This is a genomic window from Pedobacter sp. UYP24, from assembly GCF_054057295.1.
In genome coordinates this window covers 1-57,671 of record NZ_JBSRZD010000003.1, presented here as the reverse complement: position 1 = coordinate 57,671, position 57,671 = coordinate 1, and the positions used below count along the sequence as shown (strand labels likewise).

57 protein-coding genes (1 of these 57 running past the window's edge) are annotated in these 57,671 nt (G+C 37.2%); 21 read left to right on the top strand and 36 right to left on the bottom strand.

Annotated features, from left to right (window positions below):
* Window positions 1-734 carry the 3' portion of a metallophosphoesterase family protein gene (locus ACVWYN_RS08540; RefSeq protein WP_457288429.1) on the top strand. 172 nt of this gene lie to the left of the window's left edge, so 734 of the gene's 906 nt are visible here — the last part of the coding sequence; the start codon falls outside the window, past its left edge; its stop codon occupies window positions 732-734.
* A gap of 9 nt (window positions 735-743) precedes the next feature.
* On the opposite strand, the gene ACVWYN_RS08535 is transcribed toward ACVWYN_RS08540, so the two are convergent.
* The 6 genes from ACVWYN_RS08535 to ACVWYN_RS08510 are packed head-to-tail and all read right to left on the bottom strand — an operon-like array spanning window position 744 to window position 3,887.
* A complete protein-coding gene (locus ACVWYN_RS08535) occupies window positions 744-1,550 on the bottom strand; it encodes an MOSC domain-containing protein (protein WP_457288428.1) in 807 nt (268 codons plus the stop codon).
* Between the two features lie 50 nt (window positions 1,551-1,600).
* Window positions 1,601-2,056, bottom strand: coding sequence for a DUF2059 domain-containing protein (locus ACVWYN_RS08530; RefSeq protein ID WP_457288427.1), 456 nt, complete (start codon window positions 2,054-2,056; stop codon window positions 1,601-1,603).
* A 47-nt stretch (window positions 2,057-2,103) separates the two neighbouring features.
* Window positions 2,104-2,697, bottom strand: coding sequence for a YdeI/OmpD-associated family protein (locus ACVWYN_RS08525; protein ID WP_457288426.1), 594 nt, complete (start codon window positions 2,695-2,697; stop codon window positions 2,104-2,106).
* Complete coding sequence (locus ACVWYN_RS08520; protein ID WP_457288425.1) at window positions 2,694-3,092, bottom strand: DoxX family protein; 399 nt, start codon at window positions 3,090-3,092, stop codon at window positions 2,694-2,696. The genes ACVWYN_RS08525 and ACVWYN_RS08520 overlap by 4 nt, the downstream gene beginning before the upstream one ends.
* Before the next feature lie 8 nt (window positions 3,093-3,100).
* Complete coding sequence (locus ACVWYN_RS08515; RefSeq protein ID WP_457288424.1) at window positions 3,101-3,562, bottom strand: SRPBCC family protein; 462 nt, start codon at window positions 3,560-3,562, stop codon at window positions 3,101-3,103.
* Window position 3,563: 1 nt separating this feature from the next.
* Window positions 3,564-3,887, bottom strand: coding sequence for an ArsR/SmtB family transcription factor (locus tag ACVWYN_RS08510; protein ID WP_457288423.1), 324 nt, complete (start codon window positions 3,885-3,887; stop codon window positions 3,564-3,566).
* 151 nt (window positions 3,888-4,038) lie between these two features.
* Here ACVWYN_RS08510 and ACVWYN_RS08505 point away from each other — a divergent pair, with 151 nt between their 5' ends.
* Window positions 4,039-5,457 carry a subtype B tannase gene (locus tag ACVWYN_RS08505; protein ID WP_457288422.1) on the top strand — a complete coding sequence of 473 codons (1,419 nt, stop codon included), beginning with the start codon at window positions 4,039-4,041 and terminating at the stop codon, window positions 5,455-5,457.
* A gap of 6 nt (window positions 5,458-5,463) precedes the next feature.
* On the opposite strand, the gene ACVWYN_RS08500 is transcribed toward ACVWYN_RS08505, so the two are convergent.
* The 4 genes from ACVWYN_RS08500 to ACVWYN_RS08485 form a co-directional block, all read right to left on the bottom strand.
* Window positions 5,464-6,192 (bottom strand): esterase family protein, encoded by a 729-nt coding sequence (locus ACVWYN_RS08500; RefSeq protein WP_457288421.1) that lies wholly within the window; start codon window positions 6,190-6,192, stop codon window positions 5,464-5,466.
* Between the two features lie 39 nt (window positions 6,193-6,231).
* Window positions 6,232-6,843: a GDSL-type esterase/lipase family protein gene (locus tag ACVWYN_RS08495; protein ID WP_457288420.1), complete on the bottom strand. Its 612-nt coding sequence runs from the start codon at window positions 6,841-6,843 to the stop codon at window positions 6,232-6,234.
* Between the two features lie 154 nt (window positions 6,844-6,997).
* Complete coding sequence (locus ACVWYN_RS08490) at window positions 6,998-7,579, bottom strand: TetR/AcrR family transcriptional regulator (protein WP_457288419.1); 582 nt, start codon at window positions 7,577-7,579, stop codon at window positions 6,998-7,000.
* 60 nt (window positions 7,580-7,639) lie between these two features.
* The gene (locus ACVWYN_RS08485) at window positions 7,640-8,389 is read right to left on the bottom strand and encodes an SDR family NAD(P)-dependent oxidoreductase (protein WP_457288418.1); all 750 of its coding nucleotides are present in this window, start codon (window positions 8,387-8,389) and stop codon (window positions 7,640-7,642) included.
* A gap of 156 nt (window positions 8,390-8,545) precedes the next feature.
* On the opposite strand from ACVWYN_RS08485, the gene ACVWYN_RS08480 reads away from it, so the two are divergent.
* On the top strand, window positions 8,546-9,304 hold the full coding sequence (locus tag ACVWYN_RS08480) for an MBL fold metallo-hydrolase (protein ID WP_457288417.1): 759 nt from the start codon (window positions 8,546-8,548) through the stop codon (window positions 9,302-9,304).
* A 65-nt stretch (window positions 9,305-9,369) separates the two neighbouring features.
* Window positions 9,370-9,924: an NADPH-dependent FMN reductase gene (locus ACVWYN_RS08475; protein ID WP_457288416.1), complete on the top strand. Its 555-nt coding sequence runs from the start codon at window positions 9,370-9,372 to the stop codon at window positions 9,922-9,924.
* 28 nt (window positions 9,925-9,952) lie between these two features.
* Here ACVWYN_RS08475 and ACVWYN_RS08470 read toward each other — a convergent pair whose 3' ends face one another.
* Window positions 9,953-11,236: a hypothetical protein gene (locus ACVWYN_RS08470; RefSeq protein ID WP_457288415.1), complete on the bottom strand. Its 1,284-nt coding sequence runs from the start codon at window positions 11,234-11,236 to the stop codon at window positions 9,953-9,955.
* A 290-nt stretch (window positions 11,237-11,526) separates the two neighbouring features.
* Here ACVWYN_RS08470 and ACVWYN_RS08465 point away from each other — a divergent pair, with 290 nt between their 5' ends.
* The 4 genes from ACVWYN_RS08465 to ACVWYN_RS08450 are packed head-to-tail and all read left to right on the top strand — an operon-like array spanning window position 11,527 to window position 14,798.
* Window positions 11,527-12,249 (top strand): ATP-binding cassette domain-containing protein, encoded by a 723-nt coding sequence (locus ACVWYN_RS08465; RefSeq protein WP_457288414.1) that lies wholly within the window; start codon window positions 11,527-11,529, stop codon window positions 12,247-12,249.
* A gap of 60 nt (window positions 12,250-12,309) precedes the next feature.
* Complete coding sequence (ispE, locus tag ACVWYN_RS08460; RefSeq protein ID WP_457288413.1) at window positions 12,310-13,113, top strand: 4-(cytidine 5'-diphospho)-2-C-methyl-D-erythritol kinase; 804 nt, start codon at window positions 12,310-12,312, stop codon at window positions 13,111-13,113.
* 43 nt (window positions 13,114-13,156) lie between these two features.
* Window positions 13,157-13,585 carry an OsmC family protein gene (locus ACVWYN_RS08455; protein WP_457288412.1) on the top strand — a complete coding sequence of 143 codons (429 nt, stop codon included), beginning with the start codon at window positions 13,157-13,159 and terminating at the stop codon, window positions 13,583-13,585.
* A 46-nt stretch (window positions 13,586-13,631) separates the two neighbouring features.
* Entirely contained in the window at window positions 13,632-14,798 is a 1,167-nt protein-coding gene (locus ACVWYN_RS08450; protein WP_457288411.1) for an O-succinylhomoserine sulfhydrylase, read from the top strand.
* Here the strand turns inward: ACVWYN_RS08450 and ACVWYN_RS08445 are convergent.
* The 5 genes from ACVWYN_RS08445 to tgt form a co-directional block, all read right to left on the bottom strand.
* Window positions 14,791-15,084 carry a hypothetical protein gene (locus tag ACVWYN_RS08445; RefSeq protein WP_457288410.1) on the bottom strand — a complete coding sequence of 98 codons (294 nt, stop codon included), beginning with the start codon at window positions 15,082-15,084 and terminating at the stop codon, window positions 14,791-14,793. The two genes, ACVWYN_RS08450 and ACVWYN_RS08445, sit on opposite strands and share 8 nt — an antisense overlap.
* 13 nt (window positions 15,085-15,097) lie before the next feature.
* Complete coding sequence (locus ACVWYN_RS08440; RefSeq protein ID WP_457288409.1) at window positions 15,098-17,896, bottom strand: hypothetical protein; 2,799 nt, start codon at window positions 17,894-17,896, stop codon at window positions 15,098-15,100.
* 380 nt (window positions 17,897-18,276) lie between these two features.
* Window positions 18,277-19,161, bottom strand: coding sequence for a DMT family transporter (locus tag ACVWYN_RS08435; protein ID WP_457288408.1), 885 nt, complete (start codon window positions 19,159-19,161; stop codon window positions 18,277-18,279).
* Window positions 19,161-20,267: an LptF/LptG family permease gene (locus tag ACVWYN_RS08430; protein ID WP_457288407.1), complete on the bottom strand. Its 1,107-nt coding sequence runs from the start codon at window positions 20,265-20,267 to the stop codon at window positions 19,161-19,163. Before ACVWYN_RS08430 ends, ACVWYN_RS08435 begins: the two co-directional genes overlap by 1 nt.
* The gene (gene tgt / locus ACVWYN_RS08425) at window positions 20,268-21,398 is read right to left on the bottom strand and encodes a tRNA guanosine(34) transglycosylase Tgt (RefSeq protein WP_457288406.1); all 1,131 of its coding nucleotides are present in this window, start codon (window positions 21,396-21,398) and stop codon (window positions 20,268-20,270) included. It lies immediately after the preceding gene.
* Between the two features lie 129 nt (window positions 21,399-21,527).
* On the opposite strand from tgt, the gene ACVWYN_RS08420 reads away from it, so the two are divergent.
* Window positions 21,528-22,649, top strand: a complete 1,122-nt coding sequence (locus ACVWYN_RS08420) for a glycosyltransferase (RefSeq protein ID WP_457288405.1) — start codon at window positions 21,528-21,530, stop codon at window positions 22,647-22,649.
* Window positions 22,640-23,272, top strand: coding sequence for a 16S rRNA (guanine(527)-N(7))-methyltransferase RsmG (rsmG, locus tag ACVWYN_RS08415; protein WP_457288404.1), 633 nt, complete (start codon window positions 22,640-22,642; stop codon window positions 23,270-23,272). The genes ACVWYN_RS08420 and rsmG overlap by 10 nt, the downstream gene beginning before the upstream one ends.
* 22 nt (window positions 23,273-23,294) lie before the next feature.
* Here the strand turns inward: rsmG and ACVWYN_RS08410 are convergent, their stop codons facing one another.
* Together ACVWYN_RS08410 and ACVWYN_RS08405 are read right to left on the bottom strand one after the other, a co-directional pair.
* Window positions 23,295-24,857: a M56 family metallopeptidase gene (locus ACVWYN_RS08410; protein WP_457288403.1), complete on the bottom strand. Its 1,563-nt coding sequence runs from the start codon at window positions 24,855-24,857 to the stop codon at window positions 23,295-23,297.
* Window positions 24,857-25,228, bottom strand: coding sequence for a BlaI/MecI/CopY family transcriptional regulator (locus tag ACVWYN_RS08405; RefSeq protein ID WP_457288402.1), 372 nt, complete (start codon window positions 25,226-25,228; stop codon window positions 24,857-24,859). Before ACVWYN_RS08405 ends, ACVWYN_RS08410 begins: the two co-directional genes overlap by 1 nt.
* Before the next feature lie 144 nt (window positions 25,229-25,372).
* Here ACVWYN_RS08405 and dprA point away from each other — a divergent pair, with 144 nt between their 5' ends.
* Window positions 25,373-26,461 carry a DNA-processing protein DprA gene (gene dprA / locus ACVWYN_RS08400; RefSeq protein ID WP_457288401.1) on the top strand — a complete coding sequence of 363 codons (1,089 nt, stop codon included), beginning with the start codon at window positions 25,373-25,375 and terminating at the stop codon, window positions 26,459-26,461.
* A 152-nt stretch (window positions 26,462-26,613) separates the two neighbouring features.
* Window positions 26,614-27,975: a pyridoxal-phosphate dependent enzyme gene (locus tag ACVWYN_RS08395; RefSeq protein ID WP_457288400.1), complete on the top strand. Its 1,362-nt coding sequence runs from the start codon at window positions 26,614-26,616 to the stop codon at window positions 27,973-27,975.
* A 56-nt stretch (window positions 27,976-28,031) separates the two neighbouring features.
* Here the strand turns inward: ACVWYN_RS08395 and murA are convergent, their stop codons facing one another.
* The 13 genes from murA to ACVWYN_RS08330 form a co-directional block, all read right to left on the bottom strand.
* On the bottom strand, window positions 28,032-29,357 hold the full coding sequence (gene murA / locus ACVWYN_RS08390; RefSeq protein ID WP_457288399.1) for a UDP-N-acetylglucosamine 1-carboxyvinyltransferase: 1,326 nt from the start codon (window positions 29,355-29,357) through the stop codon (window positions 28,032-28,034).
* A 32-nt stretch (window positions 29,358-29,389) separates the two neighbouring features.
* Window positions 29,390-30,067, bottom strand: coding sequence for a DUF4290 domain-containing protein (locus ACVWYN_RS08385; RefSeq protein WP_457288398.1), 678 nt, complete (start codon window positions 30,065-30,067; stop codon window positions 29,390-29,392).
* A 35-nt stretch (window positions 30,068-30,102) separates the two neighbouring features.
* A complete protein-coding gene (locus ACVWYN_RS08380) occupies window positions 30,103-32,388 on the bottom strand; it encodes an ATP-dependent helicase (protein ID WP_457288397.1) in 2,286 nt (761 codons plus the stop codon).
* A 387-nt stretch (window positions 32,389-32,775) separates the two neighbouring features.
* A complete protein-coding gene (locus ACVWYN_RS08375; protein ID WP_457288396.1) occupies window positions 32,776-33,024 on the bottom strand; it encodes a hypothetical protein in 249 nt (82 codons plus the stop codon).
* Between the two features lie 479 nt (window positions 33,025-33,503).
* A complete protein-coding gene (locus ACVWYN_RS08370; RefSeq protein WP_457288395.1) occupies window positions 33,504-34,412 on the bottom strand; it encodes a hypothetical protein in 909 nt (302 codons plus the stop codon).
* Between the two features lie 726 nt (window positions 34,413-35,138).
* Window positions 35,139-35,960, bottom strand: a complete 822-nt coding sequence (locus ACVWYN_RS08365) for a VOC family protein (RefSeq protein ID WP_457288394.1) — start codon at window positions 35,958-35,960, stop codon at window positions 35,139-35,141.
* Window positions 35,961-35,968: 8 nt separating this feature from the next.
* Entirely contained in the window at window positions 35,969-36,889 is a 921-nt protein-coding gene (locus tag ACVWYN_RS08360; RefSeq protein ID WP_457288393.1) for an SDR family NAD(P)-dependent oxidoreductase, read from the bottom strand.
* A gap of 29 nt (window positions 36,890-36,918) precedes the next feature.
* Window positions 36,919-37,482, bottom strand: a complete 564-nt coding sequence (gene rclC / locus ACVWYN_RS08355) for a reactive chlorine resistance membrane protein RclC (protein WP_457288392.1) — start codon at window positions 37,480-37,482, stop codon at window positions 36,919-36,921.
* A gap of 70 nt (window positions 37,483-37,552) precedes the next feature.
* A complete protein-coding gene (locus ACVWYN_RS08350; protein ID WP_457288391.1) occupies window positions 37,553-38,413 on the bottom strand; it encodes a helix-turn-helix domain-containing protein in 861 nt (286 codons plus the stop codon).
* A 63-nt stretch (window positions 38,414-38,476) separates the two neighbouring features.
* Window positions 38,477-39,097 carry a pyridoxamine 5'-phosphate oxidase family protein gene (locus ACVWYN_RS08345; RefSeq protein WP_457288390.1) on the bottom strand — a complete coding sequence of 207 codons (621 nt, stop codon included), beginning with the start codon at window positions 39,095-39,097 and terminating at the stop codon, window positions 38,477-38,479.
* 38 nt (window positions 39,098-39,135) lie between these two features.
* Window positions 39,136-40,119, bottom strand: a complete 984-nt coding sequence (locus ACVWYN_RS08340; RefSeq protein WP_457288389.1) for a type I glyceraldehyde-3-phosphate dehydrogenase — start codon at window positions 40,117-40,119, stop codon at window positions 39,136-39,138.
* A 202-nt stretch (window positions 40,120-40,321) separates the two neighbouring features.
* Complete coding sequence (locus ACVWYN_RS08335; protein WP_457288388.1) at window positions 40,322-40,867, bottom strand: carboxymuconolactone decarboxylase family protein; 546 nt, start codon at window positions 40,865-40,867, stop codon at window positions 40,322-40,324.
* A 244-nt stretch (window positions 40,868-41,111) separates the two neighbouring features.
* Window positions 41,112-41,945, bottom strand: a complete 834-nt coding sequence (locus tag ACVWYN_RS08330; protein ID WP_457288387.1) for a helix-turn-helix domain-containing protein — start codon at window positions 41,943-41,945, stop codon at window positions 41,112-41,114.
* Window positions 41,946-42,155: 210 nt separating this feature from the next.
* Here ACVWYN_RS08330 and ACVWYN_RS08325 point away from each other — a divergent pair, with 210 nt between their 5' ends.
* Complete coding sequence (locus tag ACVWYN_RS08325) at window positions 42,156-43,529, top strand: dipeptidase (protein ID WP_457288386.1); 1,374 nt, start codon at window positions 42,156-42,158, stop codon at window positions 43,527-43,529.
* A gap of 33 nt (window positions 43,530-43,562) precedes the next feature.
* Window positions 43,563-44,447 carry a glycoside hydrolase family 25 protein gene (locus ACVWYN_RS08320; RefSeq protein WP_457288385.1) on the top strand — a complete coding sequence of 295 codons (885 nt, stop codon included), beginning with the start codon at window positions 43,563-43,565 and terminating at the stop codon, window positions 44,445-44,447.
* Between the two features lie 17 nt (window positions 44,448-44,464).
* Here the strand turns inward: ACVWYN_RS08320 and ACVWYN_RS08315 are convergent, their stop codons facing one another.
* Both ACVWYN_RS08315 and ACVWYN_RS08310 read right to left on the bottom strand, forming a co-directional pair.
* The gene (locus ACVWYN_RS08315; RefSeq protein WP_457288384.1) at window positions 44,465-44,755 is read right to left on the bottom strand and encodes a hypothetical protein; all 291 of its coding nucleotides are present in this window, start codon (window positions 44,753-44,755) and stop codon (window positions 44,465-44,467) included.
* 157 nt (window positions 44,756-44,912) lie between these two features.
* Window positions 44,913-45,116, bottom strand: coding sequence for a hypothetical protein (locus tag ACVWYN_RS08310; protein WP_457288383.1), 204 nt, complete (start codon window positions 45,114-45,116; stop codon window positions 44,913-44,915).
* A 133-nt stretch (window positions 45,117-45,249) separates the two neighbouring features.
* Here ACVWYN_RS08310 and ACVWYN_RS08305 point away from each other — a divergent pair, with 133 nt between their 5' ends.
* Both ACVWYN_RS08305 and ACVWYN_RS08300 read left to right on the top strand, forming a co-directional pair.
* Complete coding sequence (locus ACVWYN_RS08305) at window positions 45,250-47,262, top strand: thioredoxin domain-containing protein (RefSeq protein ID WP_457288382.1); 2,013 nt, start codon at window positions 45,250-45,252, stop codon at window positions 47,260-47,262.
* A gap of 375 nt (window positions 47,263-47,637) precedes the next feature.
* Window positions 47,638-47,982, top strand: a complete 345-nt coding sequence (locus ACVWYN_RS08300) for a DUF3024 domain-containing protein (RefSeq protein ID WP_457288381.1) — start codon at window positions 47,638-47,640, stop codon at window positions 47,980-47,982.
* A 696-nt stretch (window positions 47,983-48,678) separates the two neighbouring features.
* Here ACVWYN_RS08300 and ACVWYN_RS08295 read toward each other — a convergent pair.
* The 3 genes from ACVWYN_RS08295 to ACVWYN_RS08285 all read right to left on the bottom strand — a co-directional run bounded on the left by ACVWYN_RS08295 (window position 48,679) and on the right by ACVWYN_RS08285 (window position 51,227).
* Entirely contained in the window at window positions 48,679-49,344 is a 666-nt protein-coding gene (locus ACVWYN_RS08295) for a response regulator (RefSeq protein ID WP_457288380.1), read from the bottom strand.
* A 9-nt stretch (window positions 49,345-49,353) separates the two neighbouring features.
* Window positions 49,354-51,018, bottom strand: a complete 1,665-nt coding sequence (locus ACVWYN_RS08290; RefSeq protein WP_457288379.1) for a tetratricopeptide repeat-containing sensor histidine kinase — start codon at window positions 51,016-51,018, stop codon at window positions 49,354-49,356.
* A 68-nt stretch (window positions 51,019-51,086) separates the two neighbouring features.
* Window positions 51,087-51,227 carry a hypothetical protein gene (locus ACVWYN_RS08285; RefSeq protein WP_457288378.1) on the bottom strand — a complete coding sequence of 47 codons (141 nt, stop codon included), beginning with the start codon at window positions 51,225-51,227 and terminating at the stop codon, window positions 51,087-51,089.
* A gap of 354 nt (window positions 51,228-51,581) precedes the next feature.
* On the opposite strand from ACVWYN_RS08285, the gene ACVWYN_RS08280 reads away from it, so the two are divergent.
* From ACVWYN_RS08280 to ACVWYN_RS08260, 5 genes are all read left to right on the top strand, one after another.
* Window positions 51,582-52,502: a hypothetical protein gene (locus ACVWYN_RS08280; protein WP_457288377.1), complete on the top strand. Its 921-nt coding sequence runs from the start codon at window positions 51,582-51,584 to the stop codon at window positions 52,500-52,502.
* A gap of 125 nt (window positions 52,503-52,627) precedes the next feature.
* Complete coding sequence (locus ACVWYN_RS08275; RefSeq protein ID WP_457288376.1) at window positions 52,628-52,768, top strand: hypothetical protein; 141 nt, start codon at window positions 52,628-52,630, stop codon at window positions 52,766-52,768.
* 570 nt (window positions 52,769-53,338) lie between these two features.
* Window positions 53,339-55,342 carry a phospholipase D-like domain-containing protein gene (locus ACVWYN_RS08270; protein WP_457288375.1) on the top strand — a complete coding sequence of 668 codons (2,004 nt, stop codon included), beginning with the start codon at window positions 53,339-53,341 and terminating at the stop codon, window positions 55,340-55,342.
* Window positions 55,342-56,313, top strand: coding sequence for a hypothetical protein (locus tag ACVWYN_RS08265; protein WP_457288374.1), 972 nt, complete (start codon window positions 55,342-55,344; stop codon window positions 56,311-56,313). The genes ACVWYN_RS08270 and ACVWYN_RS08265 overlap by 1 nt, the downstream gene beginning before the upstream one ends.
* 214 nt (window positions 56,314-56,527) lie before the next feature.
* Window positions 56,528-57,583: a Fic family protein gene (locus tag ACVWYN_RS08260; RefSeq protein WP_457288373.1), complete on the top strand. Its 1,056-nt coding sequence runs from the start codon at window positions 56,528-56,530 to the stop codon at window positions 57,581-57,583.
* Window positions 57,584-57,671 lie beyond the last annotated feature (88 nt).

The following is a 57,671-nucleotide window of genomic DNA, read 5'->3' as shown; positions in this document are numbered from 1 at the left end:
ATGTTCAGCAGCATTCGCCAAAGGTTGATCTCATTTTAAATGGGGGAGACGTTGTTTTTGATATGAACAAGGAAAGTATTGGCGCTATAGATGATCAATGGAAGCTTGTAAACGACACCATGAAAAACGAATGCAGTATCCCTGTTAATTATTGCCTTGGAAATCATGATGTTTGGTGGAATGAAGACAGCCGGAAGGACGTTTTCTACGGTAAAAAATATGCGATGGATAAGCTTCAGCTAAGTAATCCTTACTATAGTTTTACTAAAGGCGGCTGGAAATTTATCATTCTGGATAGTGTGCACCTGGATATTGACAATACCTGGTACATTGGTAAGCTTGGTAATGAGCAGTTTAGCTGGTTGGAAAGTGAATTGAAAGCCACTGATCCTAAAATGCCGGTTATCGTCATGTCGCATATTCCCATCCTTACGGCCTTATTGATGATTGAAGACAATATTGTAAATAAATGGACCATGCTGGGTGGAGATATGCATACCGACACTTCAAAAATTATCAGTCTTTTTTACCAGCATCCTAATGTGAAGCTTTGCCTGAGTGGGCATTTACACATGCGCGATAAGGTGGTATATAACAATGTTACCTATTTGTGCGATGGTGCAGTATCTGGTGCGTGGTGGAAGGGTAATAGGCGTGAAACTGCCCCTGGGTATGGTTTGATTGATCTCTATGCAGATGGGACTTTTGAGGAAAAGTATGTGAATTATTTGTAGCGGATTTTATTATTGCTTCATCTTTAGCTCATCATTAAGCCTTACCGTGCCCAAGTTATGGTGAATTAGGTTTTGTCCGAACATGACTTTTTTATTGAAAGTGCGGTAGCTTGCCAAGGTTTTTAAAGGTTCTTGTCCTTTAGCACCTGTTTGTTGGTTCACAGTAGTTAATACACATCTTGAACATGGTTTTACAGCAGAAAATAGGATGTTACCTATGTAAAACTTGTTAAAACTATCTTCTATATGTGGTTCGCCTCCTTTAAATACAAAGTTTGGACGGAAGCGATCCATTAGAACCGGTTCCTCAAGTTTTGCATTGAGTGCATCAAGGGAGGCCTGACCAATGATTAGGTAAGGATATCCGTCGGCGAAGCTAACTATCTCATCGTTAGCAGCATATTTTGGGTCTACAAGTCTTTTTTCTTCTCCGCCCATTTTAATTAGGCGTACTTTCATCTTCAGGAAATCAGAAAACCATTCGCTTACCTGTATATTTACTTCGGTTCCGCTAGAAACATCATCCCAGATGCTTACCTCAATTGGCTTCCCGTTGAGCTCATCTATAGAGAAAGAAGTGGAATAGTTAGGGATGGTTTTGTGGGAAATGTTTACGGTGGAATTTGCAATGCCTACTTGTAACAGCGCCAGTTCAAAGTGTTTTCTTTGGGTTATGAATGTACCTTTTTCATCAATCAACATCCATCTTCTATCATATTGCAAGCCTCTTTCTTCTAGAATTGCTTCTGTAAGACTTATGCCTCCTAAGGATTTGATAGGGTAAATATTGATTTCTGATAAATAAAGCGGTTCCATGATTGGTGCAAGATAACTGGTAATTTAATCAAGCAAAATAACTCATTTGCTTATTGCTTGAGATATCCTTTTTCTTGAAGTCGTTTCATTACAGTTTCACCCATCTTCTTACCCCATTCCTGGCCTGCTTGCATAGATTCTACCATTAAACTTGGCGTCACAAGTGCAAATTTCTTGCCCGTTGGAGTCTCGTAAAATGTGATCATTGATTTGAGATCCCCCTCGGTAAGGTGTTTTTGATATACTGGCAATAACATCGTTACAATATCATCAAACGAGTTTTTGTCAAACTCTGTCTGAAATTCATTCCAAAATGCTTCTGGAACTGCTACTTGTTGTTGCTTGAACATAGTGATCATTTGCCCTATAGCACTTTTGTAGGTGTTTTCAGCACCAGATGCCTTTAGCATTTTTTGCAATGTTGTGCGGTAGCTAGTGTTATCCTGTGCGTAAGATATTAAACTGAAACAGGTAATAATGCATGATAAAATGAGCGTCTTTTTCATAAGAGTCTACTAATGTTTTTTATAAATGTAATAATTTTTACGGCTATCTACTCGTTTAATCCTTTTCCAATTAGAATTTGAGGTATAAGCTTTTCTATCCTTTGCTCGCGTGTTTTGGATTGTTTGGCTGCGCTAAAGTGAAGATAGTATGCTTTTTTTCGCCCGGGTGTAAGTGATTCAAAGGCGGTTTTCAACGTAGGCATTTCATCTAATTTCTTTTGAAACTCTTCAGGAATATTAAATTCTTCAGTCTTTTTCAATTCCACTTTTAACCCTGCTTTTTCCACTGCTATGGCTTCATTGATATAGGATTTTATGCTTGCTTCCTGGTCTATTATTTCAAGGATATTTGTAAAACGAAGTTGCCGGGCAGACTGGACATTCTTTGTTTGCTGAATCAAAATACCTTTGGCATCGTTCAATAAGACTCCTTTGAAGAATAAAAGGGCACAGTAATCTTTAAAGGCATGGATTAAAACAATATTGTTCTGCATTAAAGTGTAGGTGGGGACTCCCCACTTTAGTTCTTCGGTTAATTTACAGTCGAGAATGATGGTCCTCAATTTCTCTTGCTCAAGCTGCCATTTATTGGCTTTGTTGAAATAAAAATCAACGCTTGGATTCATTTCGCCTATATTCATGGTGTAATATTGCTTACTATCTTCACACTATTGGGGTAATAACTTTGTTTTAAATACCAAGATACACAAGTCAATACAAGTAATAACACCGGCCCGAAGAAATCTATGGCAACATCGCCAATGGCAAGGTGAGAAAATACGGCGCCAGACATAGCAAAGAAAAATCCAGCATAAGCCCACTCTTTGAGCAGAGGAAATTTAGGCATCAATACTGCGATTACGCCAAGTATTTTCCAGATTCCAATAATAGTCAGGAAGTATAAGGGATAACCAAGATGGGTCATCATAACTACTTCGTCCTTTGTTTGGATTAGTTGAACTATTCCAGTTGATGACATTCCGAGCGCTAACCAAATGGTAGCTATCCAATAAATAATTTTTGTTCTTTTTGTCATGTCTATTTTTATTTTGTTGCTATTTTTTCTAGCCTGTTATGGGCCATATTGATGCCTTGAGCAAAGGGTAATTGCAATATCTGATCTCTAATGGCTACGGAGCGGTATACCACATGCATATTGAGTTTGCTGGTTGTGTCTGTCAATTTTTCAAATTCCAGAAATTCCAGTTGTACTTCAAAGGGCGTATTTTCCATTTCGAAAGTGCGTATGATTTTTTGATCCTGAACAAATTCATGGATGGTACCGTTAGAGCGCAATAAAACATTTCCATGTGGGTCTGATGTTTCAAATTGGTAGCTGCCCTGTCTTTTGTTTTCAAGCTTAAGTACCTTCGTTCCCATCCATTGCGCTACAAGTTCTGGCTCGGTATAGGCCTTAAATAGCAGATCTAATGGTAAATCGAATTCTCTGGTAATTGTCAATTCCTGTTTGCCATCTTCAGCGTTGATTTTAGTTTTTCTTTCCATGCTATTCATTTGGTTTATAGGCTTTCATTACTGCTTCCAATTTATTGAAACGGTCGTCCCACATTTGGCGGAACGGTTCAATAAAATCGGCTATGGCTTTCATTTTTTTCGCGTTAAGCTGGTAAGAAACTTCTCTGCCATTTTGCTTTTGTTTTAGCAATTCGCACTCAGTAAGTATTTGCAAGTGTTTTGAAACAGTTGGTCTGGCGGTGTTAAAGTTTGCAGCAATAGCACCCGCCGTCATTGACTGCGTGGCCACTAAAAGAAGTATCGCCCTTCTTGTTGGATCTGCAATGGCTTGAAATACATCTCTTCTTAGATTCATTATGTAGTTACTTGACTACAAATATATGTGTAGTTATTCGGCTACGCAAATTATAGCACCTTTATTTGCAAAAGATGCTCATAAAGGGTGTTATGCGTGTTTAATCGATTTTTATTTTTTATATCTTAGTGAAAAGTATACCAATTTGATTATGAGAAGAAGGATTTTAGGATATGTTTTATTAGTAACTTCGTTTTTACTTTATTCTTCGCTAAAATCATCTGCGCAAATCAAGAAAGCTCATTCTTTAGAATTTAATGTTAAAAGGTATGAATTGCAAACGCTTTCGCTTGATGGAAAATCGATCAGGGTTAGGGCCTTTGAGCAGATTATTTATGTGGAAAATCCTGTTGATACAAATTACCAGACACTTAATATCTATGTGCCGGAAGCATATTTTATGGGAAAAGACATTAATGGATATACCGCCTCAACTGCGCCTATTTTTTTTCCAAATGATATAGGCGGTTATATGCCTGCAAAGCCTGTTACAGCCAGCAATAACCAGTCGGTCTTAATCGCATTGTCCAGAGGCTACGTTGTGGCGTCGGCAGGGGCGAGGGGTAGACCTACCAAGGGTGGCGATGGGCTTTATAATGGTAAAGCGCCCGCTGCAATTGTAGATTTAAAGGCTGCAATACGTTACCTGAAATACAACGATAAAAATATTCCCGGAAACGCAAAGAGGATCATTTCAAATGGAACAAGTGCAGGTGGCGCAATGTCTACCTTATTGGGAGGTACGGGCGATGCTAAAGATTATGAACCTTTTTTAAAATTGATAGGGGCTGCAAAAGGTACAGATGATGTATTCGCTGTTTCGGCTTATTGCCCGATTACTAACCTGGATAATTCTGATACAGCTTATGAATGGCAGTTTAACAGTATGGACCATAACTTGTCAGACCAACAAATTGAAGTCTCCAGACATCTAAAAGCATTGTTTCCGCAGTATTTAAATAATTTAAAATTAAAGAATGACAAAGGACAATTGTTAAGTTTAGACAAAAGCGGAAATGGGAATTTTAAGGATTTGGTAAAGCGCTATGTGATCGCTTCGGCCCAAAAGGCCTTAGATAAAGGTGCGGATCTTAAGAAGTTGCAATGGATAAAAATTGAGGGTACTAAGGTTGCAGATTTGAATTTCGAAGCCTATATAGGTTATATGGAGCGAATGAAAAATCCACCGGCATTTGATGCATTGGATCTTTCGTCTCCTGAGAATCAGGAATTTGGAACCGCTACTGTTGATAAGCAACATTTTACGGATTTTGCAGTTAAGAACGCTAAAGTGCATGGCAACATGGCAGATAAGCTGATGGTTAAAATGATGAATCCAATGAATTATATTGGACAAAAAGACATTAAAATTGCATCGCATTGGAGAATACGCCATGGAGCAAAAGATAGGGACACAGGATTAGCCGTCTCAGTTATGATGGCAACTTTACTGCAAAACAAGGGTATTGATACTAATTTTGAGTTACCGTGGGATGTACCGCATAGTGGGGATTACGATTTAGATGAGTTATTTGTATGGATGGATGGGATTTGTAAGGGTACTAGATAACCTCAATTAAATGTATAAAGGTGCCATCTTTCTCCAGAAATAGGGGCGATGCGCATCGCTTTCCCAGGTATGGAATTCGTTTTTAATCCCTTTACTCCAAAGAAGATTGCTGATGTATTGGTTGTTGTTAAGGAAAGGATCGGTTTCGCCTACGGCAAGTATTATCGTCATCTGCTTAACTGCATCCAGGAATTTGTGATCTGAAAGATTGGCCAGGTACTGTGTTGGCATATTGAAGTAAACCTTATCATTATGGAAGCCACTTAAAAGGTCCTTAAAATTTCCTGGTGAACCTGTCAGATCATATCTCCCGCTTATCCCGACTGCCTTTTTAAATATCCAGGGATATCTCATTGCCAGGTTGATAGCGTGATAGGCACCCATGCTGCATCCTGAAGTTTGAATATAATTACTGCTATTTTTTTGCTGTATAAGCGGTATAACTTCCTGTAGAAGATATTGTTCATATTGAAGGTGCCTATCGATCCGTACAGAAGGAAATACGTCGCTATTGTAAAAGCTTTCCCCATCTATACTATCTACACAGAATAATTGAAGCTCGCCACTTTCTATTTTTGGTTTTAGCGCATTAATTATTCCCCAGTTCTCATAGTCATAAAACCTGGCCATTCTGGTAGGGAAGAACAGAACTGCCCGCCCACCGTGTCCGAATATCAAAAGTTCCATTTCTCGCTGGAGGTTATTGCTAAACCACTTGTGGTATTCCCTGTTCATTTGGTTAATTTTTGCCGAAAAATAGTGTTGAAATATTACTTAGACATTAATTAATGGTAATGATATAGCTAGTTTTTGTTTTATTATTTCTGTCCACAGTTTGTAACCCTGATCACTTAAGTGGAGACCATCATGATCATAGTAGATAGGATCTGGGTTTCCATGCCGGTCTAGCATCTTCTTGAAAACATCAATGAAAGTCCAGTTGTCATTTATTTTAATGATCTCACTTTCTATAAGATTGTTGGTATAGCGAAACTGATCTGCTATATGCCACCTGGATTGACTGGGTTTTAAGGAAATAAAATAGCAGGGCAGCTTGCCAAACTTTAGATTGGCTTGAACGATTAATTGTTGGAAGTATATAAAAATCTCTTCTGGATTTCTACCATCGCCGAGGTCGTTGTCTCCCGCATAAACCACTATTGCTTGTGGATGGTAGTTCATCATGATGCGATCAAAGAACCAGACGCAGGCAGCTAGTGTTGAGCCACCAAAGCCCAAGTTGGTGACTTTTCGCTCTGCGAAATCTCCCTTTAGATTATTCCATAGCCTTATTGAAGAGCTGCCATAAAAAATAATACCCGGGTCAGCCCTGTCGCCCAGATGTGCTCTTTCTAATTTTTGTACCTCTTCTTCGTACCAATACATATAGTTTTAAAGATAGCAACATTTAGAATTGAACAAAATAAACCAATGTTAAGCTTTTGACACAGATGTTCAACTTAGTTAATATTGAGTTGATTTACTTTGGTGGAGATTTAGATGGAGCTACAATTATCAGTAGTATTCGTATCAATGGGCGTTAGTCCAATACTGACAATGTCATTTTGATAATGTCTTTAAAAATAGCACTATCCGTTGATGACTTAGCGGTTACACGAAGTCCTTTTACGGTATTGAAGGTGAAACGTGCTAATGCACGGGCATCCTGAGTATTTTTAATCTCGCCGTTATCCTGCCCTTTTTTAATGATTAAATAAAAGGAATCTTCTAATTGTTGATCGTTATCGCATATAAGCTGACTAACTTTTTGATCATGAGGCGCAACTTCTACCTCGGCATTAACCATGAAACAACCTTTATGTGAATCATCGTTCAGCAATTCACCTGTAATCATTTCTAGTAATCTTTGAATAATTTCCTTGACAGGTTTTTCAGCGTTGATAATACTGCAGATGCGGCCAGAGTTTGTGCTTTGGTAACTTTCTAATGCTTTTATAAAAAGTGTATGTTTATCGCCGTAGGTATCATAAAGACTAGAGCGGCTAATGCCCAGGCCATCAACCAAATCCTGCATAGAAGTGGCATTGTAGCCCTTTAACCAGAAAAGGTCTACAGCTTTTTTTAGTACTTTATCTTCATCAAAATCCTTCGTTCTTGCCATAACACAAATAGCTTTGCTATCTACAGCAAAGCTATTCAATTTATTTAAGTTATTTTATAATTAGCGGATTCCGCCACTTGCTAGTAAGGTTTCGCCAGTTAACCAACGTGAGTCTTCTGATGCAAGGAATAAGGCAACTAATGCAATATCCTCTGGCTGAGCGATACGGCCTAATGGCGCAGTCCGTGCAGATTCAGTTGCAAAGTCACTACCTATAAAACCGGCGGTATGCGTGCCTTCTGTCTCTACCATACCTGGATTAATTGAGTTTATCCTGATCTTTTTAGGGCCAAGCTCTTTGGATAATACATGAGTTATGGAGTCTACAGCGCCTTTAGTTGCAGTATAAATTGAACTGCCTACAGGAGCGATATTGGTTACTACAGATCCGATATTGATAATGCTTCCACCATCTTGATTAAAGTTCTTCAAAGCTCCTTGAGTGGTAAGTAACAACCCGAGAACATTTGTGTTAAACTGGCTGTGAAAGTCTTCTTCGTTGATTTCTTCTATAGCACCAAACTTATAAATGCCCGCATTGTTAACTAAAATGTCAACCGCACCGAAAGCGGTTGTAGTTTCCTGAAAAAGCCGACTGATATCATCCTTTTTAGATACATTGCCTTGCACTGCTATGGCTTTGCCACCATTGGCTACAATTTCCTGAACTACTTTGTCTGCATCTGCTTTAGAAGATGCATAATTGACTACAACTGACGCTCCCGCTGAGGCTAGTTTTTTTGCTATACCGGCACCAATTCCTTTAGATGCTCCTGTTACTACTGCTACTTTATTTTCTAACTTTTTCATTGTTATTTTCTTTATTGGAATAATCGTTCCACAAATGTATATTGTAAATGGAACAATCATTCCAATAAAGATTTATTATTAGCCTGAGATGACAAATAAGGGATGCGAATAAGCGTTTATAAGATTAATTTAGTCACAGAATATTAATCGATTTTTATGAAGCTGAAGTTTGCACTTATTCTATTACTATCCACAGGTATATTGGCCACAAAAGCACAAAGGATAGCTCCCGATTTTCAAAAAGTTAAGGGTGGCATACTAACCATTCAGCCAATTAATCATGCCACATTGGTTTTAACTTACCAGAAGAAAACTATTTATGTTGATCCTACAGGTGGGGAAGAAGCGTTTAAAGGACTTGCTACACCAGATATGATTTTGATTACTGATATACACGGTGACCACTTTGATCCTAAAACATTGGAAGCTGTCAATACCAGTAAGACAATTTTGGTTGTTCCTCAGGTTGTAGTTGATAAATTGCCTACGACCATAAATAAGAGCAATATTGTTATCCTTAAAAATGATGGAGCTGCAAAATTATCTCCTATATCCATTATTGCCGTGCCCATGTATAATCTCCCTGGAGCGGAAAACGCCAGTTATCATACCAAGGGTAGAGGAAATGGGTATATTTTAGTAATTGGAGGTAAAAGAGTTTATATATCAGGTGATACTGCAGACACTCCTGAAATGCGTGGTTTAAAAAATATTGATATTGCTTTTGTGTGTATGAACTTACCTTATACAATGGATGTAAATGGAGCTGCTGCTGGAGTGCTTGCGTTTAAACCTAAAGTAGTTTATCCTTATCACTACCGTGGGCAGGACGTAAAGATTTTTAAAACGTTGGTTAATACAAGTAATAAGAATATTGAAGTTAGGTTGCGTGAATGGTATCCGGCTACTAAATAAGGTGGTGTTGTTGCAAATGATTGCATTAATTGTGTATTGATTTTTAACTATAATAATTTAAAATTATGCGTATTGTAATTCTTTCTGCAAGTGTTCGCCAGGGTAGAAACAGCCACAGGGTGGCTTTGTATTTTCAAAACTACCTGAAGGATAATAATCTTGCTACTATAGATATGGTAGATTTGGCAGCTTATAATTTTCCGCTGTTTGAGGAGAGATTGCAGTATATAGTTAACCCAGCTGCGGATGTATTAGATTTTCAAAAACGGATTAGTGATGCTGATGGGGTTATTCTGGTTACTCCCGAATATAATGGTGGATATCCCGCCAGTTTGAAAAACGTGATTGATCTCCTTTATAAAGATTGGCAAAAGAAACCCATCGCGCTTGCAACTGTTTCTGCTGGACCATTTGGCGGTGCACAAGTAATGACTTCGCTAGTGTTTTCTTTATGGAAAATTGGAGCCTGGGTTGTACCAGCGATGTTTCCTGTTCCTGTTGTTCAAAACAATTACGATGAAAATGGTAATGCCATTGATAAAGAGGGTACTGACAAACGGGCAAAAAAGTTTATTGATGAATTAATCTGGTGTATTACTGCTAAACAAAAAATGGAGTAATTTAACAATTGGGCTTCCTGCTTTAATTTTAATGTACAAGGAATGGAATGTTTGCCGTTGCTACATGATTGTGACCGTCGCTAACATAAACAAACAGTCTGTATGGGCCTAGTTTAGTAGGGACATTTAATAATGCATTAGTTAAGGATGTCGCGTTTACCATATTTGGTATGGCTACAGGGCGGCTTTCCCGGTCTCCCCCTTGACTTAAATCTGTTGTTTCAGGCAATAATTCCCACCTAACCGTAAGTTTATCATTGTCAGGATCTGAAACGCTGATTGCTACCAAATACTTTTCTTCTGGATTTAGGTAGATGGAATTTTTAGCTTTTTTACCATCAATTGTAAGGGAACTAATATTTGGGGCCCTGTTTTCAGGCCATTTTCCAGTCCACTCATAGTGCATTACATCCACCACCTCAGATGTTTCGCCATGTTCAGTAAAAAGACCGTACCATGTAGGAGTTCGTTCTTGTTTTTGTCCCCAAAGGAAAACATAGGAGCCAAGACAATTTTTATCTTTCAAAATAGAGGCTTCATAACGCGCTCTATAAACCATTGCTTTTTCACTACTAGTTTCTTCAATAGGTGCTCCCCATGAAGTTTTTGGGCACTCCCAATGTCCTGTTGGTCCCCATTCCGTTACTAAATACGGTCCGTTCCAACCTGTTGTTTTTAATTGATTAGGTACTTCAGCCAATCCGCCATAAACCTGTACAGAAATAAAGTCCAGATCAGGAGCTCTTTTTTTAATATGGTTAATTTCATTTTGACCGATACCAGCCAGCATAGTAGTGGCAGGGTGGTTCGGATCTACCTCATGAATCATCTTAGCAATGTCATTAACAGCGTCCCAAACTTTGGGGTTTTTATAGTCGAGGTTTAGTTCATTACCAATACCCCAGGCTAGTAATGCGGGGTAGTTTTTATATTGCTCTACTTGTTTGCGAAATTGATCCAGCTGTTTCTTTACTGCTATGGCATCATCATAATTAAAACCATGCCGCTCACGAGCAACATTTAAGCCCATTGTTACGGTTAATCCCAATTTTGATGCTTTATCTAAAATCTGATCAGCACCATCAGTACTCCAGGTTCTGATAGAATTACCTCCGGCAGCTTTTAATTCTTGGAGATTAGAACTACCCCCAGCTCCCTTAACGAAGTATTGATGGCCATTCCTGAAGATAGAATAGCCTGCGGCTGTTTTTTTTATTTCGACTTTTTGAATCTCAATACCTAGGACTGTTTGTACACTAAATAGGCTTAAGACAAATATTACAGGGGCAAACAATTTGAAGAATGGTTTCATTGTGAAATATAATTTGATACTAAAATAGGGTTTATATTATATATTGTGATCAAATTGTTTAGTATGCGTATTTTGAGTGGTTTTTGGTTATTTTACCGAAAGCTGATTATACCTTCCCTAGTTTTATCTATTGTGCTTTCATTTCTCGTACTTGGATATGCAGATATTATTAAGGGAATCGGTATCTCTTTTATCTTTCTTACTCCCGCATTCCATTATCTGACTTATGATTTGAGAGCCCCAGGGGAGTATTATTTTTATTTTAACCTGGGACTAAGCAAGGTGTTGTTATGGGCTGGAACCTTACTATTCAGCTTTATTATTGGTTTAATTCTCTTTTTATTATGATTGGGCTACATGTAGATAGTGTGAGGAAACAGTTTAAAGATCGCCAAATTCTAAATGATGTTTTTATCTCCTGTGTTCCCGGTGAGATTGTTGGTCTGCTCGGACGAAATGGTTCAGGAAAATCAACCCTTTTGAAAATTATCTTTGGATCATTAAAGGCACAAAATAAGTATGTTATGGTAGATGGAAAAGTGTCCAATACCTTGTTTAAGAACAAAGGAGTGATTGGCTATTTACCTCAAGACCACTTCTTGCCAAATCATTTAAAAATAAGAACCCTAATATCTTGCTTTTGCGATGAGAAAGGAGCGATAGAAATTGTTAATGATGATTTCCTTAAACCATTTTTATATAAAAAAAGCAGTCAGCTCTCTGGTGGAGAGCGACGTATACTTGAAATCCTAATGTTGTTGCATTCCGGAGCGAAATATTTATTGTTTGACGAACCTTTTAATGGCATTTCCCCTGTTTACATTGAAGTGATCAAGGATACTATAAAAAGGTATGGTAAAGAAAAGGGGGTTATTATAACGGATCACGATTATAAGAATGTTCTCGATCTATCAACTAGAATTATTTTAATGGATAGTGGTAACACCAAACCCATTAAAGAGCTTAGTGATCTGGTAGCATTTGGCTACCTGCCTCCATCAACGAAGCCCTGAGAAAATCTTCAACAAAATGTGTCGATTTTTGTAAGTTTGTATTTTAATAATTGCCATTACATGCTTGCTTTCGCGAATGCTAAAATAAATTTGGGTTTGTTCATTACAGAAAAGAGAACTGATGGTTACCACAACCTGGATACGGTTTTTTACCCAATTAAAATCAATGATGTAATTGAAATTACCGACGCAGCGTTTACCCATTGTTGTATAGTTGGTATTGATGTGCCGGGAAATCCAGACGACAATTTGTGTATGGAGGCTTATAAGGCTGTTTCGAAAGATTTTAATATTCCTGCTCAGCAGATAACCTTACTTAAAAATATTCCTGTTGGTGCCGGACTCGGTGGCGGATCTGCTGATGCGGCTTTTTTGATAAAATTGCTCAATGATAAATATAAGCTGGGATTGACATCAACTGAAATGGAAAATTATGTTAAGCCATTAGGTGCTGACTGCGCATTTTTCATCAATAATAAACCCGTGCTTGCCAAAGGAAAAGGTGATGAGTTTAGTCAATTGGAATTGGACCTGTCGGCATACTACCTGGTTCTTGTTAAACCAGATATCCATGTTTCGACTTCTGATGCCTATTCAGGAATTAAACCGTCATTCCCATCAACTTCGCTTGAAGAATTGATACATTTGCCTTTGAGTGAATGGAGGCATCATGTTTTTAACGATTTTGAATCTTCGGTATTTGTTATATATCCTCAAATAAGAAGTATTAAAGAGGCGCTTTATCACGAGGGGGCAATATTTGCTTTGATGAGTGGGAGTGGTTCCTCGGTTTTTGCAATATTTGAAAATCCAGTGAAGTTGCCATCACTCGAAAAAGACAATGTGGTATTTTATAATGTGTAATGCTAATTGCGCACATAAACTGAATATTAATGATGATGAAAACATGGAAATAAACTTAGTACGAAAAAGCGGTAAATTTAATTTCGAAGCAGAAAATTCAGGTGGTTTCAAAGTAGAACTAGATGCTAAAGAAGCTATAGGGGGTGAAGGTAAGGGTTTCAGGCCTATGGAAATGTTGCTTATAGGTTTAGGCGGCTGCAGCGGAATTGATATGGTAAATGTATTGACGAAGCAAAAGGAGCCATTAAATGATATCCGGATTGGGATAAAGGCAACTAGAAAAGATGAAGAAATGCCACCTATATTTGATGTGATTGATGTTCATTTTAACTTATACGGAGATTTAAATTTGCAAAAGGTAGAGCGGGCACTTGCGCTCACTTTTGATAAATATTGCTCTGTATCAAATATACTCGGCCGTTCAGCTACCTTGAACTTCACTTACGAAATACATCAGGAAGAGCCTGCTTAACAGAGTTTTATAAAAATAAAAGACCATCAAATACAAGTAAATAGACATGCAAGAAGATAATTTTGAAACTTTGGCCATCCGCCTTCAAGCCGAAAGAACCCAATTTAAGGAGCATTCTGTTCCATTATATTTAACCTCAAGCTACAAGTTTGATGATGCTGAAGAGATGCGTGCATTGTTTGCCAATGAAAAGGAAGGCAATGTATACAGTCGCTATGCGAATCCAAATACTGATGAGCTAATCAACAAAATGGCAGTTTTGGAAGGTGCAGAGAATGGATGGGCAACTGCTAGTGGTATGGCAGCGATATTCACTACTTTCGCAGCTTTTCTGCAATCAGGCGACCATGTGCTCTCCTCACGTTCTGTTTTTGGGTCTACACATCAGCTTTTAAATAATATTTTTCCTAAATGGGGCATTAGCTACACTTATGCAGATTTAGATAAGCCAGCGCAATGGGAGGACGGCATAAAACCGAATACAAGAATCATCTTTGTAGAAACTCCTTCTAACCCTGGAATTGATATTATTGATCTTGAGTGGTTGTGCAACTTGGCCAAAAAGCATGAGATAATGGTTGTGGTCGACAATTGTTTCGCTACACCATACCTTCAGCAGCCAATTAAGTACGGTGCGGATATTTCCATACATTCTGCCACAAAATTTATAGACGGACAAGGCCGGACGTTAGGAGGAATCATACTTGGGTCTAATAAACTGATTAAAGAAATTGAAGGTTTTGCTAGGCACAGCGGGCCTGCTATGTCGCCATTTAATGCCTGGTTGTTATCTAAAAGCTTGGAAACATTAGCTGTACGGATGGATAGGCATTGTGAGAGCGCGCTGAAAGTAGCTACATTTTTAGAAACTCAGGAAAGCGTAAAACGTGTTATGTATCCTTTTTTGGAATCCCATCCTCAATACGAAATTGCTAAAAAGCAAATGAAGCAAGGGGGTGGTATTGTAACAATGGTTGTTCATGGTGGTGTTGAAGCTGCAAGCAAGTTTATGGATAAATTAAAGATGTTCTCCATCTCTGCAAATTTGGGTGATACAAGGTCTATAGCAACCCATCCAGCAACAAGCACACATTCAAAATTAACCGAAGAACAACGTTTGGAGGTTGGAATTGAGCAAGGAACCATACGTTTGTCAATAGGCCTGGAGCATATCGATGATATAATAGCAGATATTAAACAAGCACTTAGCTGATGTAATCGCGATCTTCATCGCTAAGTTGTTCGTTAATGTTTTTATTTTGGCGGTCTGCAGGATGATCTTGCGGACCGTTATTGTCATAGCTACTTACAGTAGTTTTAGGTTTGGCCGCCCAGAAGCCCAAAATAAAACCTAGAAAGCTGAATATCCCTACAATTACGAGTTTGGACACCTCCGCTTTAACAAAAATGAAGTTGAATTCTACTGCATCCATGTTTAGCATTAAAAATATAATGATTATTGCTGTTATTGCTATAATTGAAATGGTTTTTGCGCTCATTGAATGCTTAGTTTTAAAACGTATAATTAAGTATTAACTCGAATATAGGGTTTTGGTTGTATATTTTATTTACAAATACACACCTGCCGCCTAACTCAACATCTGGCTGATAGCGTAACAGGTTCATATTACTACGTAATTCGAAGCCATATGTTTTAGGTTCTGTAATATTTGTTTCTGTGCCAATGTTTTCATAATGACAAAATAAGCTAGCTCTTATATTCCTAATGTAAGCTATAGGCCCCAATTCGGCATCAGGAAAGACGATAGGGAAGCGATAGTTAAAAAGTAGTGTGTTTTCCAGTTTGCTTTTAGCAAGAATATTGTTGTAACCGTAAACGGTATTTATCTCTTGATCAAACTTCCTTATTCCCCAAGAATTTTGCCAGTTAAAATTGGCGAGAAAGGAATGGTTCTTAGCAATGCCTGGAAAGTAAAGAAAGCCCTCAGCTGCAAAAAGCCCTCCATTAAGCTTGTTGTCAAATGGTTGGTGAAGGTAGGTAAGTTTGAGTACCTGCGCCCATTTAGGGGCAATGTCCCGCTCAGCTTGTCTTTTTGTGTGTGAAAAGGACATGCTGTATTGCATTGGGAAATTTAATGTTTTGATGAAGGTGGAGGGAAGGTTCTCTGCCATATAACGCTGCGTATAGCTAGTCAGCGTATTGACTGAGAAATTGTAAGTATCATTAAGGGAATTAAAACTTAATGGAACAGATGCCTGTATTTGTACATTATTTTCTCTCCAATCGCCCTGCTTTGTTACTTTGTTTTGGGTATAAAAGGTTCTCCTGGGTCGGTTTCTGAAGGTTGTTGTGAATATCGGATATAAAGCTTTAAAAGTGAAACCCGTGCTGTACTCGACGCGATTGAGGTCTCGCAAATATTCTACCCCTGCAAAATAATCGAAAGTATTCAATAGGTTGTTTGAGACCAGTTGCAATCCCCCACGATATTCGTTCTCTATTGTTGGGATTAAGCTGTGCATATTAAACAGGTTCCCTAAGGCGTGATAGGGTTTTGAACTGTAGCTACTATCTGGAACATTTACAAATACGTTTGGGCTCTTTTCCTGTGTGCGCGTTACTTCATTAAAATTAACAAAATAATTATTTGTAACTACGCTATGCTTTATAACTGTCTGAGCTATGTGATAGCCGTCTGATTGATAATTGTTAAAAAGCATGGTGCTGTCCGAAAAGGTGGGGTTGAATGCGCCGTATTTTGCGGCACTGAGCGCACTTATATTTTTAGATACGGTATCTAGCTCATAAATATTGTCAATGCCGCTGTAATGTGCGTTAAATGCTATTCCTCTGGTTGTGAATATTGGCCTGCCTATTTGCTGTTGAGATTCATTCAGTATCTTTTCATTTCTTGAGTTACCGTCGGTTATGTAAACAGTTTTTCCTTTTTCACTTACACCAAGGTAAGTAATTAGTTTTCCAGCACCATCGAACGATGGATTTTGCAGAATTAGATTTTCTGGGTTTTTTAGGGTTTTTAGCAGTTTACCTGTTTTTGCATCAAGCACTACCAGATTTGACTTATTGCTCAGATCGATCTCCACAGCAACGATTTTTGTTCCATCTGATGAAAGAGAAGGGGAGAAGAGTCTACTTTTGTGGGTAAGTGTGCTTATTTTTCTTTGATCAAAATCGTACGTACAAATTACGCTGTAACTTCTTTGGCGATATCGTGGATCGTAACGTACTTCATCCCAGGTGATCTTGTTATTTGAAAAACTGAACCATGGCTGCTCCTGATAACCTATTCCAAAAAGCCTCGATTCTTTTTTTTGATTGTCGATTGTTACAAAATAAGATGTTTCTGATTTGCTCTGCTTTAACGTAAGTATTTTTCCGTCTGGAAGTTTAACAGGCATGAAATAATTTGCGGCATAGCTGGAAGCTTTATTCAACGAATGATAGTCTTCAGTTTTAACAGCGTCGTTCTGACTGCTCCATGCGTTGGTTAATATTTTGGTGGTTTTGTTGAACCACTTTTTTGTTCCAAGTCCTGTGAATTTTTTGAGACTGTTAGAAAATGGATACAGGCGTACCGGTCTTTGACGAATGTCTCCAAGAATACTGTCCATAATACCTTTTCCAAATTCCGCTTTAATGTTTGAGGTCATGAGATAACCCAATTGGTAATATCCTGGTGTGATGTCTTTTTGGGAACCGAAATTGATTTTACTGTAGGAGAACTTTTTTCCATCCAGCAGGTTTGCTCGGTAAGGCATAATCCAGGATGGCTGCTTACCGCGACCGGCATTTGTTAATGCTGTTTCAATCGTTACGGCATCACCCTCAAAAGCCCAAAGTGGAATGCTTACACCGAACCAGGCAAAGTAGATATCTTCGGGAAATGGGTGTGCTTTACCACCTGTCAATTTATCGAATTGGGCCATGTGCCTGAGCTCATGAACAGCCAGGTTATTTAGCCAATCCTGACTGTCAAATTGCTGGGGTGGGGTAGTGAAGAACTCTGATTTTTTTGGAGCCAGTTGTACGAAGCCATTTGCGATCACACCACGGTTTTGGAGGATCACCGGAATCTGTGTTTTTATTCTGCCAAGACTCGCGCCTACATAAGGATAGATATGGCTCAACGTGTTTGCCATTCTTTGCGCTTCTTTCTCCAGCTCTTGCGGATAGATGATCCTAAAACCAGAAGCATTTATTTGTCTCCATTTTACACTAAGGGGGTTTTGATCACTGTTAAAAATCTGTGCAGAAACACTAAGTGAGGTAAAACTTAATATAATAATATATAACATATTGATAATTAACAATTTTAATCTTTTTTCCATGTGTAATATATCTATTTGCTAAATTAGTTAGTTTTATTCTGAAATTGATTAATCATATTGGTGTATAATCACTTCAATAAAAATTCTTAATGTACTGATTTTAAATACTGTTATGTGTGATATTAAAAGTAGGTCAATTCAGTTATTATCGCTCTATTTACCCGTATATGTCTACCTTTTCTATTTGATGTGGTAAAAAAATTGATACGATTAAATACTGGTTTAATATACACTAAATGCACCAAATAAGCAACCGGAATTAGTTAGGAATAATACTGATGAAGTAAAGAATTGTATACCTGACTGGCTTTAGAAAGGGCTAGGAATTTGATAAATCAGTCGGTAATCAGGCTCTCCTACTCAGGTAATAACCTGAAATATTACTGTAAATTTTTACGTTTTTTATAGATGGGATAGAGGAAAACAGATCCAATTATCAGGCTGGCGCCAAGATAAAATCCAAGGGACATGGTCTCTTTATTGCCAAAGAAAATGAAGGCAAGAAGGATACCGTATACGGGTTCAAGATTGGTGATGAGGGCCACCCTGAAAGCCGACAAACTGCGCATTACTGAAACCCCAGCAACGTAAGCAAGTGCGGTACAAATGGTACCCAGAATCATTAAATAAATCCAGTCTTCACTGCTCAAACGGAACTGCTCATTTAGTAAATCGCCAGTCATCAACCGGTAGATAGTGATCCAGAAAAACGCACCAGTGATCTCATAAAATCCAATGATTTTAGGGTCGCTTTTCTGTACAAGAGTAGAGTTGATCGTCGAAAAAAGGCTTGAAGCAAGTGCAGAAGAAAGCCCTAAAATGATGCCCTCTGTATACTTCGATTCGAATTTAAAAATCAAATATATGCCCAATATAATAACTAAACCTATCACTACATCAGGTATTAAAATGGACTGTTTTTTTATCAGGGGTTCTAATATTGCGGTAAATAATGTAAAGGATGAAAGACATACCAGGGTAACCGAAACTGTGGATACCTTAATGGCATGGAAAAATAGAATCCAGTGTATTGCAACGATACTTCCAGTAAAAAAGAACTGAAAAAACTGTTTTCTGGTAACCTTTAAGCTGGTACGGGAGACTAAGAAATAGATGAGTAATGAGATGCTAGCGATCAGTACACGGTACCAAACCAGTTGTACCGCGGAGATAGATATTAAGTTACCCAGAATGCCTGTAAATCCCCATATAAACACAGTGAAATGCAGAATAAGCAAGTCTCTGGTCAGTGTGGATTTTGCCATTATTTAGGTGCCTTTCTCAATAGGTAATACCCCAGCAAACCAAAAATAAGAGTTGGTGCCAGAACAGATAATAATGGTGATATTCCTCCTTTGAGAGAGAACATTTTAGCAAATTGACCAAGTACAATGTAGCCGAAGCTTAATAATATGCCTATTCCAAGTGGTAAACCAACGCCACCCCTTACTTTCCTGGATGACAGGGCAACGCCAATTAATGTTAATACAAATGCAGAAAGCGGACTTAACCATCGCTTATAGCGTTCAAATAGCAAGTCGTTTTCAACACCTGTTCCCCTTACCTTCTCTTTCCGGATCTTTTCTGATAATTCTTTATTACTTAGGTTTTCAAAGATATTGTCGTAAGCAGAGAAATCATCCGGCCTCATATCCAGTACTGTATCCTTAATAGAGCCATATGGCCCAGCTACCAGCTTCTCTTTAAGGCCGTTGATATATCTGGTAGTATAATTATTTAATCGCCACACGCGTTTTACAGAGTCGTAGGAGATTTTCTCAGCCACTACTTTTTTGGTCATTACGTCCCCTTTAAAATTATCCAAGTTAAATTTATTACCTATCATAGTCTTGTTGTCAAAGTTATCCATGTATATATAGGTGTTTTCATCTAGCCTCATGTGGATATTAATTTTGGTAGACGGATCGTTTTTCTTTACATAAGTGTTCTCAAAACTGTTTTTTAAGCGGTTCGTATAAGGAAGTACATATAGATTAGAGGCAAGATTAAAAGCGAAAATGATAAAAGCAGATATAAAATAGGGTTGAAGAAATCTATTAAAACTTACGCCTCCACTTAGTATAGGGACAATTTCTGTTTGGTCAGCCATCTTTGCCGTAAAGAAAATAACGGCTATAAAATTTATGAGTGGAGACAGCATATTAACGTAAAACGGTATAGAACCTGCGTAATAAAGACTGATAACCTGCCAGAACGTCAAGTTGGCACTTAGAAAATCATCTAGTTTTTCTGAGAGGTCAAATATGATGATGATGACAATAAACAGGGTTAGGGTATACAAAAATGTACCCAGATACTTGCTGATAATATACCAGTCTATTATTTTTATCCTGTTTTTTAAAAAACTCATTTACAATTTATTGCCTAATATAGTTACCATCTTATTTTTCCAGGCATAGAATTCTCCGCTGATGATTTTTTTGCGTGCTTCTTTTACTAACCATAAATAGAAGTGAAGGTTGTGCAGGGTTGCAATTTGTGCGCCAAGCATTTCTTTCGAGTGCATTAGGTGACGCAAATAAGCCTTAGAATAAGCCCTGTCCGCATATAAGTCGCTATCTTCATCTATAGGAGTAAAATCGTTCTCCCATTTCTTATTCCCTATGTTGATGACACCATTCCTGGTAAACAGCATTCCGTTTCTTGCATTTCTGGTAGGCATAACACAATCAAACATATCTATTCCTAGCGCAATATTCTCCAGGATGTTTATTGGAGTACCAACGCCCATAAGGTAACGCGGCTTCTCCTCCGGAAGTATGTTACATACAATTTCCGTCATGCCATACATCTCTTCCGCAGGCTCACCAACTGATAATCCGCCAATTGCATTTCCTTCGCGACCCATTGATGCAATAAACTCGGCAGACTTAACCCTTAAATCTTTGTAAACAGACCCTTGCACTATTGGGAAAAGCGTCTGATTAAAGCCGTATTTAGATTCTGTGGAGTCAAACCTGTTGCAACAACGTTTTAACCACCTATGTGTCATGTTAATAGAGGCAGCAGCATAATTATAATCACATGGATAGGGGGTACATTCATCAAAGGCCATAATAATATCGGCACCTATAGTACGTTGAATATCCATTGCATATTCAGGTGTGAAAAGGTGTTTAGAACCATCAATATGTGATCTGAAAGTAACGCCTTCCTCTTTTATTTTTCTAACCTTGCTGAGCGAATAAACTTGGTAACCACCACTATCGGTAAGAATTGGACGATCCCATCCTATAAATTTATGCAAACCGCCCGCCTGCGCTATGATTGGTAATCCGGGTCTTAAGTAAAGATGGTACGTGTTTCCAAGAATGATCTTAGCGTCGATATCTTCTACAAGCTCCCGCTGATGCACGGCTTTAACTGTTCCCGCCGTGCCAACCGGCATAAAAATAGGTGTTTGTATTTCGCCATGGTCTGTTGTTACAGTACCAGCTCTGGCTTTCGAGTGTATATCTTTTGCCTCTAAACTAAAATTCATAAATCGGTTTCCACTAAAATCTGCCAAAAGTAGCAAAAAACCAGCTATTTAAGGTCTAAATTTTTTATCAACAAACAGGCCCGATTACAGATTAAAAATCGGAAATTTGCGGGCTAGTTAAAAATCACCGTGGAGTTAACGTTAATTGAGATATGCCTGCTGGCAGGACTGGCTTTTTGCTTCTTGATGCAGCTTTATTATAGCCTTTTTGTACACCTCAGGCTTGCAAATAAATCTATTGCCCCCGTACCAAGCGAAGCAAGAAATCCATTAAGTGTAGTTATTTGTGCCAGAAACGAAGCCGAAAATCTAACGGAATATCTTCCGTTGGTCTTAAGTCAGAACTACCCAGACTACGAGGTTATTGTCGTAAATGACAGATCCTGGGATGGAACGGAAGAAATACTGGAAGAGTTTGCGAAGAAATACAAACATCTTAAAATAGTAAATATCGCAGATGGTCAGAAATTTATTGCTGGTAAGAAGTTTGCTGTTACAATGGGTATAAAAGCGGCTACAAACGATTGGTTGGTCTTTACTGATGCGGATTGTGCACCTGCTTCGTCACAATGGCTACTGGGAATGCAACAACCCGAAAATGAGAATACTGAAATCTTACTGGGATATTCTCCATACCTGAAAAGAAAAGGGCTATTGAATGCGCTAATCAGGTATGAAACTTTTTTTACTGCTGTAAATTATCTTTCCTTTGCGCTTAAAGGGATGCCTTACATGGGGGTAGGTAGAAATATGGCCTACAAAAAGACATTGTTTTTTAAGAATAAAGGCTTTGCAGCACATATGCACATTCCTTCTGGCGACGATGATCTCTTCGTTAATGCTCATGCCAATAAACATAACACCAGCGTACAAATTCACCCTGATACTCAGGTTTGGAGCAATCCAAATACATCTTTTGGTGCTTATTTAAGACAAAAGAAGCGCCATTTAGGTGCAGGAAAGCTTTATAAACGGAAGCACAAACTCATTCTTTCATTTCAGATATCAGTACAGTTTTTGTTTTACGCCTTCTTTATCGCGCTGATGTTTTTTGATCCTGCAAGATATATTGCGCTTGGTGTTTTATTGTTAAGTATCGTTATCAGGAGTTTTGTGTACCCTAAATTGTTAAAGAGGCTTAATTACAGCGAGTTGCGGTGGTGGTTCCCATTCCTTGATATTCTATTATTCATTTTTCTGGTGTTTAATGCACTAGTTTCTATATTTGTTAAAAAAGTACAGTGGAAATAAAGTCGACAATAATTCAGGAATATTTCAAAGATCTTACCGAGCTGCAAATTAGCCAGTTTGATCAATTGTATGAATTGTATAGTTTCTGGAATGCGCAGATCAATGTCATCTCTCGAAAAGACATTGATGAGCTTTACGAGCGCCATATTCTACATTCTCTTGGTATCGCAAAGTTCTGCACTTTTAAACCCGGTGAGAAGATTCTTGATGTTGGAACAGGTGGGGGCTTTCCCGGTATCCCTTTGGCTATATTGTTTCCTGAAACCAGCTTCCACCTGGTCGATTCAATAGGAAAAAAGATAAAAGTAGTTACAGAGGTTGCGGCTGCTCTTGAACTTAAAAATGTAAGGGCCAGTCATTTGAGGGCCGAGCAGGTTGACGATAAATATGATTTCATAGTGTCAAGAGCTGTTACAAGACTAATTGATTTCTATCCATGGATACAGGGTAAGTTCAACAAGAACTCAAAGAATGCCATTGCAAATGGGATTTTGTATTTAAAAGGAGGAGATTTGACGGAGGAGATTGCCGAATCACGCCTAAAAGCGGAATTATATCCGCTTTCAGCCTACTTCAAAGAAGACTTTTTTGAAACTAAATACGTGGTTTATATTCCACAATAAATTTAATTCCTTTTTACCTGCACTATTTTTTAGTTGTGGTGTCTTTAGTGAAAAATTCTCCGTCTTCTAGTTCAAAAACACCATCTCTGGCAGATTCTCCGTACTTAGCAATTGCTGCAGTATTATTCTTTGTCGTTACTTTAACTGATTTTGCTTTAAACCTCACTGTTTTTCCTTCACCTGGGTTTACGATAGTTATTTTTCCATTGTTGATGTAAAGCGGATTTGGCCCCATATCTGTAATTGACTGAAAGTCGGTGCCTTTAACCTCTGGATGCTCTTCAATTTTCTCCATTGGTTTAACAATCGGTGGTGGGAATTTAATGTTTCGCAATCTAGGTTTTAATGGCGGCCTTGGCGGAGTTGGCAATTTGCGTGCACTCCTAACGGGAATCGGTGGTGGAAATTTAATGGAGATATGGGTGTTTTTGCCAGTGAATTCTAGTGCTCCTTTTGATGCGCGCTTGCCATATTTGGCCGTTGCTTCATTACCATTGAGCTCTTTTACCCCATCATAATCATAAACAGAAGTAAAATTTCTTGCAGTGGAGACTTTTCCATTAATTACGACCAGCTTAATAGGGCGTGTACCCTGTATTTCTATAGGATAGCTTTTCTTCTTTTCCTGCTTTGGGCCTTGCTTTGGAGTTTGTCTGGATTTCTTTGTTCCGACAGTTGATGTCATTTCCTTTTTTTTGGAATAGAGGTCGATAACGGCATAATCCTTAGTGAAAGCCAGGGTTGAAGTGCAAAGCATTCCAGCCATAATTGGGAGTACGTACAGGAGCCGGAGCCTGGCCCGTCCTGATGATTTGGTTTTGTTTAACATGTTGATTCTGTTTTTTAATATGGATTGGTTGAACATTTGACTAGCAAGTGGATTGTGGAATGATCCGAATGAATTATGGATAAGGAACATCGCATAATCATGCTTTGGCAAACCTTGGTTGGTGGTCGATTCATCTGCAATATATTCATGAATAAGCTTGATGTCTTTTTTTATCAGCCAGCATATCGGATTGAACCAGTTAAGGATGATTACTGTTTCAAAAAAGAGGATATCTAGGCTATGCCGCTGCTTTATATGGATCATCTCATGCTGAAGAATGATATTTTGCTTGTCTGTATCCGGATTAATAAAGAGGAGATTAAAGAAAGAAAAAGCCGTGTCTAACTGTTTAAAATGTAATTTGCGCACATTGCCTATTCGGATTTTATCTGCTTTCAAGGCCATTCTTATAATCCGATAAAGACTTGTCCCGAGTCGAAGCAAAAGAAATCCTGCAACAAGCAGATAACAAAATAAAAGGATGTCTCCGGCTGTTAGAGTCGGTGTGGTAACAGCCACCGGAAGCAATTCGCCAGAATAGGGGATACTGATCTGAACCTCATTTACTATTGGATTAAACAAACTATTCAAATAGCCAATTTGAAAGACAGGCATTAAGAAAGCTAATGCGGAACTAATCAGCAGGTAGTACCTATTAATTTGGTAAAACGTCTCCCGTTGAAGCAGCAATAAGTAAAAGCCATAAAAAACAGCCAAATAAAGGTTGGCTTCCAATAAATAATACATCCAGTTCATCACTTCTTATTTTTAAGATTTTCAGCCAGTTTTATCAATTCATCCAGTTCATCGATGTCCATGTTCTTTTCCTTAACCAGAAATGAAACAAGGCTCTGGTAATTGTTTTCAAAGTAATTGTTCATGACTTTGTCGAACGCAAAATGCTTATACTGTTCCTCGGTGATTAGCGGGAAGTAGATATGTGTGTTTCCAATCGCTTTATGATCTATGAATCCTTTGCTTTCCAGTACCCGAATAACCGTAGATACGGTATTATAGGCAGGCTTTGGTGGTGATATTTTGTCAATAACTTCTTTTACCAGTCCCTCTTTGATCTCCCATAATATGAGCATTATCTGCTCTTCTGCTTTAGTTAATTCTCTCATCATTTCATTTTTTAATACGGTATAACTAAGTTACTACTATTTTTATAGTTTGCAAACTATTTATATAGTTTATAATTATATATCTGATTATTAGAACTATAATATTTTAGGTTGGTGTTATATATTGCTAAAGCAGATGTTTGAACCATGAGTTTAAAACATAAGATTGCCTTAACATTAATACATTCAGTAGGCCATGTAACAGCTAAAAATCTCTTAGGCCACTTTGGCTCTGCCGAGGCCATTTTTAGTGCAGATCGTGCTGCGCTGATGCAGATTGATGGTATAGGAAAAGTAACTGCCGAAGAGATTGTAAAGAGTAATGCACTCCAGCTGGCAGAAGAGCAACTGAATTTCTTAAGCAAACACAATATCCAAACGCTGTTCTTTGGCGACGATAACTACCCAAGAAGGTTGCTGGAATGTTTTGATGCACCAATATTACTTTACTACAAAGGCAAGGCAGATCTTAATCATCCACGGATTGTAAGTATAGTAGGTACAAGAAAAGCTACTTCTTATGGGCAATACCTTTGCAGGCAACTGGCTGAAGTGCTTGCCGACCATGATGTTTTGATTGTCAGCGGACTAGCCTACGGTATTGATATTGCGGCTCATAAGGAAAGTCTGAATTTCAACATCCCAACCATAGGCGTGCTTGCGCACGGATTGGACCGCATCTACCCACAACTTCATCATGGTATTGCTAAAAAGATGGTGGAAGAGGGAGGGCTAATAACAGAATTTCCTTTAAAAACCAATCCTGATAAAGAGAATTTTCCAAAAAGGAATAGGATCATAGCAGGACTTGCTGATGCAACTATCGTAGTAGAAGCAACCCTGAAGGGTGGGGCACTGATCACTGCAGACATTGCTAATTCCTATAATAGAGATGTATTTGCCTTTCCTGGAAGGGTTAATGATGAATGTTCAGAAGGATGTAATTTTCTGATTAAGACCAATCGTGCCGCCCTAATTAACCACGCAAAGGACCTTGTTTATTATTTGGGTTGGGACAGCTCAAAAACTTCAAATACCAAACAGATGATGATTCCATTAGGATTACTGCCCGAGGAGCAAAGTATTGTAGAACTACTGAAAATATCCCCGGTTAGAATCGATGAATTGTCCATTAAGTTAGCTATCCCCCAAAGTAAACTTGCTATGTACTTGTTAAATCTCGAAATGCAGGGTATTTTGGTGTCTCTTCCCGGTAAAGTTTACAGATTGAATTAATATTGTTCCTCATGGACGTTATTTATGTTCGTTTTTAAGTCTATTGAATAACTAGATTAAAATTATATTCCTATTATATCATATATGCAATATTATATTTTGATTCTGCAATAGAAAATAAAATACTGATGGGTATTGTTTATTTTTGTTACATGTGGTATAATAACATTTTAGAAACGATAGGCAACACGCCATTAGTTAGATTGAATAGTATTACCAAGGATATCCCTGCTACAATACTTGCAAAAATTGAAACTACAAACCCGGGAAATTCTATTAAAGACCGGATGGCCATCAAAATGATTGAAGATGCAGAGCAATCTGGTAAATTGAAACCAGGGGGTACCATCATTGAAGGTACATCTGGTAACACTGGTATGGGACTGGCAATGGCTGCTATTGTTAAGGGCTACAAGTGTATTTTTACCACAACAGATAAACAGTCGAAAGAGAAAGTTGATGCTTTACGCGCCTTCGGCGCAGAAGTAATTGTATGCCCCACCAATGTAGAGCCAGAAGATCCACGGTCGTATTACTCTGTGTCATCCCGTCTTGAACGGGAAGTGCCGAACTCCTGGAAACCAAACCAATATGATAACCTGGCAAATACACAAGCGCATTATGAGCAAACCGGGCCGGAAATATGGGCGCAGACAGAAGGAAAAATAACCCATCTTGTTGTTGGAGTAGGCACCGGAGGCACAATTTCAGGTACTGGGAAATACTTAAAAGAGCAAAACCCAAACATCAAAGTATGGGGTATTGATACTTACGGTTCGGTATTTAAAAAATACAAGGAAACTGGTATTCTGGATAAGAATGAAATCTATCCATACATTACTGAGGGAATAGGAGAGGATTTCCTGCCTAAGAATGTAGATTTCGATATCATTGATCTCTTCGAGAAAGTTACGGACAAAGATGCTGCCTTAATGACCAGAGAAATAGCGCGTAAGGAAGGTATTTTTGTTGGAAACTCTGCCGGCTCCGCAATTGCGGGATTATTGCAGTTAAAAGATAAGCTTAAGCCTGAAGATGTGGTAGTGGTGATATTTCATGATCATGGAAGCAGGTACATGGGAAAAATGTATAACGAAGATTGGTTAAGAGAACGCGGCTTCTTGAAAGATGAAAAGCTAACAGCCAAATCAATCATCGATAAAAAAGACAAAACTGAAATTGTAACCATAGATTGCGAAAAGACACTACAGGAAGCAATCAGTACGATGAATACGCTCAACATTTCACAAATACCTGTTACACAAAAGGATATGGTAGTCGGTAAGCTTGGAGAAAGTGATATACTTAAAGCATTAATGGAAAACCCTTCCTTAAAATCTGCTAAAGTTCAGGAAATCATGTCTGCCACCTTCCCCTTTGTAGATCTGAATACTTCGATTGACAGGATTTCGGGATTGATCAATAAAGAAAACAGTGCTGTTCTTGTGGAAGATGAGAATGGAAAAATAGAGATCATTACGCAGTACGACATCATCAATGCCATATCTGCATAAGTAATCTAAATACAAAAATCCCGGTTTATAACGGGATTTTTGTATTTAACTAGTTGCTAATGACTAGGCGCATATGCCTCAACCCGCTTAATCTGGGCGCCTAAAGCCCTCAGTCTAATATCAATATCCTGGTAACCTCTTTCTATTTGTTCTATATTAAATATAGTAGACTTACCTTCAGCTGATAATGCAGCTATCAACAAAGACACCCCAGCACGTATATCAGGAGAGGTCATACTAATTCCCCTGAGTTTGTATTGTTTGTCTATCCCGTTAACAGTTGCTCTATGTGGATCACAAAGAATAATCTGCGCACCCATGTCAATCAGTTTATCTACAAAAAACAACCTGCTTTCAAACATTTTTTGATGGATCAGTAAGTTCCCTTTGGCTTGAGTTGCTACTACAAGAACTATACTCAGCAAATCAGGAGTAAAGCCTGGCCAAGGAGAATCTGCAATCGTTAACATTGAACCATCTATAAATGATTCAATTACATAGTGCTTTTGAGAAGGTATATATATATCGTCGCCTCTTAACTCAAACTTAATACCCAGTTTCTTAAATACATCTGGTATTACTCCCAGTTCAGAATAACATACATTTTTAATGGTAATTTCTGATTCTGTCATCGCTGCCAAACCAATGAAAGAGCCAATCTCAATCATATCTGGCAACATTCTGTGCTCCGTGCCGCCTAGTTTCTCAACACCTTCTATCGTTAGTAAATTAGAACCAACCCCAGTAATTTTAGCGCCCATGCGGTTAAGCATTTTACACAATTGCTGTAGGTAGGGTTCGCAGGCTGCATTGTAAATAGTGGTAATTCCTTTAGCCAATACTGCTGCCATTACAATGTTTGCAGTACCGGTAACAGAAGCTTCATCTAAAAGGATGTAAGCACCTTTTAAATTGGTTGCATCTACATTAAAAAACTCTTTCTTATTGTCGTACACAAACCTTGCACCTAGTTTCTCAAAGCCCAAAAAATGCGTGTCCAATCTTCTTCTGCCAATTTTATCACCACCTGGCTTAGGTATTGCAGCAGTACCAAAACGACCTAATAAAGGTCCTACAATCATAATTGATCCTCTTAAGCCACCACCTTTAGCTTTGAAAGTATCAGAAAGGAAAAAATTTAAGTCAATATTTTTTGCTTCAAAAGTGTAGGTGTCTTTAGAAAGGCGTTCAATATGAACACCCATATCACCAAGAAGCTCTATCAGTTTATTTACGTCTTTAATGTCTGGAACATTGCTTACCGTAATCTTTTGATCAGTAAGCAATACAGCAGCAATAATTTGCAAGGCTTCATTTTTTGCACCCTGAGGATGAATTTCGCCCTTTAACTTCTTGCCACCAATTATTTCAAATGCATTCATATGGTATTATGTATCTGGTTTAATGAGTAGCCTTAGTGCCTCGGTTTTGGATTGTTGTTACGCTGAGGACGGCCGTTGTTGTTATTGCTGCTTTGTCTGTTTTTGCCGTTGTTGTTACTCCTGCCTCTGTTGTTCTTATCAGCTCTGATGGGTGCAGGTTTAAACTCAACCTTATTCAGGTTTACGTTTTCGTCAAGCTCAAGTTCACCATTAGAAAGCTCTCTTAAGTTTTTAATGATGGTTTCATCTGCAACCGAGTCTTTATTCCAGGTTACATAAGCCATTTTCATGAAATTGGCTATTCCCTGTACCATTGCTGCCCTACGTTCAGGCTCCTCAACTGCTTTGGTTTTTTCTATCATTACCTCAACCGTTTTGCCGTAATGCTTGTATTTGATACGTTGCTGAGGATAGCCGATATGCTTCGGTCTAATCAATGCAGCTTCTGGTGTTGGTTTAGGATACGGGGCATCTACTTCAATTTTGTATCCTGAAATGATATGTAGGTGATCCCAAAGCTTATGTTTAAAATCTGCAACATCCCTTAAATGAGGGTTTAAGAAACCCATCAAGTCAATTACAGCCTGAGCATACCTATTTCGTTCTTCAAGATCCGGTAATTCAATAATGTACTTCACCATGTTCTGTACATTACGGCCATATTCGGCAAGAATCAGATCGTTTCTTGTGGTATTATATTCAAAATTCATTTGTATTTCTTTCTATGAATGTACTCGTTTATCTTTTATTTAACAATTCGCAATTTAGCAAATTTTAATAACAACTGCTTGTTCCCTAAACCCTGGAAAAATACAGTTGCTTTCACATCAGGAAGTGAGCCTTCCAGGCTTACTATTTTACCAAATCCAAACTTTTCATGTTCAACATCCATACCATTTTGAAAAGCATCGGCAGCATCAGCCGTAAATCCGGGTGTAGGCACGTGGGCTTTTGGTAAAATGGATGTTGTTTTAGGTCGCTGCATTGGCGTGCGTGCCGGGGTAGGCTGCGGTGTTTCACGCTGCTGGCTCCAAGTTCTTCTTTCAGAATCAAAACTATTGTCACCCAATACACTCTTGGCCGGTTTTACCATTTCCAACTCCAGGTAGCTGGCGTTAATCTCATTAATAAACCGGCTTGGCTCACAATTGGTTAGCGTGCCCCAACGGTATCTCGAAGTTGCATAAGTAAGCGTTAGCTTTTTCTCTGCTCTGGTTATAGCTACATAAAACAGCCTTCTTTCCTCTTCCAGATCCGTTCTGGAATTTAAGCTCATTTGCGATGGAAAAAGGTTTTCTTCCAAACCAACAATAAATACATTTTTAAACTCCAGGCCTTTTGCAGAATGTATCGTCATCAAAGAAACCGTATCGCGGTCCTTTTCATCCTGCCTGTCGTCATTTGTAAGTAGCGCAATATCCTGCATAAAAATGGCAAGACTACGGTCTTCTATATCTTCTCGCTCTGCAAATTCCTTTATACCATTTAATAGCTCCTGTATGTTTTCATACCTGCTTCTACCTTCAATACTATCATCGGTGTGCAGTTCTTTCAGTATTCCAGAATGCTGTGCAATATACAGGGCAGTTTCGTATGCATCCAGTTTTTTAGATTCAGCAGCAAAGCTCCTGATCAACATAGAAAAATCATTCAGCTGATTGGCAATTCTACCTTCAATATATTGTTGAGGGGCACAAATTACTTCCCACATGGTAATGTTATGCTTATCAGCAGCAACACTTATTTTTTCAACTGTGGTATCACCTAAGCCCCTTCTAGGATAATTAATTACTCTTTTAATGGCCTCTTCATCTGCAGGATTAAAGGTTAACCGAAAATAGGCAATAAGGTCTTTAATCTCTTTTCGCTGATAAAATGACAGTCCACCGTAAATTTTATAAGGAACATTCAACTTGCGTAAGGCCTCCTCCATAGCCCTGGACTGAGCATTTGTACGGTACAAAATAGCAAAGTCATTGTGTTTATACCCTTTAGAAGTACGCTCCTGAACAATGGCCTCAGCTACAAGCTTACCCTCCTCATTGTCTGTAAAAGCACGTTGCACTTTAATCCTGTCGCCCACCTCGTTGTCAGAAAACACATTCTTTTCCAACTGGTTCTTATTGTTGGCGATGATACTATTAGCAACCTCAACTATATTTTGAGTAGAACGATAATTTTGCTCCAGTTTATAAACTTGGAGATCAGGATAATCACGTTCAAAGTTTAGAATATTCTGAATGTTTGCACCCCTAAAAGCATAGATACTTTGTGCGTCATCACCCACAACGCAGATGTTTTGATAGGCAGCGGCTAACTTTTTAACGATGGTATATTGAGAAAAGTTAGTATCCTGGTACTCATCAACCATTAAGTATTTAAACTTTTGCTGGTATTTGTTTAGCACCTCAGGATTGCTTTTTAAAAGTACATTCGTTTTAAACAACAAATCATCAAAATCCATTGCGCCGGCTTTAAAACACCGCTTAGTATAGGTTTCATAAATCACACCAATTAAGGGGCGCTTGTTGCTGATGTCTTCAGATTGTATCTCCGCACTTTCCAGATACTCAGAATAAGAGATCAGGTTATTCTTGGCAGAGGAGATCCTGTTGTAAACAAAATTAGCATTGTACAACTTATCATCCAGCTGCAATTCTCTTAAAATAGACCGAAGCAGACTTTTGCTGTCGTCCGTATCATAAATAGTAAAATTAGAAGGATACCCAATCTTTTCAGCTTCAACACGTAGTATTTTGGCAAATACCGAGTGGAAGGTACCCATCCATATGTTTTTAGCTTCAGATCCAACAACCTTTGTAATACGCTCGCGCATATCTTTTGAGGCTTTATTGGTAAAAGTTAGTACGAGTATGTTAAATGGATCAACTCCTTTTTCAATTAAATGAGCAACCCTATACGTAATTACCCGGGTTTTACCGGATCCGGCTCCTGCAACTATCATTGCCGGGCCTTGTGTGTTCTCTACTGCTGCGCGTTGTTGGGGGTTTAAACCTGCTAAATAATCCAAAATGATTCCTTTGTCTGCTATTTGAGATGTGTTTTCGTTTAGAAAGTTAATTTTCTAAGGTTACAAAACTACAGTTTTTTCGGGTGACTACCACGCTATAGTAGCAAATATGTGGCAGTGTATTGCTTCAATTCTTTCGCTGATCTTGTGTAGTATTCGTGCTGTTTCTGCTTAGTTTATTTGTTAAAAGGTATTTTAAGCGCATATTGAGCTCATAATATCAGGTGCCTATTTTGTTTGATAGTTGAAGTATTGGAATGCTGTTATTTCGGCTAGCGTTTTTCGATCCATGAGTACTTTATCTTCTGTTTCAGAATAGCCTAGAGGAACCTCTTTTCTTATCTTAAAGTCGAATGTTATAACATTAAAGCGTTCAATATTTGAGATTTATTTTTTTACTTGGTTAGAAAATCTTTTTGCGAAAGCCAATTTACTTTCTTTAAAGCTTGGGTTTGTAATAAAAGCTTGCAGATCAACTGTTTCATTGCCTTTGATATTGAAATTTATACCTGAAATAGTGATATTTTTAAAATTGAATTTGCTATGTAAACTATCATTCATTTCCTTTTTTGAAACTGAAAGTATAACCTTTTCCGGTTTATAAGGATTTTCTATATGACAGCCTAAAGCGAACATAAAGATATTAATTTAAGAAGTTATGCGATTAGAAGAAAGAGAATAAAATGTGGATTGCTGACTTAACGTTCAATTTAATGATAGTTGCAGGTATAGGACATTCGATATGAAATGCATAAAAATCGGTGTTTGATGGCTGTGTTCTGGGTGTCTGATGGGTGTTGGCTCGGTGTATTCACCCAGAACATACCCCTAGAAGGCCGAAAACACCCAGAAGTGGCACAGGTTTATATGCAACTCATATAAAACAAAATCAATCTCGAGCGATTAAAAAAATACTACTGTTGAAAATTACCATCGGATATTTTACGCCTGAACTCCTGGAAATTGGGATGTGTTTGTATGAGGAATCAATTTTGCAGCCGAGCGATTGAGATGATAAGTGAATCTCTTTGTTAAAGACTTCATTTTTCTAGTCTTTCTATAGACGTTCGTAAAAAAATCGTTGGCTACATAAAGGTCTGTAATTCTATTTTTAACTATTCCCGCCAGTTTATTTTAGCAGAAAGTAACTTACAGTTTCCATTTTCAAGCGAAAAGAAAGCGGTTCCACCTTCATAAATCAGCATATAATCCACTTTCGCAAATTTGAAGTCTTTATCGAATGTTATTGAGTGAATGGATGGCGGAGTTTTCAACTCCCAATTACCACCCCAATGACCATAAGCTATCTTTATAAAATTTTCAATAAAAGTCATTCTTTTTTTGCTTTCACCAGTAGCTTGCGCAATATTTTCCGCGCCTCCTGTTGCAAATGGAATATTTTCGTTGCCCAGGAATTTTTTTAATTCGTCTTCATATTTTTTAGTCAAATAAAGTGTAACCCCCGGCACTTGAGTAATTCTAGGCCTGAAATTAGTAAACGAGTAAATATGTTTTTTTGAATTATCAATATGACCGATTCCATACGGCCCCCAAGAGCCAATAAGATTGCCGTATTCTCGATTCTTAATCCTGTTAATAAAAACCGCTTTTAAACTATCTGAACCCACAGTTTTATTTATTTCATCTATGGTGAATGCATCTGTTTCTGATTCGTCCCAATACACTTTATCAGCCACATATAAATTAACATCTTGGGAAATAACAAAATAATGAAAATTGCGATAAAGTTCATACCTAGACTGTTTAACACCTAGCTTCGCAACATCGTGGGGATCATAAAGAGTTTCGAATATTTTATATGCGTATTTAATGGAATTATTTTGCTTCCGAAGTTCACTGTCCGATATTGGTTTGATTTCTTTTGCCCAATTTTCAAAAAACCTATTCAACTTTTGAACAGAATTTTCAGCATATGCCTCCTCCAACGTTATATGACTTTGTGAAAATACACTATGACAGATCATACAAACTAATATTGAAATAAAAATCGCTTTCTTTTGCATATGCATTTTTAAAAATTTAGGGTTAAGTTACAGAATCTGCGCCGATTTCATTCTCTACTTGTATTAAAGTTCATTCAGTTTCTACCATGGGAAGCTAAAATCTAGTAAAGCTTTCTTCATCTAACTCCTATGCAAGTCCTATTCCTATGCCACCCATATAGGAGCATAGCAAGAGGAGCATAAGAGCCCATAGTGCGCCAACCAGTAAGTGAAATGATACGTCTACTGCTTGCTTTTTTATAAAGCCTTACCGGCTTTTAATACGTCAATGAACTTCCGCCACCGGCTATCACAGCTGGTAATTTAAATCTAACTAGTCGACTAATGGAAATAAATAATACTGAAACGCTTGCCTATTATTTTTTAGCTGATCAGCAATGGCATAGCGCGTTTCCGATATCGTCAAATTGTTCGGATTTATCCAATTTATTTGTATAATAGTGGCTTATAAAAAGCTCGTTTTATTATAAGTGCAAAGGTATGAAAAATAGTTGATATTTACAAATAAATTCGAACATTTTACCGAATTAAATACATTGATTTACAGTGTTTTATCTATTTTTTATGCGTTAATGAAAGACTGTTTTTATAACTCATTAAATGACCTTTTTTGTGGTATAATAAGGTTATTTAGCAACTGATAATGCTCCAACCAAATCAGTTGGATGTCTAAATTAAAAGAGCCTAATATTTGAATGTATATAGCGCACTAACAGTTTTTAAATGTTATTCTATAAATACGTATATCGTATCAACCAATCCATTTTTTAGGAATAGAATATCTGAGCCCATTATTTTTGAATCTTCTTTTTCCGACTCAAATTTCCAATTAAATTTTATAGTATCGTGATGTTGAAGAACGTTACCAACCAAACTAAAAACATGGTCTGGGCACTTAGTTTGTAACACTGTAATAAAGTCATTCAGCCTTTCTTTTCCTTTTAGGTTTGCGTAAGGATCTAAAAAATTCACGTGATCTGAATATATTAAATCCATAGCTATTTTTCGAACCCCGCTATTCTTTTCACTCCATAATTCTAGATGCTTGTTAGCAATACTTTCTGGTCTTACATTATTTTCAGTTTTTTCGTCCTCAAAAATGGTGTTAGTTTGAAATATATTGATTTTATTACCATCAATATCTTCAATCATAGTACATAACATTTTGTCACCAGCTATATACTGTTCTTTCCAAACAAATTTCACCTCTTTTTCTTCTAATTGCTGTGTTGTTAATTTGATATCCGTTACTTGAAATACAATAACTTTATTTCCTATCGGAATTAAGTGCATCGGCACATCAGCAAACATTTCCGGAATTTTTTTGCTATTCGGAACTTGAAGTATTTCTAGCTTTAAATCTCCCAATTTAAGAATAGCTATATCTGCCGATCCTGACGGCAAACTAAATGTAGATTTATTTTTAAGTTGAAAACCCAGGACATCTTTGTACCACTTGATTGAGTCATTAATGTTCTGTACTGTAAAGGCAATATTGTAGAGAGAAATGGATTTTAAACCATCCTCAAGATAAACTTTAGAATTCATGATCTTTATTATTTAATAGTCATTTGCGTTGAAAGTTTCCATAATCGATCCGCATTCTCTTTGTCAAGAGCATACATTGCAACACCCTCATAATTATCAGGTCGTTTTGTTACAGTCTCTACTTCATTACAATTCTCAAAATAGCGTCCACTGATATTTTCAAGCAAAGGAGAGGTAGCTAATAAAATAGAGGTTGCTGCTCCTTGTGGTGTTGTTTTATGAAGTTCTGGGGCAGAGCGAAGTTTTCCACCAACGTGTTTTTGAAGATTTGTTAAAATTGCGCCTGGGTTTAGTGCATTTACCGTTATTCCATCCTTTCTCCAACGTTCTGTTGCACCAACAGCAAATAGAACAGTAGCTGTTTTTGCTTGTCCGTAAGAAAGTAAAGCATCATAAGGTCTGAACAAAAAGTTAACATCATCAAATACGACAGGTGAAAATAAATGCCCACTTGACGCAACAACTACAACTCTTGCTGAACCAGTGCTTTTCAGCGCATGATGAAGTCCAACAGTCAAGGCGAAATGTCCAAGATGATTGGTCATAAATTGCATTTCGATACCCTCTGGCGTTTTTTGCAAGTCTGGAATAGCCATTACACCAGCATTATTTATTAAAATATTTAATGCTCCTTTCCAATTCGCAACAAAATTATTTATTGAATTTAAATTGGTTAGGTCAAGTTGAGCTATATAAATTTTTCTGTTGCCTGTACTAGCAATAATTTCATCAGCAACCTTTTTGCCTGCATCGATATTCCTTACAGCAATAGTAACTTCTGCTCCAGCTTTTGCCAAAACCCTTACTGTTTCTATTCCGATACCAGAAGCTCCTCCTGTTACTACGGCTCGTTTACCTGTCAAATCTATTCCACTGATAACTTCTTCAGCAGTAGTGTGAAATCCGAATTTTGTTTTTAATAGTGCCATACTAATTATTATTTCTCTTGAGCTATAATCTACTTTGATTTATTTTCTAAAATTCTTTTTGCCGTGTCTGATGCTATTACTAATCCGGCAGTCATCATGATAATATCTTTTATAACCAATCTACCTGCACCTGATAAAAAAGGAAAACCATAATCTGCACCCCCTAAATTGGGTACATAAGCTTCTGGTGTTGTTATTAAAAAAGATAATGTAACCAGCGACATGCCAAAAGTGAGTAAGCCACCCAATAGACCTATTTTTTGATGCCAAATTCCTAAAAACGTAAGTAATCCAATCAGAACAATGGAAAATCCAAGACCCAAAGCAAAAGTATAGGTTCCGTTATCTTTATTCCATTGAATATTATTCTGATTTACTTCACCTTCTTTGTTTTTATGAATTTTATATTCTTCCGGATGAGTGTAGAAAAAACTCATAACCGGACTGTTTGCTACAAATGGAACAATGCCATCTGCTTCGTATTGAAATGCTTTTAATCCACCAATCCATGCCATAACAATGAAAATGGATATTCTAAGTAAGTTGATGAATTGTTTTTGAGAGTTTGCTAGAAAATATAACATGCTTTTCATAATAGTTTCTTTTAATTATTATGAAGTAAAATTATGATGAAAACTTCGCTGAAAAAATGGACAAAAATGACTATTCCTTGGACAAATATGCAAGCTCAGAAATACCCCCTTTTTTCCTAAAAGTTTGAGGAGACAATTTGGTGCATTTCTTAAAAAAACGACTAAAATAGTATTCGTCATTAAATTGAAGGCGAAAAGCAATTTCCTTTATACTTAATGTTGTAAGGTGAAGTAATTTTTTAGCCTCTACAACCAATCGATCTTGAATTAATTGAGAAGGGGTTTTTCCGAAGTATTTTAATACTTTTTTGCTGAGTGTATTTGATGTAATTGATAATAGTTCAGCATAATCATTGGGCTTGTGAAGCGTTAAGAAATTTTTATCCAACAACATCCTAAACTGTTCCATATGAGCATCTTTAGTAGTATTGACAACCAAACTTTCTAAAGTTTTTAACTTAATACTGCTGCATTTCGCTAAAAATACTTGCAGGTAAGCTTTTAGAACAATTTCTGAGGAAGCATCATTTTTAAACTCATATTTAATCTGGTTGATCAGTTGTAAAAATTCTTGAAATTGCTCCTGTGAAAGCGCAACAGATGGCTCAACATAGATGTTATTAAATAGAAGGCCATTACAAGCAACCTCATCGCGATGCGCTTCAATACAATAAAAGTCAGAATGAAAGCGCAATAGGGTGTATTTAATTTCTTTCTCAGACTTCAAAAAAATGGTTTGCATAGGAGTTGCGAATAATAACTTTGGCCCGGTGAACTCATAAGTCGAAAAATCTGCGTGATAGCTTCCTTCACCGCTATGAATAAGAATTATTGCATATTCATAAAACTGAACGGGAATTGTTAAATTAGAATCAACATCTTCTTCTATTCCAATTAAAAACTCTCCTGCTTTTGAAACAATGTTTTTCATATTTAGGTATTGTGTTCATCATTAAGATATGCCTCAAATGCTAAAATATCAATACTCATATCCTTATTTTTTTTGAATTCTCAGTTTTTCTTCCAGTATTTTTACCTTATTCTCCAAGTTTCCTATGTATTCTTTCTGTGGCATCAGTGCCTCATCAATCTCCTGGCTGGTATAACGCTGTGTTATATGTTGCGGACAGTTCCAGTCGTATGCCTGAATTTCGAATACCATCATTCTCTCGGGACGGAACTTATAGTCTTCAGGCTGCAGAAGCTCATATAATTTTTGATCGTTTTCGAGATCTACAATCTTTGCCTTGGCATAAAGTTTTAATCTTGCTTGGTGCGGATAGGACATCATAATAATAGCTACATTATTATTTGTGACAATATTTCCAGTAGATATGTATTGTTTATTTCCCACAAAATCTACAAAGCCAATGGTTTTATGATCAATTACCTTTATAAATCCTTTCGGTCCTCCTCGATGTTGTATATATGGATATTCATTCTCTCCGAAACTTGCTATATAAAAACTGTCACGGTCCTCAATAAAATAAATTTCATTATCGGTAAGTCCGTCAACAACCGACATTTTTTCCATCCTGTCATAACCACGTCTGCTTCCCTTTTTTTCTTGCAAGTCTTTAACAGCATCTGTAAAAGCTAATTGTGCATAATTCATGATTAAAGGTTTAAGTTGTTAATATTTAAATACTTATTCTATAATTCTTGAATCTGTCTAATCATCTGGTTGGTAAATCCCCACTCATTATCATACCATGCCATAACTTTTACCAGATCTCCGTCCACTACTCTTGTCATTTCTAAATCTACTGTTGCTGCATAAGGGCTTTTAATAATATCCGTAGATACCAGTGGTTCATCCGTAACAGCTACTACTTTTACGTAACGGTCAGTTAATGCTTCTTCTGACAATATAGCGTTGATCTCTTGGGCTGTAGTATTTCTTTCTGTCACAAAAGTTATGTCAGAGATGGAACCCACCGCAACAGGTACTCTTATCGCAACACCGTCAAATTTCCCGGCATACTCTGGTAGTGCTTTAGTGGTTGCTATTGCAGCTCCTGTAGCTGCTGGAGCCAGATTTATACCTGCTGTTCGTCCCATTCTTGGCTCTCTTTTAGAGGGTGCATCCATCAGAGTCTGAGAAGCAGTATATGCATGTATGGTATTTAAAATGGCTTTTTTTATTCCTATTCTGCGACCTAAAATCTCTATTAGCGGACTGATATTGTTGGTGGTACAGCTTGCGCAAGAGAAAATGGAAACCTTACCTTCCGCTGTATTTACTCCATGAACTATTGTTGGAGTGTCCTTAGTTGGACCTGAAATTACAACGAATTTAGCTCCCGCCGTAATGTGCTTTTCAGCATCCGCTTTATTGGTGAACAGACCTGTACTTTCAATTACTGCATCCACTCGAAGTTCTTTCCAAGGTAGTTCCAAAGGATCCTTTTTTGAGGTATATTTTATCTTGCGGTCTTCCACTAGTATATAATCGTCCTCATACGTTACTTTTTTATCATACTTACCGTAGATACTGTCATATTTTAAAAGGTATACCGCATTTTCTATACTCATTAGATCATTAATTCCTACCAGTTCCAAATCTGTAGATTCTAGTATCACTTTTAAAGACGCTCTCCCAATTCTGCCAAAACCATTAATTGCAATTTTTTTCATCTTGATAATTTTTTAATTATTTAGCTACAAAAAAATAGAGGGTAATCACAGCCCCTATTATGATTATTATTTTTTTTTAATATCTCTTGTTTTATTTTACAGGGAATGATGCACCGTAATACGAGCCCCTACAACCATAATTATGGTAAATGCCAATTTATAAATTCCGAAATATTATAAGTTATTTTCATGATGAATTAAATTAGTTTTTATTAATTGGCTCAAGTTTTGGAAAATCAATATCCGTTTTAGCGGCATTATTGAAATAATTTGTAAAAATGCTTAAGGCAACTGAGCCGATAACTTCCGCAATCTGCGGATCACCGAATCCGGCTGCTTTAAATTTATCCACAGCGTTATCTGAAACTTTACCTTTAGTATCAAGTACCGCTTTTGCAAACTCTAATACTGCATTAGTTTTATCGTCTGAAGATACTCCTGATCTCGCCTGATCCAGAACTGAAGCATCAAGACCTATTTTCCCGCCTATAAAACTGTGTGCTGAATTACAATAATCACATCCGTTTTCGTTTGCAACCATTATTGAAAGAAGCTCTCTTACTTTAGGATCTAGGGTCGAACTATTTAAAGCTGTGCTGAGTCCTAAATATCCGTTGAGTACCGCTGGTGAATTTCCCATCGTTCTCATCATATTGGGAACCATTCCCATTTTTCCTTTTATTACATTAAATAATTCTTTTGATTTCCCTTCGGTTTCTTCTGGGTTTAAAGCTGTTAATCGTGCCATAATCTTAAAATTTTAAATTGATATCTATTTTGTCATTATCGACAGTACAAAGTTGCGAAGCTTACAAGGATGGAGGTTAGGCAGATTTTCCCGATGAGTTAACCTTTTTTCCTAAATGCGCTAAATTATGGGAGTGCGCTGATTTAATTTCCTGCTCAGTTTGAGAATTAGGGCAAAAAATATTTGAAACAAACCAAAAAAAGTGTCCAATTTGAACACCTAATATGATTAATGTGGATAGATACTAATTTAATTTTAATTTTTCCCGGTATTGAATTGGAGAAATTCCCTCCCTGTTTTTAAAGAACCGGCTGAATGTCTGAATATCTTCATAGCCGAGATCATATGCGATTTCTTTGATAGACAAATTAGTATAATTGATCTGCCTACGGGCATGAAGCATAATCCTGTCATGAATAATACTGATGGGTGGACGGTTGGAAACTATCGCAAAAAGATTCGATAGCGTTTTAGGAGACTTATTGAGTTTAGAAGCATAAAAGGCAACATCATGATGCTTAGAGAAGTGCCCTTCCACTAAAAAATTAAATTCCCTGATTATGTCAACCTGACTTGTTTTCAAACTCGCATAATTTTCCGATTTTTTTAAACTTCGTGCACAAAAAATTAAAATCTGCTTTAGTATAGACTGAAGCATATCCTTTTGAAGACTGTCGTTGGAGGACATCTCATTTGAAAAGTTTTCCCAATAATTTTCGAGTAGCTTAATTTCGTTCTCTACTATTTTTACAATAGGAACACCGTTGGCACCAAAGAATAATAATCCTTTGCTACCCACCTCATTATCATGATTGATCGGGCAGAAAAAAGATTGATTCCACCTGATGAAGCGCACACACTCAAGATTTAAACTATCTACTTTGTGAAATTCAGTTAGGAAAACAACATCATTTCTACCTAAATTATATTGAACCTTATCAATTATAATATTCATATCCTGTCCATTATTCCACAGCAGTGTCATATCGGTATTTTCGGATTTATAAATTATATCTTTATTAAAATCATTTAATTCCTCAAGGGTCAGAAACTCTTTGCTGTCGCCACTGAAAATCATAACTGCAGATTTTTTAGTTTAATAGTCAAATTTAAAGAAAATAGTATCCGAAAAACAATAATAAAGCATTAGGCCTGTTTATATCTCAAACATGTTGATGATTATACGTTTTTAAAAAAAGAATAACAGATTGATATACGTGCAAAGTCAATTACTCAAACACACCGCTCTACCTACACAAATAACTATATTTGCCTAAATTCATTTGTTATGCAAGAGATCAAAAAATATGTAGAAGAAAATAAACAGCGTTTCCTTGATGAGCTGTTTGAGTTATTGCGCTTTCCATCAGTTAGCGCAGATCCTAAATATAAAGACGATGTCCTTAAAACTGCTGATTTTGTTGCAGCCAAGCTAAAAGAGGCTGGTGCAGATCAAGTAGAAATATGTGAAACAGCCGGTTATCCAATTGTATACGGCGAGAAAATAATAGACCCAAGTTTACCAACAGTGTTGATTTATGGACACTATGATGTGCAGCCGGCAGATCCATTAGAGTTGTGGAAAACGCCTCCCTTTGAGCCAACCGTTAGGGATGGTAAAATTTATGCACGTGGTGCCTGCGATGATAAAGGGCAGTTTTATATGCATGTTAAGGCATTTGAACTGATGATGAAAACCAATACTCTTGCCTGCAATGTCAAATTCATGATAGAGGGTGAGGAAGAAGTAGGTTCTGCAAATCTGGGAATCTTTGTAAATGCCAATGTAGAAAGGTTAAAGGCAGATGTGGTACTAATTTCTGATACTTCTATGATCAGTATGGAGAATCCATCTATTGAAACTGGTTTACGCGGACTAGCCTATATGGAAGTTGAAGTTGTGGGTCCGAATCGCGATTTGCACTCTGGTGTTTATGGCGGTGCTGTTGCTAACCCTGCTACTATTCTGTGTAAAATGATCGCTTCTTTGCATGACGAAAATAACCACATCACCATACCTGCATTTTATGATAAAGTTGTGGAGTTAACTGCTGATGAAAAGAAGGCCTTAAATTCTGCTCCTTTTGATTTGGAGGAATATAAAACAGATCTCGATATTGCTGCGGAATGGGGCGAGAAAGGTTATTCTACGCTAGAGCGGACGGGTACAAGGCCGACGCTCGAAGTAAATGGTATATGGGGCGGATACATTGGAGAAGGTGCTAAAACGGTGCTTCCTTCTAAAGCTAATGCAAAAATATCTATGCGTTTGGTGCCAAATCAAAGCTCAGAGGAAATAGCTGAAATATTTACTAAGCATTTTAAAAGTATCGCGCCAGCTAATGTTAAAGTTAAGGTTACTGCGCACCATGGTGGTGAGCCAGTGGTAACACCTACAGACAGTACTGCATATCGCGCTGCGGAAAAAGCAATTCTTGATTCTTTTGGCAAGGCACCAATTCCAACAAGAGGAGGAGGAAGTATTCCAATTGTAGCCCTATTTGAAAGCGCATTGGGTATTAAGTCGGTATTGTTTGGTTTCGGCTTAGACAGCGATTCACTGCATTCGCCAAATGAGAAATACGACATCTACAATTACTATAAAGGAATTGAAACATTGCCACTGTTCCATAAGTATTTTGCGGAATTGAGTAAAGGGTAATACGGAGTTAAGGATTGTACTTTTGCCATAGCTATGCCTCCAGCACCAAAACGAAACCCAATAACCCGTAAAGCACCTGTAACGCGGAAAAAGGCAGCTCCCAGAAAGAAATCAGCAAAGAAAAAAGGCTGGCCAATGGAGTTGAAACTGTTGATTCTAATGGTCGTACTGATCCTTTTATCGCCATTTTACTATGGTTATGTAATTAAAGGGTTTACTTCTTCCTGGCGTTGGTTTAAGGATATTGGTGAGGATCCCGGTTACCGTACCTACAGCAGTTTCAATATTAGTATTCCAAAGGGATATGTTATCCACGGTATAGACGTTTCTTATTACCAGGGTAAGATAGACTGGCAACAGGTTAAAGGCATGAAGGAAGATGATGTTAAAATTGGTTTTGCGTTTATCAAAGCTACGGAGGGCTTGTTTAATGTTGATCCTTATTTTCAACGAAATTGGAGAGAAGCGCCTAAAGCAGGGGTAATTTGTGGTGCGTATCATTACCTGCTGGCAAAAAAATCTGGCGACTGGCAAGCCAAGTTCTTCCTTCAAACGGTAAAGTTTGAGAAGGGTGATTTACCACCTGTTGTAGACATTGAAGAGCTTAACGGGGTGCCGGCTTCTAAAATGAGGGTTCAATTGCAAGCATTTTTGGATCATGTAGAAAGTAAAACAAGGGTAAGGCCAATCATTTATACTGGTCTTTCCTTCTATAAAGATTACCTGCAGGGCCATTTTGACGATTATCCTTTATGGATTGCGCATTATTATCAGGCAAAACTGAAAGTAGCCAAAACTACCAGGTGGCAGTTTTGGCAGCATTCTGATAAAGCAAAAATATCTGGTATTAATCACGTTGTTGATTTCAACGCCTTTAATGGTGATAGTTTGGCGTTCGATAGGATGTTGATCAGGTAGTTCGCAGCAATAGTTTTTTAGTTTGCCTTTTTTTTCAATGACGCAATATCACCTAAATCTTTCTTTCGGCCTGTAGCCTCCTTATTTCTGATAAATTCATTAAAATTTATAAAATTGACTCTCAAGTCAGCAATGTCTCCTTCCACCTTATTCGCATAAGCTTCATCAAATTCTACCCCTGAGATATTATTTAGAATATCGATTCTAAGTGGAGGATAACCTAACTGTGTTACATAATTGTCTTTCAAAAAATCTTGTTCTGTGAGCCCGAGAGATCCAAAACCAAAATCGTTTAGAACTGCAATCATTTTGGAAGCATTTTCAACACTCGGTTTAATCCAAATATCAAGGTCTCCCGTATGCTTGGACGACCATGATAAGCGAGAGCATGAGCACCAACAATCATATAATCAACATGATGTAAATTAAGAAATTCGATAAATTCTATAAAATCCTGCTCAAAAATCATAGTTTTCTTTGGTGTACAACCTTCTCAATTTTTTCAGGAAAAAGACCGTCTGCCCATTTGAAGTAATTTCTTCTTAAACGGCTCACTTCAGTAAGTCTTTCAGCAACACTTTTACTCATCCAAAATAAAACATCGAGATTATCTTCGTCCTCCATTTTTACCTGGTTAACTACAATAGCCATCTTCCTTTCGTGTTTCATCTCTATGTTTTAAAGATTTTCAATTTGAAATTACTATAACAAAAATACAAAAAAATATAGCATTTAGGTTAACAGGTGCCTGGGTTTGTATGCATATTCAGTAAAATTCGAGTTATCTTCCTACCTTTAAAATATGAATTCAGAACCCAACCGTTTAATCAAAGCTTCTTCTCCATATTTGTTACAGCATGCCCATAATCCGGTAGATTGGTTTGAATGGGGACCAGAAGCCCTGCAAAAAGCAAAAGATGAAAACAAGCTTATCCTGGTAAGCATTGGGTATTCTGCCTGCCACTGGTGCCACGTTATGGAAAGAGAAAGCTTTGAGCTGCAGGAAGTGGCCGAAGTGATGAACAAGCATTTCGTATGCATTAAAGTAGATAGGGAAGAGCGACCAGACATCGATCAAATCTATATGATGGCCATCCAACTGATGACCGGGAGCGGTGGCTGGCCGCTAAACTGCATTTGCCTTCCAGATCAAAGGCCTATTTATGGTGGTACCTATTTTAAAAAAGAAGATTGGATCAATGTGTTGTTGAGTGTTTCAAATTTATGGGCTACTGAACCTGAAAAAGCTTTTCAGTATGCAGACCGACTAACAGATGGCATCCAGAATTCAGAGAAAGTTATCCCTAACGTAAAGGCAGAAACCTATACCCAACAACACCTAAAGGATGTTGTAGAACCATGGAAAAGAAGCTTTGACATGGCAGACGGTGGATATAATCGCTCGCCTAAATTCCCATTGCCCAACAACTGGCAATTTATGCTCAGGTACAGCAAACTGATGCAGGATGACGCAACCCAGGTAGCCGCCTTCTTTACACTAGAGAAAATGGCGATGGGTGGAATTTACGACCACGTAGGAGGAGGATTTGCGCGGTATTCTGTAGACGGGCAATGGCATGTGCCTCATTTTGAGAAAATGCTGTATGATAACGGACAGCTAATCAGTCTGTATGCCGAAGCCTATCAATACAGCAAAGCGCCCCGATATAAGGAAGTAGCAGAAGAGACCATCGAGTGGATGAGCAGAGAAATGACTTCAGCAGAAGGTTTGTTCTATGCTGCGCTAGATGCAGATAGTGAAGGCGTAGAAGGTAAGTTTTACGTATGGGACAAACAAGAATTTGATGAAGTACTGGGCGCAGCCGATGCGGCGATATTGGCCGATTATTTTGATATTACAGCAGAAGGCAACTGGGAAGAGGAGCAGACCAATATTTTGCAAACCAAGTTCTCTGAAGAGGAGTTTGCAGCAGCAAAAGGGCTGACCGTTATAAACTTACAAGCGCTTATTTTTAAGGCCAAAAAGGAGTTATTAGCCCGAAGGGCAGAGCGGGTTAGACCAGGTCTGGATGATAAATGCCTTACTGCCTGGAATGGCATCGCCATTAAAGGATTAGCAGAATGCGCTAGAATATTCAGTAATCTTCATTACTATGAGATGGCGCGTAAATCTGCCTCATTCATTTTAGCACATTCAAAAACGGACGATGGAGGCATTTACCGCAATTATAAAAATGGTAAGGCCAGCATCCCTGGCTTTCTTGATGATTATGCCTTTTTAATAGATGCTTTGCTGGCATTATATGAAGTAGACTTTAATGAAGATTGGTTGCAGGAAGCACGCGCTTTAGCCGACTATGTGTTGTTGAATTTTAATGATACGGAGAGTCCGATGTTCTTTTACACCTCAGCTATCGGTGAAAAGCTAATTGCTCGTAAACACGAGGTAATGGATAATGTAATGCCAGCATCCAACTCTGTAATGGCTCAAAACCTGCATAAGCTGGGCTTGCTGTTTGATGTGGAAGATTATTCAAATCGTGCTGCGGCAATGCTTGCTTCCGTACAAGATCAGATTAAAACTTATGGTTCAGCGTATTCAAACTGGGGCATCCAATTGTTGAACGAAGTTTTTGGTATCAATGAGATTGCAATTACCGGTGCGAATTACGAAGCTGTGCTTGCAGATTTTAAGCACCATTATATTCCTGCCAAGGTTTTCTTAGCGGGTAGGAATTCAGAATTACCATTATTAAAAGACAAGCAAAGCGAAGAAACCAAGATTTACATCTGTAAAAACATGGTTTGTCAGCTGCCAGTAGTTGGTGTAGAAGAGGCGATGGGTATTATATGATGTAAATATATTACCTTATAAAATAATCGGTGGGAGTTGAGTTGCCTTTAGGTTATGAAGGTTTCTAAAACTATTTATATCTAACAGGGACGTAATAGGGAGGTAAGAGGGACATAACAGGGAGGTAGCAGGGACACTATCCCTGTTATATTCTAGTTAACTCCTAGTTAAGTTACAATTAGGAGTTTTTTACTTAAGACACATTACTATGTTCCTCCCGAGTTTTCCTCGAGTTTATCTTAAGTTTTAGCTGAATTTTTGGAGATCGGTGAGATTGTGGGGAGAGAAAGTATCCCCATTGCGACTGTAGCAAAGATGCCATTTTATTAATATCTTGTGGATGCTTGAACAGAAAGGGGAAAAATTTTTATGACAATGGAAAATAATGTGATATCAATTATAGAAGAGCAACTAAAAGGCTTTATTCAAATATTAAGACCAACTGATGTAGAAGTTTGTTTGACATTAGATCAAGGATATAATTTGGACAGACAAATCGCTCTGTTATTTAAAATTAGACCGAAATGGGATGATCCGAGTATAGTGTTGCGATACAAGTTTGCCGAGCTAAATTATGTTAAAAACATTAAGGTTTGGAAATTGTATTTGCAACGCAGTTCTGGAAAATGGGAACTATGCGAACCATTTTTAGCGAATCAGAACCTTGAAATGGTGTTAAATGAGATTATAGAAGATGATCTTCGTTGTTTATTTAGATAGGAAGAATGATTTATTCAAATATCAATTTATACTTAGCCAATGAGGAGAGTTAGATCAAACCTGGCCGTGCCGAGCGTTTATTTTTCCCATCGACACAGTGTCATACCCTTTTTTGTAGCATTGCCTAAATTAGTTTCGACTATCTTATATTGACAAGTGCTTAATCCACGACATTTTGAATTTTTATGAAATTTCTTTGCAGATTTACTATCGCATACGTAGACAGTTTTTGAATTATCATCTCTGTGACTGCTTGTTAAAAGCAATGCACATATAAAAATTATCTTTATCATTTGATTTAAGTCCCTATGAATTAAATAATTGCACAAGATAATGTTTTATAGATAATTACCCTGTACAATATTGAGGTCGCATTTTTAGACGGGTTTACAACAATTTATATTAACTGTTATGACATTCATTTGAACAAAATTTACAACCGTCTGCTGATGTATAAGTTTTTTTTGCCTCTGTGACAGCACCCTTACATGATGAATACTCTCCGAGATATTGCCTGTTTTCTGGTAGGGGTAAAAATGAACAGCCAGAATCATGAACCTCATGATCTCCATTGTTTTGAGCCCTTTTGTTTACATAATACTTTTTCATGATTTATTTGTTAAATGGATTATAAATCAAATCTATATATACATTTTGCAGTGTTCTAAAGGGAAACCGTAAACGGAGGTATATTTCTTAAATCGTTTTTACGTTTTGTAATTCTGTGATCAATTGAGTATTACTGGTAACTTCAAAGGTCAGTCGCATAATATTGAGTCGTTTTTCAATGCTGCTGAGACTCGATGATTTCATCTTTCTGTCTTTTAGTATGTTTGAGATTTCTATTTGTGATTTTCCGTCTTTTAACAAAGAGATAATAGCCAGATCCAGTTCGGTAAAATCGTGAAAAACATTTCTGTTAACTTGCCTCAAATTAGGGGATAGATATGACTTTCCAATCGAAACACTTTCTAGGGCGAGTTTAAGGTCATGGGCATCATGCCTTGCTTTAGGTACATACGCATCAATCTTTAAATCTTTAAAAAGAGATTGTGCAACAGATGCTCTGTTTTCTATGGAAAAAACCATCACCTTAAGATTGGGTTGAAATTCCCTGGCTGCTTTAATCAATTCGACGCCGTTTTTAATATCTTGTTTGATGTCTTCATCAAAAGAAAGATCTGTGATAAGTAATTCATAAGGATTGCCGTCTCCAGCCGCTTTTTTTATCCGGTTGAATGCATCATCACAGTAATAGACATAATCTTTTATATCATGACTTATTTTCAAGTCTGACAGTGTCTTCTGAATGGAACTGCTTACTAGCTCATGATCTTCGGCAATTAGTACTTTTTTAAACATTCTTTTAATCTAGTTGACAAGAAAAGACAGACTAATTTTTAGTCCCTTTTCAACGTTGCGGTCAAAAGTAATTGTCCCTCCAATGGATTGCATACGGTTTCCCGTATTTGTCAAACCATTTTTGAATTTTACCTTTTCATCAAACCCACAGCCGTTATCCATGTACGTGATTTTCACTTGATTTCCCAGCCGTTCGAATATCCAATTGACTTTAGTAGCTTGGCTATGCTTACTCATATTGACCATTAATTCCTGTATTATGTATTCTAGTTCTTGCTTTATAATGGTACTAATAGTTTGCCACATTAATGGATCATTACCAGATGTATAGACTTTAAGTTGCTCATTTTCAAACGAAGTTAATATGTCTTGTATCCTTTTGTTAAAAATATCTTCATCCTTTTGTATATTTTCATATGAAATATCCCTTGATTTCTCGTAGAGCGACTCAACCTCATCTAGTAGGTGCTCTCTATTGATATCCGGTTTGTTCTGTATATCTGACATAATTCGGTATAGTCCATTTGCGACTACGTCATGCACTTTTTTCGAAGTTTTTAGTTGGTTTTCGTGAATTTGATTCTTGGCCTGAAGCGCTAATCTTTGTTTTCGGTATCTGTACAATATTCCTCCACCAGTTACTACTATGACTAAACCTGCTATAAGAATGAATATTTGATAACGTTTATAGTCGTTATCATTTTGCAAAAGGAGATTATCCGCCTTACTTTTTTCCGTCTCATAACGGACAAGTGCAAATTGATTTTTTGCATTCCCTCGGGCTATTTGTACGCTATCAGCTAAGCTTTGGTATCTTTCGAAATATGGTATTGATAAATTAGAGGGGCTTAGTTTTATAAGCTTTTGAAGCGCTTCCAACTGATCATTTGCACTTTGTATTTTTATTGCAACTGTATACATTTTTTGGGCGTAAAATAGACCTGAATCAGGGCGTTTCTTCGCGTAGAAATTTGCGAGATGTGAATAGCTGGCATTTTGTCCCCACTTATCATCTTCTTGAATACGGATGGCTAGCGCTTTTAGAAAATCTGGCGCCGCATTGTAATTGGGATTCTTAAGCCATTTGGTTTCTGAGATATTAGAAAGTACCCTGGAAAAGGTACGCTTATTCTGCATCAGATTTTTGTCCTCAATTAATTGATTGAAATACTTCAAGGCACTATCATACTGCTTTTGATCAGATAAATTGATTGCAATATTATTTAAGTATATAGCCTTTGAATTTTTTTCTTTAGTAAGGTCAATTGATTTAAGATAGAAGTCGTTTGCTTCGTTATAGTTCTTTAGGAGATTTGCCATCTTCCCCAAGTTGTTAAAGTTGGAAGACAGCAATTGCCGCTGCTTTTCATCGGTGTCGTCCAGATATTTTATAGCAGATAAAGAAATTTCCTGGCTTCCGAAATAATCGCCTTGATCGCCACTAATAATTGCCATGTTAATTAAGCAACCGGCTGCTTTAATACTGTCTCCAGTCTTCAAAAATTGTTCCTTAGCGTTGTTGAAATAGATAAAGCTACTGTCTGAAATATCTTTTTCTAAAAACTCGTAGGCCTTGTCGTATGCATCATTATTTTTAGAGGATGATGTTAAGACCTGCTTCTTTTTACAAGATATGATTAGTAATAACAGAATTGGAAGGATGTGTCTTTTCAATTATTTTAGTTTCCTCTAAAATAAATAAAAATACGGGCAATCTTTTAAATCGCCCGTATAGATTATTATTATCCTTTAGGTGGTGGGTTATTCCCAGTCTCTCCGCCTGTGTCGCCACCTGCACCTGTACCATCATCATAAGGTGTTTCTGTTGAACTAGTGTTAGTATTGGTTGATTGGTGCTGATGAGCTGGACATGCGAATGCCATGAATAATGAAAAAAACAATGAAAAAAACATTTTCTTTAAATTTAAAAGTTGATGAACATATAGTGCCCCGAGACCGTTCTCGGGGATTGCTACGATTGTAAATCAGAAGGCCTTCTGAATTTTTGGGAAGTGTTTTAGGATTATATGCGGAAGTTTATAACTGCTTCCCAGCCGGCTATTTACCTCCGCATCGTCTCCTGGTTTGAAATCAGAATTTTTAATAATTCCTAAAGCTTATCGGTACTTGTTCTGGTTTCTTAAGCAAAGATGTGGCGTATAAATCACTTGTTATCAAATGATTCCGATCATTCCAATGATTCCGATTTTTCCTATTGGAATTCCAAAAATCCTTTAATGAATTCCGAAAATTCCGATTACCTTTATTTAACTTATCGTTTAACAATGTTTTTTGAAGACTATAAACTTGAAGTAATCCGAGCTTACGAAAGGCTCAAAAGGGACGGCACACTTTCTACTAACTTGGCAAAGCCAAGTCCTGGTAAATTGAAAAAAGAGTGTATTATCGTATACGACGAAAGATATTCGGCTAAGGACGACATAGTGCTTCGACTATTTTTTGGTGCAAAAGAAACGGAAAGAGATTTTAGACACAAGATTAAAAACTTTGAAATTGATGAATTTCGACCGTTAGTTAATTTTATCAATGGCAGAACTACAAACCCTGATGAGAAAAACATAAAGCTACTATCGTGGTTAATCGATTTTGATAAGAATCAAGGAATCTCTGAGGGTAAACATGTTGAGAATGATAGCGAATACAAGGTTAATGAAGTTGTGTTGCCAGAGGAAACCCATGAAAAAGAAATGGTAGATACAACACCTGCGCAACCACTATTGATAGAAGTAACTAAAGAGACTTTTAAACCTGCGCCAAAACTCAAATTTAAAATTGCATTTGCAATGTTGTTATTAATCGCATTTGCTGTTGTAGGAAGTTATTTATTATTGAACAGAGCTGCGCACACTGATGAAAAATGTATGTATTGGGGTGGAGATGAATATGTGCAAGTTTCATGCAACCAAAAAATGCAAGGCAAGTTAGTTATAGCCTTAGACCCCGTTAGGCTAACCCATCTAAAGAAAATAGCCAAACCGGACACTATTACTCATAAATCTGTTGGAAAAGTATGGTATGTTAAAGTAAAAGGGAGAATTGAATATTATACAGATAGTGGATTTCATCCTATTGAAATCGATAAGAGATTAATGCCTATAACTGATTATATGATAAATAAGTACATTCTTCATCTCTAGCTTTACGCTCTAAAGGTATTTATTCAAATAATAATTTTTGTGTTTACGGGAAGCCGTAAAAATATTCAATTCATGAGCGGTTAATTTGTGGTAGTTGTTATTGTAGGCAATAAATTAAAATTATCATGGAACAAATTCAATCAATTAAGCCTGGTCCGAAGCCAAAAAAGGACAATGGAGAAGTAGACAAAAGAAGAAGGGTTATACCTGAAACAATACCAAAATTTCCTGATTTGAAACCTCATAAGCACAAACCGAACGATTAAAATTAAAGAATGCTGAGAATAAGTTAAAAAAATAATTTGTTTGCAAAATAATAATGATTGAGATTGATTAGTACGTATGGTTTTTAATTTATTGAAAAAATATTCTACGAAATGTTAGCAATGTGATATTTTTTTATAATATTTGAATCAACCGAAACAAACTTTGCCTCTGTATTTAGGGATACCGGGAGATTAACTTTTCGCTACTATCAATTGAAAAAATCAATCTTATTGTTGCTGTTTTGCAGCGTGATTATCTTTGCTGGCTTTTCCTTACCGGAGGAGAATCATGCTAATGCTATTCATTTGGCTACATGTACTGGTAGTAAAAATTGTCTCGCATGCTCCAGCTGTCGCTATTGTGCGCACTGTAATTCTGGTGGTAAATGTGGTATATGTTCATCAACATCAACCAATAAGTTGGTGGCTAAAAGAGTAGTGGTAAGTAAAAGCACAACTAGTTCGCAATGCCAGGGAACTACAAAGAAAGGAGCAAGGTGTAAAAGGATGGTGAGGGGTGGTGGCTATTGCTGGCAACATGGTTAAATAATTTTAAATAGAAATTGCATTATGCAGACTGATAGTTCACAAATCGACCAACAAGTGTTAAATGACAATAAAGAAATTTATGCCCGCATTCAATCAGAATTGTTTGGAGCCCAAAATGAAATTCTTGTCGCTGCAGCTTGGTTCACAGATGATGAGCTTTTTGATATTTTATTGCAAAAAGTTGATCAAGGTATTAATGTTGAGGTTATTATGGCTGATAATCAAGAAAATGAAAAGCTTGACTTTTCCTTGTTGTCTGCTCGGGGTGCTACCATTTTCAAAATTAAAAATGTAGGTTATGGGATTATGCATCAAAAATTCTGCATTATAGATCGTAAGATTGCCCTACATGGTTCTTATAATTGGTCCATTAATGCAAGAAAAAATAATCATGAAAGCATAATCGCAACTGACCATAGGCAGACCGTTGAAAGCTTGATCGTTAATTTTAACAATATAAGAGAAAAAGCGAAGGCTATCCTCGCAGGGTTGGAGCCGCCTGTAGAACAAACTGTTATTTCTGTACCTAAATCCGTTAAATCTATTGACGACACTTTAGCTGTCAAATCAGAATACGAGAAAGTTCTAGATTCAATGATTGCAGCTGAAGTAAGTTCCTTTGATAGAGAAAATCTAAGAAAACAAGGCTTTGACAGATCATTAGCTAACAATGGAGATCATCATGTACTTAACAAAGCTCTAGATACGCTATATAATGGTTTTATAAATGATATCGATGTCATCGAAGATAAAAAAAGACGGCTATTGTCCAAAATTGATGAACAGAAGGCAAAAATATCCAGCCAATTACATGATCGCTGTGACACTCAATTGGAATCTATATTAACGGAATTTGAAGTTTCAAAGGATAATTGTAACAATAAAATAATTGGGCTTAGGGCTGAGATTCTCATCAATCAATCCGCAATGAATGATTTAAAGGAAAATAAAATCCAGCTTTTAAAAGATAAAATAGTTGAGATAGAAACTATCATTAGAGAATCTATGCAAGAATTTGTTAAACCAGTTATAAAGTGGTTTGACTGGATCGTGACTTCTTTTTTTACACTTGCTTTATTCATGTATCTTCAAATCTTTTATTCTTCAGCTGCATATATTCTTCTTTACAGTGAGGAAGATGCTCTAATTGCTAGTAAGACCTCTAACGGACCTATCACTCCTCAAATATTTAATCCAGAAGCCTTTACAAAAGCATTAGCTCATGGAAGAATGGCACTTATGTTCGTATGTCTATTTGTTGTCATCCCTCTTGCATTTGCAATCTTGAAAAGAATGATCGCCAATAAGTTATTAGCTAACTGGCTTACCTACGGTCTTGGAATGGCTGTAATAGACGGGTTTATCGCTGTGAAAATTGCACAGGCAATACAGCAAATTAAGTCACAGACAGAATTAAAACCAGTTCTCTGGAAACTCACTGATGTGTTGACAGATATTAATTTTTACTTAGTATTCATTCTTGGTGCATTTGGATTACTCCTGTTCAAATTCTGCTTTGAAAAGCTGAGTTCACTTGCTGATGACCGAAATCCAGACGTTGCGGCACAACGCAATAAAATTTTTCTTAAGCATAGGAAAGAAGACATAGAGAGATTAACTGAAGAGATATCAGAGAACCTTGCAGATGTAAAATTGCGTGAGCAAGAAATTATTCAGTCAAATACACAAATTAAAATTAATGAGTTGGAATTGGAAGAATTGCCAAGTAAAAAGTCTACTCAAATAGAGAATCGTAAAAATGATCTTAATAACAAGTTGCAGGTTGTTGAGACCACCACTGATATTTATAAAAGTCATGTAGAAAATGATAACATCCCTGTGTCAATTAATGCCTTAAAAGATCGTATCAATATTTTCCTTGAAGGTTGGAATGATTTTTTGCATCAAGAGTATTCTATTGTTAAAGCCAGTGAAAAATCTGCACATGCGACTGAAATTGCATTGAATTGGGAAGACAATAAAATTAATAGAAGTCTAATAGATGCTAGAGTAAAGATTAAGTGATGAAAATTTTAAATATTTTAATATTGCTAGGCGTTTTTTTACTTAATTCATGTAATAGTGATAAAAACTCCACTGCTAATAACAATGTAGAAAGTAATACTTCCAGTTTTACAACAGATCATTATAATATAACGATTTCTTCAGATTTGTCGAATCGATTAAGGTCTTCATTATATCCAAAAGCTGTATCAGATGTAGAAATTGTAAGCATTGTAGCAGACAATATCTATCCGAGAATACTGATGCATAAACGCTCAATGAATCAACTAGATCATTTCAGGATTGATTTTATTAATAAAAAGCAAATAAGTGCCTATTCTGTAGATACAAAGATTATCGATATCGATTTTTCGCAGTTTAAGTTGCAGGCTAATCGAATAGATTATCTACGACATTCCTTCCAGACTGATAAGAATAAGTTTTCTCTAGAATTTAATAGAATCCATCAAAAGGCAATAGCTACATCTTTTGGGTCAGATATTTGGACTTATTTACAGCAAGGAATTGATAATTCAATTGTTGATACAACCACTAGTGAAGGAAAAATCGGTTCGACCAACTTCAAGAATCAATTCAAGAACGTTTTGATTCTATTAACAGATGGCTATATAGAAGCTGGCATATATGGTAAGGGCTTTGACATAAGCGGGAGAAGAATTGCCGAGTTTAGAAAAAAGTTTTTGCAGTCGGGGGGAACAAATATCAATACTTATTTTAAAAAGGACACAGCTTTCAGAGTTAATGCTTTGAGTAATCCTTTGCTTAAAAATTTAGAAGTTTTGGTGCTTGAACTTTATGATAGATCTGAAACTAATTCTGGGGCATCAGTTCATCCAACTGATTTGGAAATTATGAAATTGCTTTGGGAGGATTGGTTAAAGCGGTCTCAGGTAAAGCGATACGAATTGCATCCTAAATTTTCCAACAAAGCTGAAGCGGAAAAGGTAATATTTAAATTTTTAGGTGTTTAGTTTTATTGATATGCTTATAAAGATTTGACAGTGAGTTTTTTAGTGATAATGAAATGCTCATAAATTGTTTTGCAGCTTCGATAAATGGCTGAAGTGCGATAATTAGCACGTAGAAGTTAGGTAAAAAGTTTATATTCATTCATGAGCCGATTAATAACTCTAATCGGCTCATGATTTTATTATATTTGAGCCGATTAATAAATATAATCGGCTCATGGTATATAATTGGCAACTTCCTAATTGGCCTCATTTCGTTTACGAACTTAATGAAATACAGCATTTAATTGTTGAACTGGCAGAAGAAGTGGGGCAGGTTAATGGTATCCTGTTAGGATTGCCAGAGGATTTAAAGCAGGAAACACTCTTGCAAATTATGCTGTCTGAAGCCGTTAAAACCTCAGAAATAGAAGGAGAATATATTAGTCGCGAGGATGTGATGTCTTCGATCAGAAACAATCTGGGACTTAATCATGATACAGCTTTAATAAAAGATAAGCGTGCCGGTGGCATTGCTCAATTAATGATTGCGACACGTAGGTCTTTTGATCAGCCACTTAGTTTAGAAATGTTGTGCAACTGGCATAGTATGTTGATGGCAAACGTAAGGTATATTAATCCCGGACAGTTTAGGAAAGGGGAAGAACCGATGCAAGTGATTTCTGGTAGTCATGGCAATGAGATGGTACATTTTGAGGCGCCGCCATCTGTAGCAGTACCGCAAGAAATGGAGCACTTTGTTACTTGGTACAACAATTTGTCATTTACTGGAAGTACCGGTTTAGCAGAAGCAATACAAAACGCTGCAATTGCACATCTGTATTTTGAAACTATACACCCTTTTGAAGACGGGAATGGACGTATTGGCAGAGCTATCGCAGAGAAAGCACTGTCACAATCACTAGGCCGACCAGTAATGCTTAGTCTTTCTAAGATAATTGAGGCAGATAGGTCTGCTTACTATGCTGCTTTAAAAGAGGCACAGCGTTCGCTGGAAATTACCTCTTGGATCAGTTATTTCGCTTTAGTTGTTTTATCAGCTCAACGTGATGCAAAAGAACTGGTAGAGTTTACACTTAAAAAAGCGCAATTTTTTGACGGGTTCAGGTCTCAACTGAATGATCGTCAACTAAAAGCGATTAATAAAATGATGGATAAGGGTGGAAAGGAGTTTGAAGGTGGAATGACTGCCAGAAAATACATTGGGATTAACAAGACTTCTAAGGCAACTGCAACACGCGATTTGCAGCATTTACAGGAAATTGGTGTCTAATACGGTAGTCATTGGGCCAGTCATTACGGCGATACCGGGCCAACTAAAACGGGAATCACTGGGCCAAGAAGATTAGCCGATAATACGG

Excerpts from the sequence above, each read along its gene's own strand:
- ACVWYN_RS08465 (WP_457288414.1), top strand. The coding sequence starts at position 11,527 with ATGGGCTGGAACCTTACTATTCAGCTTTATTATTGGTTTAATTCTCTT.
- ACVWYN_RS08495 (WP_457288420.1), bottom strand. The coding sequence starts at position 6,843 with ATGTATTGGTACGAAGAAGAGGTACAAAAATTAGAAAGAGCACATCTG.
- ACVWYN_RS08330 (WP_457288387.1), bottom strand. The coding sequence starts at position 41,945 with ATGATTTTCAGTGGCGACAGCAAAGAGTTTCTGACCCTTGAGGAATTA.
- ispE (WP_457288413.1), top strand. The coding sequence starts at position 12,310 with ATGCTTGCTTTCGCGAATGCTAAAATAAATTTGGGTTTGTTCATTACA.
- ACVWYN_RS08325 (WP_457288386.1), top strand. The coding sequence starts at position 42,156 with ATGCAAGAGATCAAAAAATATGTAGAAGAAAATAAACAGCGTTTCCTT.
- ACVWYN_RS08440 (WP_457288409.1), bottom strand. The coding sequence starts at position 17,896 with ATGGAAAAAAGATTAAAATTGTTAATTATCAATATGTTATATATTATT.
- ACVWYN_RS08385 (WP_457288398.1), bottom strand. The coding sequence starts at position 30,067 with ATGAATTTTGAATATAATACCACAAGAAACGATCTGATTCTTGCCGAA.
- ACVWYN_RS08300 (WP_457288381.1), top strand. The coding sequence starts at position 47,638 with ATGGAAAATAATGTGATATCAATTATAGAAGAGCAACTAAAAGGCTTT.
- rclC (WP_457288392.1), bottom strand. The coding sequence starts at position 37,482 with ATGAAAAGCATGTTATATTTTCTAGCAAACTCTCAAAAACAATTCATC.
- ACVWYN_RS08315 (WP_457288384.1), bottom strand. The coding sequence starts at position 44,755 with ATGATTGCAGTTCTAAACGATTTTGGTTTTGGATCTCTCGGGCTCACA.
- ACVWYN_RS08535 (WP_457288428.1), bottom strand. The coding sequence starts at position 1,550 with ATGGAACCGCTTTATTTATCAGAAATCAATATTTACCCTATCAAATCC.
- ACVWYN_RS08305 (WP_457288382.1), top strand. The coding sequence starts at position 45,250 with ATGAATTCAGAACCCAACCGTTTAATCAAAGCTTCTTCTCCATATTTG.
- ACVWYN_RS08285 (WP_457288378.1), bottom strand. The coding sequence starts at position 51,227 with ATGGCATTCGCATGTCCAGCTCATCAGCACCAATCAACCAATACTAAC.
- murA (WP_457288399.1), bottom strand. The coding sequence starts at position 29,357 with ATGAATGCATTTGAAATAATTGGTGGCAAGAAGTTAAAGGGCGAAATT.
- ACVWYN_RS08410 (WP_457288403.1), bottom strand. The coding sequence starts at position 24,857 with ATGAACTGGATGTATTATTTATTGGAAGCCAACCTTTATTTGGCTGTT.
- ACVWYN_RS08510 (WP_457288423.1), bottom strand. The coding sequence starts at position 3,887 with ATGAATCTAAGAAGAGATGTATTTCAAGCCATTGCAGATCCAACAAGA.
- ACVWYN_RS08375 (WP_457288396.1), bottom strand. The coding sequence starts at position 33,024 with ATGTTCGCTTTAGGCTGTCATATAGAAAATCCTTATAAACCGGAAAAG.
- ACVWYN_RS08395 (WP_457288400.1), top strand. The coding sequence starts at position 26,614 with ATGTGGTATAATAACATTTTAGAAACGATAGGCAACACGCCATTAGTT.
- ACVWYN_RS08365 (WP_457288394.1), bottom strand. The coding sequence starts at position 35,960 with ATGAATTCTAAAGTTTATCTTGAGGATGGTTTAAAATCCATTTCTCTC.
- ACVWYN_RS08370 (WP_457288395.1), bottom strand. The coding sequence starts at position 34,412 with ATGCAAAAGAAAGCGATTTTTATTTCAATATTAGTTTGTATGATCTGT.
- tgt (WP_457288406.1), bottom strand. The coding sequence starts at position 21,398 with ATGAATTTTAGTTTAGAGGCAAAAGATATACACTCGAAAGCCAGAGCT.
- ACVWYN_RS08295 (WP_457288380.1), bottom strand. The coding sequence starts at position 49,344 with ATGTTTAAAAAAGTACTAATTGCCGAAGATCATGAGCTAGTAAGCAGT.
- ACVWYN_RS08505 (WP_457288422.1), top strand. The coding sequence starts at position 4,039 with ATGAGAAGAAGGATTTTAGGATATGTTTTATTAGTAACTTCGTTTTTA.
- ACVWYN_RS08475 (WP_457288416.1), top strand. The coding sequence starts at position 9,370 with ATGCGTATTGTAATTCTTTCTGCAAGTGTTCGCCAGGGTAGAAACAGC.
- ACVWYN_RS08500 (WP_457288421.1), bottom strand. The coding sequence starts at position 6,192 with ATGAACAGGGAATACCACAAGTGGTTTAGCAATAACCTCCAGCGAGAA.
- ACVWYN_RS08435 (WP_457288408.1), bottom strand. The coding sequence starts at position 19,161 with ATGGCAAAATCCACACTGACCAGAGACTTGCTTATTCTGCATTTCACT.
- ACVWYN_RS08350 (WP_457288391.1), bottom strand. The coding sequence starts at position 38,413 with ATGAAAAACATTGTTTCAAAAGCAGGAGAGTTTTTAATTGGAATAGAA.
- ACVWYN_RS08490 (WP_457288419.1), bottom strand. The coding sequence starts at position 7,579 with ATGGCAAGAACGAAGGATTTTGATGAAGATAAAGTACTAAAAAAAGCT.
- ACVWYN_RS08450 (WP_457288411.1), top strand. The coding sequence starts at position 13,632 with ATGCAAGAAGATAATTTTGAAACTTTGGCCATCCGCCTTCAAGCCGAA.
- ACVWYN_RS08270 (WP_457288375.1), top strand. The coding sequence starts at position 53,339 with ATGCAGACTGATAGTTCACAAATCGACCAACAAGTGTTAAATGACAAT.
- ACVWYN_RS08360 (WP_457288393.1), bottom strand. The coding sequence starts at position 36,889 with ATGGCACTATTAAAAACAAAATTCGGATTTCACACTACTGCTGAAGAA.
- ACVWYN_RS08335 (WP_457288388.1), bottom strand. The coding sequence starts at position 40,867 with ATGGCACGATTAACAGCTTTAAACCCAGAAGAAACCGAAGGGAAATCA.
- ACVWYN_RS08455 (WP_457288412.1), top strand. The coding sequence starts at position 13,157 with ATGGAAATAAACTTAGTACGAAAAAGCGGTAAATTTAATTTCGAAGCA.
- ACVWYN_RS08520 (WP_457288425.1), bottom strand. The coding sequence starts at position 3,092 with ATGACAAAAAGAACAAAAATTATTTATTGGATAGCTACCATTTGGTTA.
- ACVWYN_RS08530 (WP_457288427.1), bottom strand. The coding sequence starts at position 2,056 with ATGAAAAAGACGCTCATTTTATCATGCATTATTACCTGTTTCAGTTTA.
- ACVWYN_RS08480 (WP_457288417.1), top strand. The coding sequence starts at position 8,546 with ATGAAGCTGAAGTTTGCACTTATTCTATTACTATCCACAGGTATATTG.
- ACVWYN_RS08275 (WP_457288376.1), top strand. The coding sequence starts at position 52,628 with ATGGAACAAATTCAATCAATTAAGCCTGGTCCGAAGCCAAAAAAGGAC.
- ACVWYN_RS08265 (WP_457288374.1), top strand. The coding sequence starts at position 55,342 with ATGAAAATTTTAAATATTTTAATATTGCTAGGCGTTTTTTTACTTAAT.
- ACVWYN_RS08405 (WP_457288402.1), bottom strand. The coding sequence starts at position 25,228 with ATGATGAGAGAATTAACTAAAGCAGAAGAGCAGATAATGCTCATATTA.
- ACVWYN_RS08260 (WP_457288373.1), top strand. The coding sequence starts at position 56,528 with ATGGTATATAATTGGCAACTTCCTAATTGGCCTCATTTCGTTTACGAA.
- ACVWYN_RS08345 (WP_457288390.1), bottom strand. The coding sequence starts at position 39,097 with ATGAATTATGCACAATTAGCTTTTACAGATGCTGTTAAAGACTTGCAA.
- ACVWYN_RS08470 (WP_457288415.1), bottom strand. The coding sequence starts at position 11,236 with ATGAAACCATTCTTCAAATTGTTTGCCCCTGTAATATTTGTCTTAAGC.
- ACVWYN_RS08340 (WP_457288389.1), bottom strand. The coding sequence starts at position 40,119 with ATGAAAAAAATTGCAATTAATGGTTTTGGCAGAATTGGGAGAGCGTCT.
- ACVWYN_RS08430 (WP_457288407.1), bottom strand. The coding sequence starts at position 20,267 with ATGAGTTTTTTAAAAAACAGGATAAAAATAATAGACTGGTATATTATC.
- ACVWYN_RS08525 (WP_457288426.1), bottom strand. The coding sequence starts at position 2,697 with ATGAATATAGGCGAAATGAATCCAAGCGTTGATTTTTATTTCAACAAA.
- ACVWYN_RS08280 (WP_457288377.1), top strand. The coding sequence starts at position 51,582 with ATGAATTCCGAAAATTCCGATTACCTTTATTTAACTTATCGTTTAACA.
- ACVWYN_RS08310 (WP_457288383.1), bottom strand. The coding sequence starts at position 45,116 with ATGAAACACGAAAGGAAGATGGCTATTGTAGTTAACCAGGTAAAAATG.
- ACVWYN_RS08320 (WP_457288385.1), top strand. The coding sequence starts at position 43,563 with ATGCCTCCAGCACCAAAACGAAACCCAATAACCCGTAAAGCACCTGTA.
- ACVWYN_RS08515 (WP_457288424.1), bottom strand. The coding sequence starts at position 3,562 with ATGGAAAGAAAAACTAAAATCAACGCTGAAGATGGCAAACAGGAATTG.
- ACVWYN_RS08485 (WP_457288418.1), bottom strand. The coding sequence starts at position 8,389 with ATGAAAAAGTTAGAAAATAAAGTAGCAGTAGTAACAGGAGCATCTAAA.
- ACVWYN_RS08445 (WP_457288410.1), bottom strand. The coding sequence starts at position 15,084 with ATGAGCGCAAAAACCATTTCAATTATAGCAATAACAGCAATAATCATT.
- dprA (WP_457288401.1), top strand. The coding sequence starts at position 25,373 with ATGAGTTTAAAACATAAGATTGCCTTAACATTAATACATTCAGTAGGC.